Genomic DNA, 57671 nt, shown 5'->3' with positions numbered 1-57671 from the left:
GAGGACCTGCTGTGCACCAGCATCGGCTCGGCAATGCAATCGGCAACACTCATGCGCGGGTCCAGGGAGGCCACGGGATCCTGGAGCACAATGCCCAGCTGGGACTGCAGCGCCTTGCGTGCCCGGCCCCGGACCTTGCCGAGGTCCTTGCCGAACAACCGCACGGTGCCGGCGGCTGGCTTGAGCAGCCCGACGGCCGTGCGGCCCGCGGTGGACTTGCCGGAGCCGGACTCCCCTACCAGCCCCAGGGTCTCCCCCTGGGCCAGGGACAGGCTCACGCCGTCGAGCGCCTTGAAGGCACGGCGGCCGGAGCCATAGACCACATCCACATTGTCCAGTTCCAGGACGGGCGCCCCGGTGCCGGCGGTGGCCGCCTTAGGTTCCTCCCGGTCCCGGGCAATGGCCAGGCGCGGCACGGCGTCCAGCAGCCGCTGGGTGTAGGGGTGCTGGGGCCGCAGCAGAACGTCCTCGACGTCGCCGATCTCCACCAGTTCACCGCGGAACATCACCGCAACACGCTCGGCAAAGTCCGCCACGACACCCATGTTGTGCGTGACCAGCAGCACCGCCGTGTCCATCTCCTTGGCCAGATTGCGCAGCAAGTCAAGGATGTTGGCCTGGACGGTGACGTCCAGCGCCGTGGTGGGTTCATCCGCGATGAGCAGCCGCGGGCGGTTCGCGATGGCGATGGCAATCACCACGCGCTGGCGCTGCCCGCCGGAGAGCTGGGAGGGATAGTGGTCCACCCGTTCCTCCGGATGCGGGATGCCGACGGCGGTGAGCAGCTCGACGGCCTTCGCACGGGCGCTGGCACGGGTCGCATCGCGGTGGTGGTTGCGCACCACCTCGGCAATCTGGTCGCCGATGGACAGCAGCGGGTTCAGGGCCGTGGAAGGTTCCTGGAAGACCATGCCCATCACCCGTCCGCGGGCATCGCACATGGCTGCCTCGTCCGCCACCGCAATGGTGTCGCCGGCAACCTTGATTATCCCGTTGGTGGTGGCGTTGCCGGGCAGCAGTCCCACGACGGACAGGGCCACCGTGCTCTTGCCGGAGCCGGACTCGCCCACCAGGGCCAGCACTTCGCCGGGCCGGACGTCCAATGACACGCCACGGACGGCGGAGACGGGGCCCGTCTCGGTGGAGAAGACCACTTCCAGGTTCTGGACGGAGAGTGCGGGGACGGTGTCCTGCGCTGCGGTGCTCATAGTTGGCCTTTCACATCAAACATGTCGCGCAGTCCATCGCCAATGGCGTTGAAGGCGCAGACGACGAGAATAATGGCAATGCCCGGCGGCAGGATGAGCCACCACTGGCCGCTGTAGGCCGCGTTCAGACCGGCGCTGAGCATGCCGCCCCAGTCGGTCGAGGGGGCCTGGACGCCCATGCCGAGGTAGCTGACATAGGCCACCAGCAGAATTGCATCGGCCACCTGGAACGTGGCGTTGACCACCAGCGTGCTGACGGTGTTGGGGACGATGTGCCGGCCCACCACGCGCCAGTGCGAGCCGCCGATCCCGCGCAGGGTCAGCACGTAGTCTCGCTGCTTGAGCGAAAGCGTCTCCGCACGGACCAGCCTGGAAGGCACCAGCCAGGACAGGGCGGCAATGACCACAATCATCGTCAGGGTGTTGGGCGAGGTGATGGCGGAGATGACCAACAGGATGAACAGCGCCGGGATGGCAATGCCGCTGTCGACAATGCGCATCATGACCGCATCGATCCAGCCGCCTGCGTACCCTGCCACGGATCCCCAGACGGAGCCGATCAGGGTGGCCAGGATGCCTGCGGCCAGGCCAATGACCAAGGACACCTGGCCTCCCACCATCATCCGGCCGAGCTGGTCGAAGCCAACGGCGTCGGTGCCAAGCGGGTGGCCGGCCCCGGGTGCCAGGCTTGCGGAGCCAAGATCCACGTGCACCTGGTCGGTGGGGTACAGCAGCGGTCCCAGGAAAGAGAAGACGAACGCCAAAAGCACCATGGCAATGCCGGCCACGGCCAGCTTGTTGCGCATCAGGCGCCGGAGCATCAACGTCCGGTTGCTGACGGGGGCTGGCAGTTCGCTCTCGACGGCGGCTGCGGAATGGAGCGCGGTGTGGCTCACTGGGACTCCCTCACACGTGGATCAATGAGAACCTGGGTCAGATCGGCCAGCAGGGAACCGATAACGGTGGCGATGGAGATGACAAGCACACAGCCCAGCAGCACCGGGAAATCGGGTGTCTGTGCCGCATTCCAGAACAGCAGCCCCATGCCGGGATAGTTGAACAGCTGCTCGACCACGAGGGCGCCGCCGAAGAGCACCGGAATGTAGTAGCCGAGCATGGTCACCACGGAGGTCAGCGAGTTGCGGAACACATGCCGGCGCAGCACCACCTTCCGGGGCGTGCCCTTGGCCAGAGCTGTGCGGACGTAGTCCTCGGACAGGTTGTCCAGCGTGGAGGAACGCATATAGCGGCTGAACACGGCAATCATGCCCAGTGCGCCCGTCACCACCGGCAGGACCAGCGCCGCAGGTTCGGCGAAGATCCCCCAGGCCGTGTCGGACTGGGGCGCCTGGGATGGAAGCCAGGGCACCCATTGGCTGAAAACGATGATCATGACCAGGCCCAGGAAGAAGACGGGCGTGGCATAGGCAACGAACGACAATGCCGTCAGGACATAGTCGGAGGGCCGGTTGCGCCGCGCTGCCTGCCACAATCCCACGGGGATGGCGATAGACAGCGCGACGACGGCGGAGAGCACTGACAGGACGAGCGTCTTGGGCAGGCGCTGGCTCAGCAGATCCGACACGGACGCATTCAGCACATAGGATTCCCCTAGGTTGCCCCGGAGCAGCCGGCCCAGGTAGTCCAGGTATTGGACCACCAGCGGGCGGTCCAACCCCTGTTCCTTGTTGAACAGCTCCAGCTGTTCCGGCGTTGCCTGGATGCCCATCACCCCGCGGGCGGGCCCGCCGGGAAGTGAATGCAGCAGCAGGAAGACGATGATCGTCACAATGAAGACGACAATGGCGGCCTGCCCCGTGCGTTTCACCATGAACCTTAAGATTTCCACAACGGTCCCATCAGTGTTCGTAGTTATTGAAGTCGCCGGGCTACCAGGTCCACCGCTGCGGGTAGATCAGGTCGACGTCCGGGCCGGTGCCCTTGAGTCCGGTGTCCGCCACGGCCACCTGGTACACGGGGTTGGGCATCCAAACGACGGGCAGGTCCTTGGCCAGCAGGCTGGAGTAGTTCTTCATGGCCGTCGTGTCGTCGGACTTGACCGCGGCATCTGTGAACGCATCGGCCTCCTTGTTGGAGTACTGGCCAAAGTTGGCCTTGCCCGTGGTCCCGAAGATCTTCTCTCCGGTGGGGTAGGCCGGGAAGTACCAGCTGCCGGAGGTGCCGAAGAAGGACAGCTGCCACTTGCAGGCATCTTCCGCCGGCTGGCAGGCCTGGGACTGGGACAGCACGGAGTTCACCGGTGCCGGCTGGACCTTGAAGGAGATCCCCGTCTTGGACAGCGAGGAACGGATCTCGTTCATCATGTTGTCCGTCTCGGTGGAGCCGCTCTGGGAGAGAACAGTCATCTCGAACTTGGTGTCCTTGGCAATGCCTTCGCCGCAGTCAGTGGCACCGGTTCCGGGGCTGGTGCAGGAGGCAATGCCGTCAGAACCGATGGTCCAGCCGTGGCTGGTCAGCAGCTTCTGCGCGTCGGTGGTGCTGAAGGGGTATGGGTTGTCTTTCTGGTCCTTGGACAGGTAGTCGGAGTCGTTGCCCTGGGGCACAGGGCCGTATCCGGGCTGTGCGGTGTCGTTCCATACCACCTTGGAAATGCTCTCCTGGTCGATCGACTTCTGGATCGCCTGGCGGGCGTAGAGCTGGGAGAACACCTTGCCCATCGTGGGGTTGTTGAAGTTGTAGGGCATGTAGGTCACTGACCAGCCCGGCTTCGGGGTGACGGTGTAGCCCTTGCCCTCAAACTGGGACTTCTGCGGCATGGACGCTGCCGAGATGTACCCGTAGTCCAGGGTCTTGCTGCGCAGGGCGTTTTCCTCGGCGCTGGCGCTGGTGAACGGCAGCAGGTTGACCGTCTTGATGGAGGCGGGGTCCGCGCCGTCGTACTTGTCGTTCTTGGCCAGGACCACCTTGCCGGAGGCGTCAAAGGAGGCCAGCTGGTAGGGGCCATTGGTGGTCTTCCACAGCGGGTTGGTGGAGTAGCTCCCCATGTCCTTGGCGGCCTCCACCAGGTAGGCGAAGACCGCCTGGGCACCCTCGGGAGTGCGGTCCAGGTCGGACACAGCACCGGCGTCGCTCGTCTTGTTCCAGGCGTGTGCAGGCATTGCCCGGATCAACGACAGCTGCGTGGAGGTCAGCCATTCGTGGTTGTAGGCCGCATCAAAGGTCATGCTGAAGGTGGAATCGTCCACTGCCTTGAATGCGGTGATGGAATCGGGCATCTTCCCGGCAGCGGTGTTGGCCCACTGTTCCTTGTTGTTCTTGACCAGGTTGTACCAGAACTCGACGTCACGGCTGGTGACGGGCTTGCCATCGCTCCAGCTGGACTTGTTCATCGTGACAGTCACGGTCTTGCCGTCGCCGGAGAAGGTGGCGTCCCTGCCCATGCTGGCCTTTTTGTCCAGACCCATCGAGCCGCTGGCCGTGTTGTAGACAAACATCGGCGTCCACAACGCATTGATGATCGAGGCGTTGATGGTGGATGTGTGGCCCTTGGTGCCCAGCGGCAGGATCCAGTTGGGCGTCTGCGACACCGGCCAGGCGTAGCTGACGGAATCCTTGGCCGATGCGGACGGACCGGTGGCCGGGCCTGCCCCGCAGCCGCTAAGCAGGGCGGCCGTGGCGACGGCGCCGGCGCTTGCGGCCAATGCAAGCCGGCGCCGGGCGCCGGGCGACAGAGAAGAAAACATATGTGACTTCTTTCAGACGGTGTTTTGGGGGCACAGCAGATCAACCGGCCCTGCACTGTGTACTTTGCGGTCCCTGTGATCTGGACCACCAGTGATCAGTAAACACGGTCGTTTCGAAATAAGTCAATTGCTTTTTGAATTAAGATCTTCCTGCATTATTGGCAAAAGCCGAACGCATTCCAGCTCCTCCGCACCGACATTCCCGGCAGCGGTTTCCCGGACCAGCGACTCGTCATAAACCCTGAAAATACAGGGAAAATCACGGCATACATCGTGACGAGCCGGGCGCCTCCAGCGGCCCGGCGGAGCGAAACTTTCGTTGTAGGCCTGCCCAGCCAGCAAAGTTGTGGCTAGACTTGCCGCAGAACATTCCGGCTGGTTTGAACAAAGTAAGGCCTCTTCTTTCATGAATGAAAAAAGTATTCTCGCTTCACGGGACGGCGACTCCGTGCCGCGGCGCGGCCGGGACGTCCAGAGCGAGGCACTGGCTCTGATCGCCGCCGGGCGCGTCCGCTCCCGCGGCGAGCTGGGCGAGGCCCTGGCCATGGCGCCGTCGTCCATTTCACTGGTGGTCCAGACCCTGCTGGCCAACGGCTGGATCACCGAATCCGGCCAGGGACCCTCCACCGGCGGACGCCGCCCCCGGATCCTGGCGGTGAGCGGCGAATCCAGCTATGTGCTCTGTGCCGATATGGGCGGGCGCCATGCCAAGATCGGCGTGATGGGCCTGGACGGCACCCTCCAGGAATCGCGGGCCATCGACTTCGACGTCACCACCGGCCCGGAGGATGGTCTTGAGGTGCTCGGTGCGGCCTTCGAATCGCTGATGGCCGAACACCCCGGCCGGCACCTGCTCGGCATCGGCGTTGCCCTCCCCGGACCGGTGGATGTGGCGGCCGGCTGCGTCGATTCCCCCTCCCGCATGCCGGGCTGGCACAGATTCCCCGTCGGCGAGACCCTTGCGGCCCGCTTTCGCACCGGCGTCGCCGTCGAAAACGATGCCAATGCCATGGCGCTGGGCGAATATTCGGCCCGTTCCCCTCGCTCCGGCCAGATGATTGTCATTAAGGCCGGAACGGCCATCGGGGCCGGGTTCATCATTGACGGCAAGGTCTACCACGGCGCCACCGGTGCAGCCGGGGACATCACCCATGTACGCACCCCCGCCGCCGGGGACACACTGTGTTCCTGCGGCAACCGGGGCTGCCTGGAGACCATCGCCTCCGGGGCCGCTGTGGTCTCGCTGCTGCGGGCCCGCGGGCTTGAGGTTTCCACCACGGCCGACGTCATCCGCCTGGTGGAGGACGCCGACCCCGATGCCACGGGACTGGTGCGCGACGCCGGCCGGCACCTGGGCGGCGTCGTCTCGGCCATCGTGAACTTCTTCAACCCCACCGCAGTGCTGCTCAACGGCGTGCTCTCCACCCTGGAGCCCTTTGTGGCGGCCTTCCGCAGCCAGCTCTACGAGGGCTGCCACCCGCTGGTCACCAAGGAACTCACCATTGCGGCCTCCTCGCTCGGCGAGGACGCCGGCCTGGTCGGCACCGGCCGGCTGGCCCTTCAGCAGGCATTCGAAAACCCCCACACCCAGATGCCCTAGCGTGTCCACCCCACTTTCCGGAGGAACCATGAACGAGCCCTTCTCTGCCCCCACCGCCCTGCCGCGCATCGCCGTGGCCGGGCTCAGCCTGGAGGCAAGCACCTACTCCCCCGCCGTCACCACCGCCGCGGACCTCCACCCCCGCCGCGGGACGGATGTGCTGGACAGGTACGAATTCCTGCGCCCGGGCACAGAACTGCGCGAGGCCGCCACCTGGTTCCCGGTGCTGCAGGGCCGCGGCATCCCCGGCGGTCCCGTGCCGATGGCCGACTACCTTGCGCTCAAGGCGGAGATTCTGGACGGTCTTGCCGCCGCGGGGCCGCTGGACGGCATGATCCTGGACCTGCATGGCGCCATGAGCGTCATTGGCATGGACGACGCCGAGGGCGACCTGGCGGTGGCCGTGCGCGAGGTGGTAGGGCCTGACGTCATCATCAGCACCGGCATGGACCTGCACGGCAATGTCTCCTGGCGGCTGGCCGAGGCCCTCGACCTGCTGACCTGCTACCGGATGGCCCCTCACGAGGATGCCCTCGACACCAAGGAACGGTCCGTGCGGAACCTGCTTGAACGCCTCGCCGTGCCCGGCCGCCCCCGCCCGCTCAAGGCCTGGATCCCCGTTCCGGTGCTGCTGCCCGGGGAGAAGACCAGTACCCGCATCGAGCCGGCCAAGAGCCTGTATGCGATGGTGCCGGAGGTTGAGGCGCTGGACGGCGTTCTGGATGCGGCCATCTGGATCGGCTACGCCTGGGCGGATGAGCCGCGCAACCGGGCCATCGTCATGGTCACCGGCGACGACGAGGCCACCATCGTGGCCGCCGCCGAAAAGATTGCCGCCGCGTTTTGGGAGCGGCGCCACGAGTTCAGCTTTGTTGCCCCCACCGGCACGCTCTACGAATGCCTGGACACCGCCATGGTGAGCTCCGCACGCCCGTATTTCATCTCCGATTCCGGCGACAACCCCACGGCCGGCGGCGCGGGGGACGTCACGTGGTCCCTGGGCGAGCTGCTCAAGCGCGAAGAGTTTTCCACCGGGGAAACCACCGGCATCTACGCCTCCATCCCGGACCCAGCGGCCGTCGAGGCCTGCTGGCAGGCCGGCGTGGGCGCGGAAGTGGATCTGCTGGTCGGTGCCATTGTCGACGCCGGGCCCGCCGGGCCGGTGCGGTTGCGCGGCGTGGTGGAGCACCTCCACGCCGGCGATCCCGAGGCGCTCCGCGAGGTAGTGGTGCGCGCCGGAGGCCTGGCCGTGCTGCTGACCCAGGTCCGCGAGCCGTACCATCTGGAGGCTGATTTCACCCGCAACGGACTCGACCCGCGCGGAAGCGACATCGTCATTGTGAAGATCGGCTACCTCGAACCGGAGCTCTTCGACATGTCCGCCGACTGGATGCTGGCACTGACCCCCGGCGGCGTGGACCAGGACCTGCTCCGGCTGGGGCACCACCGCATTTCCCGGCCGATGTACCCCTTCGACGCCGCCATGGACACTCCCGACCTGCACGCGCGGCTGGTGCCTGCGGCCAACGCCGCCGTGGCCGTGGAGGCATAGACGGTGGAGACACTGGTACAGAAGCCGGCCCTGGAGATTGCCGTCACCAGCGCCGCCGGTGCCCGCACGGCCCAACTGGCCGGCGCGGACCGGGTGGAGCTGTGCGCCGCCCTCGAACTTGGCGGCGTGACGCCCTCGCAGGGGCTCATTGCCGCCGTCGCCGCGTCCACCGGCGGGGACCTGCCCGTCCATGTGCTGGTCCGCCCCCGGGCCGGCGGCTTCTGCTACTCGGAGGACGAGCTGCGGACCTATTCGCTGGAGCTGCGGGCCATCGCCGCCCAGGGCGTGGCAGGCGTGGTCATCGGCACGTTGAAGAGCGGCGGTGCCGTCGACAAGGAGGCCACCCGCCGGCTGATGGCCGCGGCCTGGGATGTGGACCCGGGGCTCTGCATCACCTTCCACCGCGCCATCGACCAGGCCGACGACGTTGAGGCCGCCATGGCGTCCCTGCTGGATCTGGGCGTGCAGCGCGTCCTGACCTCGGGGCAGGCGGCAGCGGCCCGCGAGGGTTCCACGGTCCTGCGGCGCATGGTGGAACTGGCCGCCGGGCGGCTGGAAATCATGGCCGGTGGCGGCGTCGGTGTGGGCGACATTGGGCACCTGGCGGCCATCGTGGGTGTTGACGCCGTGCACCTCTCCGCGAAGGCCGTCCAGCAGCCGGCGGCCGGCTACGTGCTCCCGCTGGGATCCGCCGACGGCGGTGCGCAATTCGGGACGGATGCACGGATCGTGGCGGAGGCAGTGGCTGCCGTCAGCGCCGCCCGACGGTCTCCGGGGCCGGCGTCTGACCACAAACTGGGAGGGAGACTTGGCATCCGGTTCGTTGATTGTTGATGCCATCGAAAGACATTTCTAGGAGCTTTCATGTCCCAGCGCCTGACCGCCGGCGAAACGGCCCCTGCCTTCACCCTGGCAGATTCCACCGGAGCGCTGCACAGCCTCGCCGAGGTGCTGAGCATCTCCCCCGATCCCGTGGAAAAGCTGGCCAAGTTCGCCGGCAAAGAGGAGCTGACGTTCCCGCTGCGCTCGGACGAGGACCAAGCGGTGGCCGACGCCTACGGCGCCTGAGACGAGAAGAAGAACTACGGAAAGACTAGTGTGTGGCGGCCGCAGGCCGCCCGCCCCGGCGCTCCCCCCGCCCTTGGCCGGCGCCCTTGCGGACAATGCGCACAAGCCGCCGCCGGTCCTTCAGGTCCACCTTGAGCATCAGCTGGCCCCGCCGCGCCAGCACGACGGCGACCGTCGCCGCGGCGAGCGCCGGCACCCCGCCGGAGACCAGAATGGCGGTGGGCGGGTCGACGTGCTCGGCCAGCCAGCCGATCAGCGGTCCGCCGATTGCCTGGCCGCCGATCAGCACCATGATGTACAGGCTCATCACCCGGCCGCGGATGGCCATGTTGGAACTGATCTGGACCAGCTGGTTGGCTGCGGTCAGGAACATCAGGCACCAGAAACCGGCCAGCACCATGGCCGCGCCGAACCACGCCATGGACGGCGCGAGGGCCGCGAGGCAGAGCATGAGCCCGTACATGCCTGCGCCCAGCATCACCGAGCGCAGCCGCAGTTCGCGCCGCCGCGCAGAGGTGATCGCCCCGGCCAGCGCGCCCAGTGCCACCAGCGCGTTCAGCAGGCCGTAGCCGCCGGCGCCGACGTCGTACACATGGTCCGCAAATGCGGCCAGCAGCACCGGCAGGCTCATCGCGAACACGGCGACGAAGCCGGCCATGAGCCAGGGCCAGTAAATGGTGGGCTTGCTGAGCGCGTAATTCAACCCCTCCCGGAGCATGCCCTTGCGCTTGGGGACGGGAGCGCTGATGTGCAACTCGTCCTTCCGCAGGGTGAGCAGCATCGCGACCGTGGAGCAGCACGCCACGGCGTTGGCGGCGAAAGCCCAGCCGGCACCCACCGCCGTGAGCAGCAGCCCGGCGACTGCCGGGCCGATCAGGCCGCCGAGCTGGAAGGTCGTGGAGTTCACACTGATGGCGTTCCGCAGGTACAGCGGGCCCACGAGTTCATTGACAAAGACCTGCCGGGCCGGCTGGTCCAGCACCGTGACCAACCCCAAGGCCAGTGCAATCGCGTAGACGTGCCAGACTTCGATCCGCTGGGTCAGTGCCAGCACCGCGAGGATTGCCGCAAGCCCGGCGGCCGCGGACTGGCACAGCATCAGGATCCTCCGCTTCGCGAAGCGGTCCGCGATCATCCCCGCCCACGGCCCGAGGAACAGCGAGGGCAGGAACTGCAGCGCCACAGTGATGCCGACGGCGGTGACGGAGCCCGAGAGCTCCAGGACCAGCCAGTCCTGGGCGATCCGCTGCATCCAGAGGGCGATCACGGCGATGAAGTGGCCGATCGCGAAGATGCGGAAATTCCGGACCCTCAGGGAAATGAACGTGTGGCGCCACGGGAGGCGCTGGGTGACGACGGCGATCGGCTGCGTGATGGTGTCCGGTAGTGGGGTCGCGTTGGCCTGTAACGGCGGAGGGGGTGCCACGAATAGTCCTCAAGGGAGCGGGTGTGCGGGGATGCCTTAACGCTAAGCTGGCCCGGACAGATTGCGGAAGCATATTCTCCGCATAACTCGCATTACGAAACGCAATGCGGCGCCCATGTGCCGCCCGGCCAGGAGTCCGCATGTTCGAACCCGCCCAGCTCCGTTCCTTCCTGGCTGTCGCCGAAACCCTGAGCTTCACCAAGGCCGCCGAACGCCTGGGCCTCGCACAGCCGACCGTGAGCCAGCATGTCCGCAAGCTAGAGGCCGCCGCGAAGCGCGTCCTCGTGGCGCGCGACACCCGCGATGTGCGCCTGACGGACAACGGCGACGCGATGGCCGGATTTGCCCGCAGCATCCTCTCCGCGCACGACGCCGCCTCCCGCTACTTCTCCGGATCCGCCATGCGCGGACGCCTGCGGTTCGGGACCGCAGACGACCTGGCCATCACGGGGCTCCCGCGGATCCTCCGGGAGTTCCGCCAGGTCTACCCCCAGATCAACCTGGAACTGACCGTGGGCCAGAGCGACCAGCTCTACAAGCGGCTCAACGCCGGCCAGCTGGACCTCGTCTTCGTCAAGTGGGTCGCCGGCGCGAAGGACGGCACAGTGGTCCAGCAGGATTCCTTCGCCTGGGTGGGCCTGGAGCAGACCGTGCTCGATCCGGCCGAGTCGGTACCGCTGATTGCCTACCCGTCGCCGAGCCTGAGCCGGAAACTCGCCATTGACGCACTGGAGTCCTCCGGCCGGACCTGGCGGATCACCTGCACCACACGCCAGATCAGCGGAGTGCTCGCGGCAGTCCGGGCGGGAATCGGCGTCGCCGTGATGCCGTCCTCCCTGGTCCCGGATGACCTGTTGGTCATCACGCGGCGTTTCGACCTGCCGCCCGTGGGCGACGTCGACTTCACCCTGATCCGCAACCCGCTGGCCAATACCGCGGTGATTGACGCCCTCACCCAGGCGATCGTGGGGCGGGCCCTCAAGCGCTCCGCCTGAGGATCCGCCCGGCCGGTGCCGCCTGGCAGGCAGAAAAGTACGGGTACTGACGGTGTACCTACTCGGAAGGCGTACTTACCCGGACCATTGATCGCACGCAGTACGTGACCTATCCTAAGAACGTTGAATGTCAAGCAGTGGCCCATGACAACGATTCGAAAATGACAACCATTCGAAAAACGAACGCTTCCTTGCGCGTCTGCCTTTCGGCAGCGGTACCGGCGGCGTTCGGGAAGGCCGACAATGACGACAGCCATAAACCGCCCACATGCTCCCGCAGCTTCGGCTGACCGCGCACTCACGCCGGTGCGTCCGCTGACTCCGGCACGGCACCACAGCGCCGCCGGCCAGCACGCTGGCCGGGGCCGCCGCGACACACACCGAGTCTCCCCGGCGGATGCCGACTTCGTAGGTAGCCCCTACTGCGAACGCTGCGGGACCGACGAATTCATCTACCTCGAGACTTTTGTCCCGGCAACGCAGCGACGGGACAGCTCCGTCAGCCGGCTGGGTGAGGTCACTTATTTCTGCTCCGGCTGCGACGACTTCTCCGCCCACGCGGTGCCGGCTTCCTGGGTGCCGCCGGGCTGGTATTTCGGCTGAGTCCCGAACCAGCGAGCCCCAAGAACTACATGAGCCGGGCGGCCACCATTGGAGGGTGGCCGCCCGGCTCATGCTTTTTCTGGCTGGGAGCGGGCTAGATGAGCGCGTCCGAGATGTAGTTCGGGGTGCCGAAGCGGTGCGCCGTGATGCTGATGGCCTGTTCGTGCAGGAACGGCAACAGCTCAACGCGGCCGGCCTCGGTGACCGGGTGGACGTAGATCGCCACGTCCGGACGGCCGCCGGTGGCTTCGGCCAGGGCCTGCGCATCTCCGCCGATCAGCCGGATCCGGCCACCGGACAGCTTGCCCGCCTCGGCAAGGCTGCCGGCGGTCGCCAGCCACTCGGCGTCGTTCTCCACGGTGACGGCGATGCCGAGACCGGACAGCACGGCGCCCAGCCGGTCGGGGAGTTCGACGGCGGTGGACACCGTCAGCGTGGATCCCGCCTGCACGCCGGCAGCCACAGTCCGGATCAGGTAGGCGAGCGGTTCTCCTTCGGAGAGGCGCACCGTGACCGGCAGTGCCCGGTACCGGAAGATGTTGCGTTCGGCGCTCAGGCCGGAGACGTCCTTGGCGGTGCCGAACTCCTCGGCCCAGGCCATCGCGTCGGAGGCCAGCGCGCGCTGCAGCATCTGCAGTTCCTCGGCAACCAGGAAGGACTTGGCCGCGTTTTCGATCCGGCGGACACCGGCGTGCGCCGGGGTTGCACCAGCCGTGCTGGCTTTGCTGGTCCATTCGCCGAGCCCGACGAGGTAGTTGGGCCCGCCGGCCTTGGTGCCGGCGCCGACGGCGGATTTCTTCCAGCCGCCGAAGGGCTGGCGCTGGACGATGGCACCGGTGATGCCGCGGTTGACGTAGAGGTTGCCGGCCTGGACGGTGTCCAGCCAGATCCCCAGCTCTTCGGTGTTGAGCGAGTGCAGGCCGGACGTGAGGCCGTAGTCGATCTGGTTCTGGATGGCGATGGCTTCCTCCAGGGTGTCCGCGGTCATGACGCCCAGCACGGGGCCGAAGAACTCGGTGAGGTGGAAGTAGGACCCGCGCCGGACGCCGTAACGGACGCCGGGGCTCCAGAGCTTGCCGGAAACATCGAGCTTCCGGGGCTCGACGGCCCAGCTTTCGCCCTCGCCCAGGGTGGTGAGCGCGTTGAGGAGCTTGCCGTTTGCGGGTTCGATGATCGGACCCATCTGGCTGGCGGGATCCTCGGGGTAGCCGACCTTCAGCGAGGTGACGGCGTCGATCAGCTGGTTATGGAAACGCCTCGATTTGGCAACGGAGCCGACGAGGATCACCAGCGAGGCGGCGGAGCACTTCTGGCCGGCGTGGCCGAAGGCGGAGTACGCGACGTCCTTGGCTGCGAGGTCCAGGTCCGCGCTCGGGGTGACGATGATGGCGTTCTTGCCGCTCGTCTCGGCCAGCAGGGGCAGATCCTTGCGGAAGGAGCGGAACAGCTCGGCGGTCTCGTAGCCGCCGGTCAGGATGACCCGGTCCACCGCGGGGTGGGAGATCAGCTGCTGGCCGAGCTCACGCTCGCCCAGCTGGACCATGGTGAGCACCTCGCGGGGCACCCCGGCTTCCCAGAGGGCCTCGATCATCACGGCGCCGCTGCGGCGGGCCTGCTTGGCGGGCTTGATCACGACGGCGGAGCCGGCGGCGAGGGCCGCGAGCGTGGAGCCGGCCGGGATGGCCACCGGGAAGTTCCACGGCGGGGTCACCACGGTGAGCTTCGCCGGAACGAAGGTGGCGCCGTCGACGTCGTCGAGCCTGCGGGCGGACTCGGCGTAGTAGTGCGCGAAGTCCACGGCTTCGCTGACCTCGGGGTCGCCCTGGTCGATGGTCTTGCCGGTCTCGCTGGCCATGACCTCGAGCAGGTCTTCGCGGCGGGCTTCAAGCACGTCGCCGGCGCGGTGCAGGATCGCCGCACGCTGGGCGCCGGAGAGCGCGCCCCAGGCCTTGCCGCTCTCCACCGCGGTTTCGATCACGGTGTTGAGGGTTGCGGCGTCGTTGATGGTGGCGGCGTCCACGGCGGCGTTGCCGAGTGTGGAAGTGGTGACGCGGCCCAGGATGGCGCGGCCCCAGTCGCGGTTGGCGGGCAGCGAGGGGTCGGTGTCCGGGGTGTTTTCGAAACTGCGTTGTGGCTGATCGGCGTGGGGCATCGGCGCGGCCGGGAGGCTGCGGTTCTGCCGGCGGTTGGGCGGCGGGACCTCGTCGTCGAGCTGGGCGAGCGAGGCGAGGAAGCGCTGCTTCTCACGCTCGAAGAGGGATTCGTTCTCACTGAGTTCGAAGACGGCGGACATGAAGTTGTCCTGGCTGGCGCCTTCCTCGAGCCGGCGGATCAGGTAGGCGATCGCGACGTCGAACTCGGCGGGGTGGACCACAGGGGTGTAGAGCAGGAGGGAGCCGACGTCCTTCTTGACGGCCTCGGCCTGGCCCTGGGCCATCCCGAGCAGCATCTCGAACTCGATGCCGGACTCCACGCCGCGCTGCTTGGCCAGCAGCCAGGCGAAGGCGATGTCGAAGAGGTTGTGGCCGGCGACGCCGATCCGGATGTTGCCGATCCGGTCCGGGTGCAGCGAGTAGTTGATGACCCGCTTGTAGTTGGTGTCCGAGTCCTGCTTGGTGCCCCACGTGGCGAGCGGCCAGTCGTGCAGGGAGGCTTCAACCTGCTCCATCGGCAGGTTGGCGCCCTTGACGACGCGGACCTTGATCGCGGCGCCGCCGTCGGCGCGGCGGGCGGCGGCCCAGTCCTGCAGGCGGATCATGGCGGCGAGGGCGTCCGGGAGGTAGGCCTGCAGCACGATGCCGGCCTCGAGGTTCTTGAATTCCGGCTTGTCCAGGATCCGGGTGAAGACCGCGATGGTCATGTCCAGGTCCTTGTATTCCTCCATGTCCAGGTTGATGAACTTCGCTTTGGGGAAGGAGGCGGCGCGGGTGAAGAGCGGGGTGAGCTTCTCCACGACGTGCTCCACGGCCTCGTCGAAGGCCCACGCGGAGTGCGGGGCCACTGTGGAGGAGACCTTGATCGAGACGTAGTCGACGTCGGGCCGGGACAGCAGGGTGTGCGTGCCCTCGAGCCGGCGGGAGGCCTCGTGTTCGCCGAGGACGGCCTCGCCGAGGAGGTTGACGTTCAGCTTGATGCCGTCCTTGCGGATCTTGGCGATGGCCGGACCCAGCTTGGCGTCGGTCGCGTCGACAATGAGGTGGCCGACCATGTCGCGGAGCACCCGGCGGGCGATCGGGATGACCACCTGCGGCAGGACCGGGGCCATGGTGCCGCCGAGGCGGACGGCGCTGCGCATGTACCAGGGCAGGAAAGCCGGGACCTTCGGCGCCAGGGCGGCGAGGTTGCGGGCGGCGACCTGCAGGTCTTCGGGCCGGACGACGCCGTCGACGAACCCGACCGTGAAGTCGAGGCCGTTCGGGTCCTTCAGGACGCCGGCGAGCTGCTCGGCCGAGGCATCAACGGGGACCTTGGCGGCTTCGGCGAGCCAGTGGCGGACCAGTGCGGTGGTGTCCTCGGCGAGGGCTGCGGCTTCAATGACCGGGGAGCCTTCCGAGGCGGGGGCATGCGTGGCTTCGTTGCCTGCGGCGCAGCCGTTGGTCACGCCGGACTCCGTTGAAATGTTGGTCATGGCTGGCACTCGTTCTTTCTCAAAATGTGGACCGTTCTTGAATCAGTATGCGACCGGATTTTCGTAAGATAAAGCGATGATTTCTAAGCAATACAAGTTAGAAAACTCGAACGTTTGGGCTGCTGTCCGAACGGTCGGACATCTGGCGCGAAACGGCCGTTAAACAGCTCTCGGCATGCCCAACACCCACCGATCCCGGATGCGCTATCACGTACGGTCCCCAAGAGCTCTGGATAGGGGCCGTAGGTGATAGCGCAAGGCGGGTGAGGGGTGTTGAGCCTGCCGAAAATGGCTAGATGGCAGTGCTAGCCGATGGGGCGGTGCATCTCCACGATCTCTTCGTGCCGCGGGCTGTCCGGGTTCATCAGCGAGTGCTTGCGGCCGTAGCTGAAGTAGATCACCAGACCGATAACGAGCCATACTCCGAAGCGCAGCCAGGTCTCCCAGTGCAGCTGGATCATCAGGAACCCGGAGGCAAGCATGCCAAAGGCGGGTACCAGCGGCATAAGCGGCAGCCGGAACGTGCGCGGGGCGTCCGGCTTCTTGTACCGGAAAATGATCACCGACAGACATACGACGACGAACGCGGCCAGGATGCCGATGTTGGTCAGGTCCGCGACGGCCTTGATCGGGAAGACGCCGGCCAGCAGGGCCGCGGCGACCCCGGCGATCCAGGTGACGCGCTGCGGGGTGCCGTGGCGGTCCGTCTTGGCGAACCAGCCGGGGAGCAGCCCGTCGCGGCTCATCGAGAACCAGACGCGGGTGACACCGAGCAGGAAGGTGAGCATCACGGTCAGGATGGACAGCACGGCAAAGACGGAGATGATGGTCGCGATGACGGGCAGGCCCACGCCGTTGAACGCGGAGGCGAACCCGGCCTTGGGGTCGATGTCCTGGTAGTTCTGCATCCCCGTGAGCACCAAAGTGGCGGCGACATACAGGAGCATGGCGACGATCAGGGAGAGGATGATGGCCTTCGGCATGTGCTTCTTGCCGTCGGTCGCTTCCTCCGCGGCGGTGCTCATGGCGTCGTAGCCGAACACGGCGAAGAACACGGTGGCGGAGCCTGCAAGGACCGGGCCGAAGCCGCTGGGCATGAACGGGTTGTAGTTATTCGTGTTGATGTAGAAGAGACCGAGGCCGATGATGAACAGGATCAGGACGACCTTAATCGCCACGGCCACGAGCTCGAACCGTCCGAAGGTCTTGGTGCCGCGGGACAGGATCCAGGTCACGATGAGGCAGACCACGATCGCCGGAACGTTCACGACGCCGCCCGTGCCCTCATCCGCCGTCGACGTCATCCAGACGGGCATGTGGAGGCCGATGCCGGAGAGGAACGCGTCGAAGTAACCGGAAATGCCGATCGCCACCACGGCCACAATGGCGATGTACTCGAGCAGCAGGTCCCAGCCGATGAACCATCCGATCACCTCGCCCAGCGCCACGTAGCCATAGGTGTAGGCGGAGCCTGCCCGCGGGATCATGCCCGCAAATTCCGCGTAGGACAGCGCGGCAGCCGCCGAGGCGAGGCCCGCGATCAGGAACGAGAACAGCACCGCCGGGCCGACGCCGGGTTCCGACGCGCTGCCGTGGGCCACGAGACCCGCCAGGGAGAAGATGCCGACGCCGATGATGCCGCCGACGCCGATGGCTGTCAGCTGCCAGAGCCCGAGGCTCTTGAACAATCCGCTGTGTTTGTTCTCTTCTTCGATGTCGTCGATGGGCTTGCGCCTCATGATCGACTGGGTCAGATCTTTTGTGCTCATCAAGGACTCCTGGTCAGATGTGGTGCCCATCAATCCGCCCTGTGATGGGGGTTACTCAGTGACAACAGTATGCAAGCACGGTTGCATTAGATAAAGTGACTTCTCCTAATCAATAACCATTAGAATTCACAAAGGATCGCGATGCTCGACGTCCGGCGCTTGCGCCTGCTGCGTGAACTGAAAATCCGGGGCACCCTGGCGGAGGTCGCCGAGGCGCTCCAATACAGCCCGTCGTCGGTCTCGCAGCAGCTGGCGCTGCTGGAAAAGGAGGCCGGGGTTGAGCTTCTCAGGAAGACCGGGCGCCGCGTCCAGCTGACGCCTCAGGCCGAAGTCCTGGTGGCGCACACGGCCCAGTTGCTGGAGACCTTGGAGCAGGCGGAGGCGGATCTGGCGGCGTCGCTCACCACGGTGACCGGGACCGTGCGGATTGCCGTCTTCCAGTCGGCGGCGTTGGCGCTGATGCCCGATGCACTCACCCGGATGTCCTCGAGTTACCCCGAGGTCCGGATCGAAATGACGCAGCGGGAACCCGAAACGGCCCTCCATGAGACGTGGGCCCGGGACTTCGACCTCGTCATCGCCGAGCAGTATCCCGGCCATGCGGCGCCCCGCTACGCCGAGCTGGACCGCATCCGGCTGACAACCGACGCGATCCGGCTCGCCGTTCCGCCGCCGTCGACCAATAGGCCCCCGATCACCTCCCTGGCCGATACCGCCGAGCTGGCCTGGGTGATGGAGCCGCGTGGCGCGGCGTCGCGTCACTGGGCCGAACAGGCCTGCCGCAGCGCGGGATTCGAACCCGACGTCCGTTTCGAGACAGCGGACCTGCAGGCGCAGATCCGGCTGATCGAATCGGGCAACGCGGTGGCCCTGATGCCGGACCTCGTCTGGACCGGAAGGGGCACGGCTGCCAAGCTGATCAGTCTCCCTGGCGATCCGCACCGCACAGTCTTCACGTCCGTGCGGCGCTCGAGTGCCACGCGGCCCGCCATTCTGGCCGCCCGCGAGATCCTTGCCGAGACCGCCGCGTCCATTTCCCGGGCAACCGGGCCGGCGTCGGACTGAGCGCTCGGCCGACCATCCGGCGTCGGCCCGCCAACGGGGCGGCGGTGTTCGCTGGCTCACAGCGCTACTGCCGGCCCGGCGCTAGACTGGTGACCTTATGAATCGAACAATATTCAAGTCCAAGATCCACCGCGCCACGGTCACACACGCGGACCTCCACTATGTCGGTTCCGTCACCGTGGACCTGGATCTGCTGGAGGCCGCCGACATCCTCCCCGGTGAGCTCGTGGCAATTGTCGACGTCACCAACGGCGCCCGGCTGGAGACCTACACGATCGCCGGCGAGCGCGGAACAGGGGTGATCGGGATCAACGGCGCCGCCGCCCACCTCATGCATGAGAACGACATCGTCATCCTCATCACCTATGCTCAGATGACCACGGAAGAGGCCAAGGCCTACAGCCCCAAGGTCGTCCATGTGGACAAGGACAACAAAATCGTCCAGATCGGCAATGATCCGGCGGAGGGCCACGCGCCCGGGCTGATGCGGCCGCCGCACGCGCTGAACAACGCGTCGCTGAACTGACGGCGTCTCGGCCGGCTGGCCGATGCCGGCCGTGACCGGGCCCTGCCCACGGCGCAGAACGTGTTCGTCGCCGCGAGCCGCTACCAGACCGGCCTCACCGTAGCCAAGGACACCGTGCTGATCACGATTTGTAGTGGCGGTGCCGGCCATGATCGGCGTGGCCCTGCTCCTCGCCTGACACCCGCCGGTAGGCTGTGACCGGCCGGGGTTCGGCCCGGACACACGCTCGCACTGGGGAGACAATTGAACAGCGTCCATTCACGCCGCGTCCGATCGCACACTGCACGGCGCGGACCGGGGGCCATCGACTGGATCGCCTGCGGCCTGGCCGGGCTGCTGCTCGTTTCCTCGACCGCGTGCGCCGGCCCCGAGGCCGCTCCTGCGGCCGCCGTCAGGAGTTCCGCCGCCAGCACGTCCCCGGCTGCCGTGGCCGCGCCGACGACGACGGCATCCGATGGCGCCCCGCTGGACCCGGAGACCACCCCCGGCGTCGCCCTCGCCGGCACGAACGCCCCGCACCCGCAGCCGGCCTACGCCAGCAAGGCCCTCGAAGTGCTCGCGACGCTGCCCATCAAGGGCCGGGCGCCGAAGACCGGATACTCGCGCGATCAGTTCGGCCAGGCCTGGGCCGACGTCGACCGCAACGGCTGTGACACCCGCAACGACATGCTCCGCCGAGACCTCTCCGCCGTTGCCCTCAAGCCCGGCACGCGGGACTGCGTTGTTTTGTCCGGCATCCTGAACGACCCCTATACGTCGGCCCTCATCAACTTCCTCCGCGGCAACAGCACCAGCACAGCAGTGCAGATCGACCACGTCGTCGCCCTCAGCGACGCCTGGCAGAAGGGTGCGCAGCAGCTCGGCCCGGCCCAGCGCCTGTCCTTCGCCAACGATCCCCTGAACCTGCTGGCGGTGGACGGCCCCACCAACCTCCGGAAGAGCGACGGCGACGCAGCCACCTGGCTGCCGCCGAACAAATCCTTCCGTTGCGCCTACGTGGCCCGCCAGATCTCGGTCAAGTCCAGCTATGCCTTGTGGGTGACCCAGGCCGAGCACGATGCGATGGCACGCGTCCTGGGCGACTGCCCGGGCGCCCTGGCGCCTACGAACCAGGAGGCCTCGCCACCGGCAGCGGAAGCGCCCCCGGCAGCGCCCGCTGCCGCGGCGGTAGTTCAGGCGGCTCCGGCCGCCGTCTATTACGCGAACTGCTCCGCGGTCCGTGCGGCCGGAGCCGCCCCCATCCGGACGGGCCAGCCGGGCTACAGCAGCAAGCTGGACCGCGACGGCGACGGCGTCGCCTGCGAGTAGCGTGCCGCTTCCGCAGCCTTGTCGACGCCTAGTTCCTCGGCAGCCCGTCCAGCAAACGGGCGCAGCGGATGAAGCCCAGGTGTGAGTAGGCCTGGGGATGGTTGCCGAGGTGCGTTTCGGTTCCCGGATCGTATTCCTCCGGCAGCAGCCCGGTCGGCCCGAAAAGGTTCACGAGCTGGTCGAAGAGGTCCCAGGCCTCGTCGATCCGCCCCACAGCAACATAGGCTTCGATCAGCCAGGTGGTGCAGATGTGGAACCCACCCTCCAGCCCCGGCAGGCCGTCGTCGTACCGGTACCGGAACACCGTGGGGCCCACCCGCAGTTCCCGCTCCACAGCGGTGACCGTGTCCAGGAATCGCTGGTCGCTCACATCGAGCAGCCCGGAGAGGCCGATGTGCAGTACGGCCGCATCCAGGTCCGGGCTATCGTAGGCGACAGTGTAAGACGCCGCGGTCTCGTCCCAGCCCTCACACAGGACCTCCTCGCGGATGGCGGCGGCCGTCGGCTCCCAGTCCGGCAGCGGCGTCTGGCCGTGGCGGGCTGCCGCCCGCAGCGCCCGGTCCAGCGTCACCCAGCACATCACCTTGGTGTAGACGTGGTGCCGGGGCGCCCGGCGGGCCTCCCAGATGCCGTGGTCCGCCTCGCGCCAGCGGGCCAGGACGGCTGCGGCCATCTGGACCATGAGCTCCCAGTGCGCATCCGACATGGCACCGTTCCGCTTGCCCAGTGCATCGATCAGCTCCGCGATCGGCCCGAACACGTCCAGCTGCACCTGATGGTCCGCGGCGTTGCCGATCCGCACAGGGCGGGACCCCGCGTACCCGGGCAGGCTCTCGATAATGGCCTCAGTGGACAGCGGCGCCCCGGTCACAGAGTACAGCGGATGCAGCCATTCGGGCCCCGGTGCGTTGGCCAGGATCCGCCCCAGCCAGTCCAGAAAGCCCTCCGCTTCCGCCGTCGAGCCGAGGTCCACGAGGGCGTTGACGCTCATGGAACCGTCCCGGAGCCAGCAATACCGGTAGTCCCAGTTCCGTGTGCCGCCGATCCCTTCCGGCAGCGAGGTGGTGGGCGCGGCCAGTACCGCGCCGGTCGGCTCGTGGACCAGCGCGTGCAGCACCAGCGCCGAGCGCCGGACCAGGGACGGCTTCACGGACGGCAGCTCCAGCCCCTGCACCCAACGCCGCGAGCTATGTGCGACGGCGGTGCGGCGCGAGTTTTCGTCCGGCGGCTCCGCGGGCTGCGGTTCCGTGTCGCCGCAGCGCAGGTTGAGCACCACGGGGCCGTGGCGGAGCTCAACGTCGGCCGTGGCGGTGGCATGGCGGCCATCCGAGGTGATGGCAAAGCCGACGCCCGCTGCCAGCAGGATGATCGGGTCCGCGGTGCCCACGACGTGCACCTCCGCACCGCGCGCTTCCATGCTGAAGGGCGCATTGGCGTAGTCCGGCCGGGGTGCGAAGATGATCCTCGCCGTTCCGGTGCCGGAGAGCACCCGGACCAGGCTGGTGATCCCTTCCGGCGCGGGTTCCAGGTAGTCGGTGACTGTGACGTCGGCCCAGCGCGTTTCGACGATCATGGTGCTGTCCACGTACCGCTGGCCCAGGACCTGCGAGGCCTTCACCGGTTCCACGGAGAAGTGCCCAGCCGCGTCCCCGCCGAGCAGATGGGCAAACAGCGACCCCGAGTCCGGCAGCGGGTGGCTCATCCAACAGATCTTGGCGTCCGGGGTAATGAGTGCCGTGGACGAACCGTTGCCGATCAGAGAAAGCCGCTCCAGGCCGACGGCGTCCTCCCCGAAAAGCCAGGCACGCCGCAGTTCAAAGAGGATGGCCAGTACCCGGGCGAAGGACTCAGGGTCCCGCAGCCGGTGCGAGGCCAGCGTCGGGCCCTCCCCCACCCGCAGGCCCATGTCCGGCCCGCGCAGGGTGGCCATCGCGAGCTCATCACTGGCAGCGTCCCCGGCGAACAGGGCCGCGCTCACACCCAGCATGGACCGGAGGTGCTCCAGTGCGGAGGCTTTGGACGGTTCCACCACGGACAGGTCCAGCACCGAGCCGTCCACGATGAAGGACAGCCCGTGCGCCCGGGCAATCTGCTCCGCCTTTGCGGCAGCCTTGGCCGCCACCTCCGGCGTGGCGCTGTTCGTGTGGACGGCCACTGCCACCGGCTTCCGTTCGAGGGTGATGCCGCGGTAGGCCCCAATGGTTTCGGCGAGAGCCTGGCTGGTTTGCTGCAGCACGGATTCGGTGGCCAGCGACAGTCCGTGGGCATAACCCATGTCGAACTCGGCGCCATGGGAGCCGACAAGATGCACCTCGGCGGGGAGCCGCGAGACGGCGGCCAGATCGCGCAGGGACCTCCCCGAGATGACGGCCGCGTGCGTGTTAGGGAGGGCGGCGAGCGCACGGAACGCGATCGCGGCGCTGGCCAGCGGGAGGGTTTCGGTGGAAACGCCTTCCGCGGCGCACAGCGTTCCGCCATAGTTGCAGGCCACGAGCAACCCCGGCGTGCGGGCCAGGATCTTGAGCTCCGCAAGCAGCTTCGGTGTCAGGCCGTCGTCGGCGGCATTGGTCTGTACAAAGGCGCGGAGCAGGCCCAGCGGCAGTGATTTGGTCAGGAGGGCAGAGTCAGCGAGGGACTGGTTGAGCGGGGTGGGCATGGGCTGAGTCCTTCGGATAGTCCCCAATGCCTGCAAGAAAATCGTCCGTAAAGGACGTATCTCCAGTATCCTCCCGGCACCATTTCCCCCAGGTGTCCCCGCTGTTGCAGCTATGTAACGTCTGCAGCCGCCGCATCCCCGCTGCTAGCAGTTCGGGGAGTCGTACTCGTACGCACCCGAATCGGGAGCGCTTGTACCTACGCAGTCCCCGTTTTGCGGCAGCAATTGCCCGGAGAGGTCCAGGCCGATGGGACTGGTGCCGCCCCGGTCTATTGCGGGGCTCGTACTGGACAGGTGCAGGTCAGCAGGCGCGTCCACAAACCGCGCCGGAGCGGTGCTCGAGCTGGCGCTCGGGGAAATATTGGTGGGGCCGTTGAGTACGTTCTGCTGCTCGGTCCAGCCGGAGCCGTCCATCCACAGGGAGTTACTCGCTCCCACCAGGATGTTCGCCCTGATGACCGTCGAGGAGGGGCACGATGCATGGCAGACCACGGCCTTGGATTCCGGCCCGTCCAGCCAGACGGTGTTGTGTTCAAAGACGGTGCCGTTGGTCGGGCCAAAGGAAGAAGTTGGGCCGCGGGCGATCAGGCCGGTGGCCTGGGAACACTCGGCGCCGCAGCTCGCCCGAATGAGGTTGTAGCTGTAGACGTTATCGTCAGCGGTTCCAATAGAGCGGCCGATCTCGGAAAAGACATTGTTGTCTACTGAGACGTTGTGGTGGATTCTGTTGCGGCTGCCGTTAAAGATTTCAAAGGCGCTGCCGTCGTGGCTGAAATCGTAGGAGACCGCGGTGGAACCTGTGATGACGTTGCCGGAAAATTCGTTGTCGTTGCCATTGATGAGCACCCCGAATGCTCCCGAATCGTCGTTGCAGTCGACGGCGGCACGGGTTCCGCAGCCTGCCCCCGGCGTGTTCACGTTCATGATGTTGTTGTCAGTCAGGGTGTTATTCATATAGTTGCCGAAATCGGAGCCGTTGCCCACCTGGATGCCTGCCGCATTGTTTACGGCAACGACATTTTTCACGACGCCATTGTCACCGTAAATGCCGAATCCCGCGTAGCCGCATCCCTCTGCGCGCAATCCGTCCACCGTGATGAAGTTGCCATTCACCCTGACGCAGTTTCCTGACTGCCCCACCACGATCGTCGGAGGACTTCCGCTTCCATAGCTGTTCAGGGTGATTGACGCTCGAGTCGTTCCGCTTTGGTTGACAACAACACCGCCGTTCCAGGTGTCACCCCGGCGGAAGCTGACGGAGTCCCCCGGCTCCAAAACGGTGTCGTTGATCTTCGAAATCGATTTCCAGGGGGCGTCAACCGACGTCCCGACATTGCTGTCGTCGCCGGCATCGCTGAGGTAATAGTTCGTTCCGGCGACCGGTGCCGGCGACGGACCGTCGAGAGATGCCTGCGACGAGGCGCCTTGGATGAGGCCGGCCATGACTAACAGGGTCATCACAGTGGCTGCAGCGGTGGCCTTGATCTTCAAGTTTGCCCCTGGCTTTTTCTAATCTATCCCGGAATGCGGGTCTAACGACTGCGGGGTCTGACGACTGCATGGTTTAACGAATGCATGGTTTAACGAATGCTTTTTAAGCTAGCACCGGACACAGCCGACGCCCTGGTGGGCTTAACCGTAGGGTCGCCCACTCATGAAGTCAACGATTTTTCCGTCCGGCACCGGCGTTCCCGGCGGCACCTTATCCCGCACCGCCGTGCCGCGGTGCCGCGGTGCCGCGGCCTTCGCCCGTGAGGCGGTCAGGCCCTGACGAGTCCAGCGACCTCGGCCAGCAGCTCAACGGAACGCAGCCGCGTTTCGGTTCCAGTACTCTGGTGCGCAACTATCAGCTCGTCGGCGTCGGCGTGCACGGTGAATTCATCCAGGTACTCCACCACGGCGTCCTGGGTGCCGACAGCCGAGTACTTCATCATCTGGACCACGTGCTGGCCCTGCGGCGAGTCGAGGATCATGTCCGCCTCGTCGTCGGTGAACACCCGTCCGTTGCCGAAGAACAGCGAGACGCGGGCCCGCAGGGTTTCCCGGAACATCGCCTGCGCGTCCGCAGCAGAGTCCGCCGCGACGACGTTCACACCGGCAATCACGTACGGGGCGTCGAGCTGAGCGGAGGGCTTGAACTCACGGCGGTAGATGGCGACCGCGTCCTGCAGTGCGTTGGGGGCGAAATGCGAGGCGAAGGCGTACGGCAGGCCCAGCTGGGCGGCCAGCTTGGCCCCGAACAGCGAAGAGCCGAGGATGTACAGCGGCACGTTGGTGCCCTTGCCCGGCGTGGCCTCCACGCCAGGAATGCGGGTGGGGCCGTTCAAGTAGGCCTGGAGTTCCAGCACGTCCTGCGGGAAGCTGTCCGAGGACATCGGATCGCGGCGCAGTGCCCGCAGGGTGTTCTGGTCGCTGCCCGGCGCCCGACCCAGGCCCAGGTCGATCCGGCCCGCGTGCAGGGTCTCGAGGGTGCCGAACTGCTCGGCGATGGTCAGCGGCGAGTGGTTGGGCAGCATGACGCCGCCGGCGCCGAGCCGGATGCTCTCGGTGTGGGCGGCGATGTGGGCAATCAGCACGCTGGTGGCCGAGGAGGCGATGGAGGACATGTTGTGGTGTTCGGCGTACCACACCCGCCGGTAGCCCATTTTCTCGGCGAGCTGCGCCATGGCCACGCTTCCCGCGAAGCTCTCTGCCGCCGTCTGGCCCTTGCCGATGGTTGCCAGATCAAGAATGGAAAGCGGAACAGTCACAGGAAAAGCCGGCCTTTCGTAGCGGAGCAGTGATTCGGACGATGGTCCGTCAGGCGCACCCGGTTTCCGGCACACGCACACTGGGGACAACGACGGCGGACCCCGGGTTATTTCGGCACCGGCACGATTGCTGCCAAGCCACACCGGTCCGGCGTCAGGGGATCAGCGGCACGAGAAGTTGTAGTCGAGTCCGCCGGAGATGTATTGCGTCATTGCCACGCGGCTGCGGGGAGTGAGCCCGGAATTGGAGCAGAATGCCTTGGCGCCGGTCAATGAGGAGGCGCCGGCGAGCCAGCTGGGCAGCCCCGCCAGCGGGCTGGTGGCTGGAACGGAACCGGCGATCTGCCCCCACTGCATGCTGGTTGAATAGATGCCCACGCGGGCGCCAATGCCCTTGAAGTAGACAGTCATCCCCTCTAGCACGGCGGCGTTGGCAGACTTGTCGCTCTGCCAGCTGTTTTCCGTTTCCACATCGAGCCACCACAGATACGACGCCGGATTGCTCACCCCGCGGATGGCGGCGTCGTCGTACGCCTTCGCGAAGCCGTACATGTAGGAACAGGCTTTGAAGACCCTCAGGGCGCAGTTCCCGTAGGGGTTGGCCACGCGGATGCCCTTGTAGGTGTTGGACGTGGGCCACCACGAGCCCTTCAACCCGGGATTGGCGGTGTTGACGTAGAGCGACACCCGTGGCTGCGACGTCGCTGCGGGCGTCTTTGCCGTTCCGGCCCACGCCAGTTGCGCCGCCAGGCACGGGTTCGTGGTGTTGGCGAGCCCGTTGTTCACCCCGATGACGGCGAAGGCGGGCTGTTTGGGGAGGGTCTTCCCGCACTGCGGCCAGGACACGTCGATGCCCACGGGTTCAGAGGCCCGGGGCGCGGCCGCGATGGCCGGTCCGGCCCCGAGGAGGACAAGGCCAAGGGTGACCGCAAGGGACGCAAGCTTCTTGAACAGCGAGGTGGGCATGCCCTAGGGTACTGCAGGGATCCGCCCTGCCGCCGGGAAACTTGCCGCGCAGAGCATGCCGGATGGAATACTCAGCAGGCTTAGGGGTTTGCGGCTTTATGGGCCATGACATCTCACACGCCGAGCTCGAAACCGCACGCCAAATCCCAAATAGCACCAGCCAAAGCCGGGACCGGGACACCCGGACCCGGCTAAGCTATCGGCATGGCCACCAAATCCACCGCAGATAAGATCGCCACCATCCAAAAGGGGTACACCCTCGAGGGCCCTACGATCGAGCTGGGCGCCGCGATCATCGACGGCGAACTGCACAGGGAGGCACCCGTCCGGCTCCCGCTGGCGATGATGAACCGGCACGGCCTCGTGGCCGGCGCGACCGGCACCGGCAAGACCGTCACCCTGCACATGATGGCGGAGCAGCTCTCGGCCGCCGGAGTGCCGGTGTTCCTCGCCGACATCAAGGGCGATCTCTCCGGGCTGGCCACCGCCGCCACCGCCACCGAGAAGCTGCTCGCCCGCACGGAGAGCATCGGCCAGCCCTGGTCCGGCAAGACCTTCCCGGTGGAATTTCTGGCCCTCGGCGGCGACGGCAACGGCATCCCGGTCCGTGCCACCGTCACTTCCTTCGGCCCCATCCTGCTCTCCCGCGTCATGGAGCTCAACGACACGCAGGAATCGAGTCTCCAGCTGGTCTTCCACTTCGCGGACACGAACAACCTCGAGCTGATCGATCTGAAGGACCTGCGTGCCGTCATCCAGTTCCTCACCTCGGACGAGGGCAAGGACGAGCTCGAAGAACTCGGTGGACTCTCCAAGGCCACCGCCGGCGTCATCCTCCGTGAACTGATCACGCTTGAGGCGCAGGGCATGGAGAAGTTCTTCGGCGAACCGGAGTTTGACACCGCCGAGCTGATGCGCACCGCCCCGGACGGCCGCGGCGTCGTAAGCTGCCTGGAACTTCCCACGCTGCAGACCAAGCCGATGCTCTTCTCCACCTTCCTGATGTGGCTGCTCGCCGACCTGTTCGAGGAACTGCCCGAGGCCGGCGACCTAGACAAACCCAAGCTCGTGTTCTTCCTGGACGAGGCCCACCTGCTGTTCAACGGCGCCTCGAAGGCGTTCCTGGACGCCATCACCACCACGGTGCGGCTGATCCGGTCCAAGGGCGTCGGCATCTTCTTCGTCACGCAGACTCCGAAGGACGTCCCGGCCGAAGTCCTGGGGCAGCTGGCCAACCGGGTGCAGCACGCCCTCCGGGCCTACACCCCCGAGGACGCCAAGGCGCTTAAGGCGACCGTCTCCACCTTCCCCATGAGCGACTACGACCTCGAAGAGACGCTCACCTCGGCGGGCATCGGCGAGGCCGTCATCACCGTCATGAATGAGAAGGGCGCGCCGACCCCCGTGGCGCTCACCCGCCTGCGCGCGCCGGAGTCCGTCATGGGCCCGAGCAGCGACGCCCTGATTTCCAGCACCGTGGCCGGCTCAGCCCTGCTTCCCAAGTACGGCACGGCGGTGGACAAGGTCTCCGCCTACGAGAAGATCACCGGTAAGGCCGGTGCAGGCACGGGCGATGCGGCTGCTCCTTCCCGCGGCGGCGGCGGCGCCGCCGTCGACACCGACGCCGAGGCCCGGCGGATCGAGGAAGAGATCCTGGGCCGCCCGAGCAGCCGGCCGGCACCGGCCCCCGAGCGGGCGAAGGCACCCGAGCGCCAGGCAAAACGGGAGACGCCACAGGGGGCACCGCAGGGGGCCGGCGGCGGTATGGCCGGGGATCTGGCCGGCGCGCTCGGTGGGGCGCTGGGCGGCGGTTTCAAGAGCATGGCACGCTCGCTGGGAACCCAGCTGGGCCGCGAACTCCTCCGCGGCGTCTTCGGCACGGCCCCCAAGCGCCGCCGCTGACCGCAATTTCCCGCATGTCCCGGCGGCTGCGCCGACGCCCTCCCCGGCTGCTGCTGACCAGTGTCCCGGCGGTGGTGCACGTCACACGGGGCGCATGTGACAAGAGCATTCCTGTGGGGTGCAGGTAACGTAAGGTACGTGCAAATGAGTCAGGCGTTGGTCAGGATCGCAGCCGGGTGGCTGTTGGGCCTGATGCTCGCCGTGGCCGGATCCGTCGTAGCGATCAACGTGGTCAACGAGTCCATCGCCAGCCCGCAACAGCCCGTCCGCGAATACCTTGACGCCTTGCAGAAGGGTGAAGGCGAAAAAGCCCTCGGCCTCCTGCGTGCCTCGGTTCCGCAAAGCAACGCCGCAATGCTGGACGGGACCGCGCTGCAGACTGCCGCCGCACGGATCAGCGACGTGAAGTTCGGCGAGGCGGAGGAGCGCGCCGGGAACCAGGTCATGGTCCCCCTTGACTACACCATTGATGGGAACCGGCTGCGCACCGAATTCCTGCTCGAAGAGTCCGGAACGGAGTGGCTGTTCTTCCACAAATGGTCCTTCATACCAGCGGCCCTCCCCGTTTTGGACGTCACGGTGGTCAACTCGAATGAAGCCACCCTCAACGGTGTGCCGGTGAACATGCCCAACGGCCGTAACTCTTTCGCTGTCTTCTATCCCGGTGAATACGAAGCCACGCTCAGCGGTGAGTATTTCTCGGCCCCGCCCACCCGCGCCACCCTGTCCGGCCGGGATGTGCCCGCCGCTCCGCTGAACCTGCTGACGGAAGCCACGGGCGCCTTGAAGGACGCCGTAAGCGGAAAGGTCAAGGAGTTCCTGGACAGCTGCGCTGACGAGGCGGACAAGCAGCAGCAGCTGCAGCCGGACTGCCCGTTCTACCACGCAACCAACAACCGCGTCGTCCCGGGCACCATCGACTGGAGCATCACCGAGTACCCCGCAGTCAGCATTGAGCCCTTTGGCGGGCGCTGGGTGGTGGCGCCGCTGGATGGCAAGGCACGGATCAAGGCCCGCGCGGTGGACCTGTTCACCGGGGCCGTCAGCGAGATCAACGTGGTCCAAGACTTCAGTTTCACCACCCGCCTGGACATCGAGGTCGACACCGTGAAGCTGACCCCGCTCCTGAGCTACTGAGCTCCTGAGCCGCGCTGGCCCGCCGGGCGTCACGCAGGGCAGTCTTTTGCTGATGCAGCATCATCAAGGTCGGCGCCGGTCCACGCCCTATGTGGACAACTCGACGTCACTCGGGGCAGCGTTTTGCGCTTGGCCACGCCCGTTCCCGCAGGATGCCGCGGTTACCGGGCCTGCTTAAAAGCCAAAAGGCTGCTGTCCGTGACGCGTTGGTCACGGGCAGCAGCCTCGGGCACCGGCAAGGCAGCGCGCCTAGTCCATTCCGCGGAGGTCCAGCACCAGCTCGGTGTCGCCGTCGGCCTGCAGCAGCACCGGGATGCCCCAGTCCTGCTGGTACAGGTGGCAGGCGGCGTGGTCCGGGATCTCGCCGTCGGCGTCTTCCGAGCCGTCGCAGGCCGCGGCACGGGCGGTAATGTGCAGAACACCCTCGGGGACGTCGGAGGCGAGTTCCAGCGTGCGGAGCAGTCCCACCGACGTTCCGCCGCCGGACACGAGCAGCTCCGGCGGGGTCGAGGAGATCTTCAGCTGGGTCGGGTCACCCCAGCGGTCGTCCAGCTTCTGCCCGGTCGGCGCGGTGAAGCGGACGGTCAGCTCCAGCTGGCCGGGAGCCACCGGGCTCTTGGGCCGGTGGGTCTGCGCCGCACCCTCGTCCACCTGCTGGGCTTCCTTCGGGATGGGCACGTACACCAACTGGTGCTTGTTCGCCTCGACCACCACCAGAAGCGGCTCTGCGCCGGCCACCTGGGTGTGGTCCACAATCACGTCGGAGGGCTCGGACAGGCCGCGCGCCAGCGTGGAGACCGTGCCCGTCGACGGGTCGTAGCGGCGGACGGCCCCGTTATAGGTGTCCGCGATCGCCACCGACCCGTCCGGCAGCACGGTGACGCCGAGCGGGTGCTGCAGCCGCGCCTCGGACCCCTTGCCGTCGCGGAAGCCGAAGTCGAACAGTCCCTTGCCCACGGCAGACTCAACGGTGATGGCCCCGCCGTCGCCGATGATGAGTTTGCGCAGGGCCGACGTCTCGGAGTCCGCCACCCAGATGTTGCCGTCCGCGTCCTCGGCGAGACCGGAGGACTGGGCAAACCAGGCTTCCTCGGCCGGACCGTCCAGCAGGCCCTCGAGGCCGTTGCCGGCAATGATGGACACGGCTCCGGACCGCGGTTCGAAGCTGAAGATCTGGTGCACACCGGCCATCGCTACCACGACGGCGTTCAGCTTGGCGGACCAGACAACGTCCCACGGCGAGCTGAGCGAAACCTGCAACGGGTCCGCTTCCAGCCTCGAGCCGAACGCGGCGCCTTCCTCGTCGACCCGGGCCGGTCCCGTCTCAAGCAGCCGCTGCACCCCGTTGCCGGCCAGGGTGCGGACGGTGCCCTCCTTAAGGGAGAGGCCGCGCAGCCGGTGGTTGACGGTGTCGGCAATCACGACGTCGTAGCCGGCCTCGGCGGCGACGTCTTCCGGGAGCAGGACCAGGCCCTGCGGTTCGTTGAACCGGGCCGTGGCGGCGTTGCCGTCGGCGTATCCCTTTTCGCCCGAGCCATAGGTCGCCAGCACGGTCTGGAAGTCGGTGGAGAGTTCGACGAGGCGGTGATGGCCGGTGTCGGTGACGAGCCAGGACCCGGCATCAGGCGCGGTTCCGACGCCGCGCCCGGCGGGGAGGTACAGGGCCTTGCCCGGGAACCGCAGGGTGCCCGACGTCGGCTCCGGCGCCACATAGGGGCCGTCGCCGCGGTGCAGGGTGCCCTTGGCTTCATGCTCGGCGATCAGCTCGGGGATCAGCACGGCGAGGCCGTCAGCGTGGCCTTCGCCGGAGAGGTGCGCCACGATGTAGCCCTCGGGGTCGATGACCACCAGGGTGGGCCAGGCGCGGGCGGTGTAGGCCTTCCAGGTGTCCAGCTCGGGGTCGTCCAGGACTGGGTGGCGGATCTCGTAGCGTTCCACAGCCGCAGCCAGGGCCACCGGGTCAGCCTCGTGCTCGAACTTGGGCGAGTGCACACCGACCGTCACGAGGACGTCGGAGTACTCCTGCTCCAGCGGCCGGAGTTCGTCCAGGACATGCAGGCAGTTGATGCAGCAGAAGGTCCAGAAGTCGAGCAGCACGATCTTGCCGCGGAGCGATTCAAGGTCGAGGGACTTTCCGCCGGTATTGAGCCAGTTGCGGCCCACGAGTTCGGAGGCCCGGACCCGGGCGTGGGTGCGTAGGGTTTCGGTCATCAGCGTCCTTCCAGCTTTGGGTTGCGTTCGGCCAGCTTGGCATCGCGCTCGGCCAGCCTGGCAAACATATCGTTGTAAGCAGTGAGATCGGCGTCGTTATTCCTGTCGGCTGCCCGGTCGGTCCGTTTGGACTCCCGGGCGTCGGAACGGGACCACATGACGGCGACGCCGATGGCGACCAGCAGAGTGGGCACCTCGCCGATGCCCCAGGCCACGGCGCCGCCCATCTGCTGGTCCAGCAAGGCGGAGTTGCCCCAGGTGCGGCCGAGGTTGCCGAAGTAGTCGGCGGCGAGCAGGCCGGTGCCGCCCATGATCGCGACGCCGAAGAAGGCGTGGAAGCCCATCGTGGCCAGCAGGAGCAGCAGCCGCATGGGATAGGGCGCCCGACGCGGCAAGGGGTCCGTGCCGATCATGGTGAGCACAAAGATGTAGCCGGTCAGGGCGAAGTGCAGGTTCATCAGCTCGTGGCCCACATGGTCCCGCATGGCGTAGCCGAACGCGTCCGAGTAGTAGAACAGGACAATCGAGCCCGCGAAGTTGGCGGCGGCGAAGAGCGGGTGCGTCACCAGCTGGGAGAACTTGGACTGTACGAAGATCAGCAGCCACTCGCGCGGCCCGCGCGAGCTGTCCCGCCGCGCTGTCAGGGCCCGGAGCGCCAGGGTCACGGGGGCGCCCAGGACCAGGAAAATGGGGGCCACCATGGTGAGGGCCATGTGGTCCACCATGTGCGCGGAGAACATCACCCGGCCGTAGACCGACGGCGGGCCGGACGTGACATACGTCAGGACCACCAGGCCGATCACCCAGTTGACGGAGCGGAACCATGGCCAGGAGTCGCCGCGCCGCGATACCTTCCAGACGCCGAGGAAGTAGGTCACGAGGCCAAAGAGGGCGACGGCGACCCAGAGCCAGTCGAGCCGCCATTCGGTCAGCCAGCGCTCGGGCGTGAGTTCGGGCGGAAGGTCGTAGCCCGAGATGATGAAGGCCGGGGAAGCATCGGGGGCGAAGGTGCTGGGCTGTGGCGGCGCGGAACGTCCGAGCGCGACGGCGATTCCCGACGTCGCACCCATGATGATCAGCTCCACAACGACGAGCTGCCAGAGGACCCGCCGGGCGGACAGTCCGCTGCCCTGGCTTCCCAGCTGCGGGATGACCCAGCGGCGATGCATGAAGCCGACTCCGCCGAGCACGACGGTGGCCGCGGCCTTAGCCAGAATCAGCTGCCCGTAGGCGGAGCCGAAGAGGTCGGTCCAGCTGGTGACGCGGATGCTGGCGTTGACGACGCCGGAGGCGAAGACCAGGGTGAAGGCGAACCCGGCCAAGGCGGAGAACCGGCGGAGAGTCGGCTCCGTGATGTCAGGCCGGGTGCCGGTCTTGACTGAAGCCCCGGCGGCCACGCCTCCGAGTATGCCGGAAAGGAGAGCCAGCATGATGATGCCGCCCACCCACGCCGACACACCCACCAGATGCAGGCCGAGGGAGTTGATGGCGCCTTCGTGGTCATCCGAGCTGGAGGAGTGGCCGATCAGGGCAGCGGGCACCAGGCCCACGAGGGCGAGCACCAAGGTTGCCGCCAGGCCGCCGCGGGAACGGACGCCGAAGAGCGCCGTGGTCACGACAGCGGCGATGATGACCACCGCCAGCCAGGCCCTGCCGGTCTCGATGTCCGTCATGAAGTAGACCAGGGACCGGGTGAACTCCGGGTCCCCGGAAATCCCCTGCCCCGCGACGTCCGAGTAGCTCAGTACCAGCACGGCGATCGCCGAGAGTGTCCAGATGGCCCCGGCCCCCGCGGCTAAGGTCAGCGCCCGGGTGAACGCTGGGTGCTCGGGGGCGTCCCTGTCCCTGGACCGCGAGCTTGCGAGGCTGCGCGGCAGGATGCCGACAGCGAAGATGAGCCCGCCGATTACCGTCGCGAGGGAGACATTGTGGATGGCCTTACTAAGCGGCAGCCCCCAGCGCACCAGGGCGCCGGGGTCGGAGACCTGGCGGGCCGCGGCGGCACCGGAGAAGAGCAGTGCTGCTGAAAGGCCCGCAAAGAGGGCCACAAGGCCCGCGAGCTGCCAGGCGCGGGAGATACCGCCCGGGTAGGCGTCAGGGCCTCGCGCTCCCCCGTGAGGGGTTGGCGCGGCTGCTGTGGCACGGGGATTTGCGGCGGAAGGCACATCTCCATTGTCCGCTACGCCCGGCCGGTCGCCGAATCGAAGCCGTGAACGCGCTGGGGCCGTCAGGCCGGTCTTGGCGACGAACGCCGGCCGTGAACGCAGGGTTTAACGCAAAGGAGCGGCAACCCGAAGGTTGCCGCTCCTTTCAGTCCTTCGAAGAAGACTACTTCTTCTTGGCGACTGCAGCCTTCAGCTTGGAACCGGCGGTCAGCTTGACGCTGTGGCCAGCGGCAATCTGGATGGTCTCGCCGGTCTGCGGGTTGCGGCCGGTGCGAGCTGCACGGTCGGTGCGCTCAACTGCGAGCCAGCCCGGGATGGTGATCTTTTCGCCCGCGGCGACAGAGGTCTCGAAAACCTCGAACAGTGCATCCAGCACGGAGTTGACGGCTGCCTGGCTGGTGCCGGCCTTGCCTGCTACCTCTGCAACAAGTTCACTACGGTTCTTAGCCATTTATGTCCTCCTGGACGGTCATGATTTCTGGAGCCTGCACACGGCATGCGCACAAGCCACTGTTCGAAAACTTACCAGCTTGCCGCCGCCGAGGCGGCAAATTCCGCGTGTTTTCGGCGTTTTTCGGGGAAAATCACGGGAATCGCTCGCTTTCGGCGTGATATTTCGCCGACAGCGGACGCGTCCGCCAGCCGGACGTCGGACCTTGCCGCCGGGCATGCTGCCCTACTGGGGCCCGTGCGGAGTTCTTGCCGTCCGACGGCGGCCGCCGCGCCAGCCGTTGTGGTGTCTGATCCCCGTGGCGAGCCTGGCGTTCGGCGGGGTTGGGCGCAGGCCTCCTCCAGGTTCCGGGAGGGCTGGCGGGCTGGTTCTGCCGGCAGGCACTGGGTGTCGTTTTGGGGGTTAAATGCGGGAGAGCCTCCAGAGACGTGTCTGGAGGCTCTCGACCGTGTTTAATGGTTGTCCGGCGGTGACCTACTCTCCCACACCCTCCCGGGTGCAGTACCATCGGCGCTGTGGGTCTTAGCTTCCGGGTTCGGAATGGGACCGGGCGTTTCCCCCACGCTATGACCGCCGTAACCCTTGCTCCCGACCCTCCTGGCCGTGGCCTGTGGGGGTGGGAAATCTGGTGTTACAACTGTGGTGTTGTTATTCAGTTGACGGTTCCTGGGACAACATGCCGTGTGAACGGGTTTGTTGTCTGGGAACCACATAGTGGACGCAAGCAGTCTTGTTTCTTTGTACCCTCCCCATGGTGTGAACGTCTTTTGAATCCGTTCACGAAGAGAGTGTGTGGTGTAAGTTATCGGCCTATTAGTACCGGTCAGCTTCACGAGTCGTTAGTCCTCGCTTCCACATCCGGCCTATCAACCCAGTGGTCTGGCTGGGGGCCTCTCACACACAAGGTGTATGGAAATCTCATCTCGAAGCGAGCTTCCCGCTTAGATGCTTTCAGCGGTTATCCCATCCGAACGTAGCTAATCAGCGGTGCACTTGGCAGTACAACTGACACACCAGAGGTTCGTCCGTCCCGGTCCTCTCGTACTAAGGACAGCCCTTCTCAAATTTCCTGCGCGCGCAGCGGATAGGGACCGAACTGTCTCACGACGTTCTAAACCCAGCTCGCGTACCGCTTTAATGGGCGAACAGCCCAACCCTTGGGACCTACTCCAGCCCCAGGATGCGACGAGCCGACATCGAGGTGCCAAACCATGCCGTCGATATGGACTCTTGGGCAAGATCAGCCTGTTATCCCCGAGGTACCTTTTATCCGTTGAGCGACGGCCATTCCACAATGTACCGCCGGATCACTAGTCCCGACTTTCGTCCCTGCTCGAGATGTCTCTCTCACAGTCAAGCTCCCTTGTGCACTTACACTCGACACCTGATTGCCAACCAGGCTGAGGGAACCTTTGGGCGCCTCCGTTACTTTTTAGGAGGCAACCGCCCCAGTTAAACTACCCATCAGGCACTGTCCCTGACCCGGATTACGGGCCGAAGTTAGATGTCCAAAGTGACCAGAGTGGTATTTCAACGATGACTCCACCCGGACTGGCGTCCGGGCTTCAACGTCTCCCACCTATCCTACACAAGCCACTCCGAACACCAATACCAAACTATAGTAAAGGTCTCGGGGTCTTTCCGTCCTGCTGCGCGTAACGAGCATCTTTACTCGTACTGCAATTTCGCCGAGTTTATGGTTGAGACAGCGGGGAAGTCGTTACTCCATTCGTGCAGGTCGGAACTTACCCGACAAGGAATTTCGCTACCTTAGGATGGTTATAGTTACCACCGCCGTTTACTGGGGCTTGAATTCTCAGCTTCGCCTTGCGGCTAACCGGTCCTCTTAACCTTCCAGCACCGGGCAGGAGTCAGTCCGTATACATCGTCTTGCGACTTCGCACGGACCTGTGTTTTTAGTAAACAGTCGCTTCCCCCTGGTCTCTGCGGCCCCTGCACGCTCCGGACAGCTAGTGTCCATCACGATGGGGGCCCCCCTTCTCCCGAAGTTACGGGGGCATTTTGCCGAGTTCCTTAACCATAATTCTCTCGATCGCCTTAGTATTCTCTACCTGATCACCTGTGTCGGTTTGGGGTACGGGCGGCTGGAACCTCGCGTCGATGCTTTTCTCGGCAGCATAGGATCACCGAATCCCCCCGTGAGGGGGTCCCATCAGATCTCAGGCATCATGAACGGCGGATTTGCCTACCGTTCGCCCTACCTCCTTAGACCGGGACAACCATCGCCCGGCTCGGCTACCTTCCTGCGTCACACCTGTTAATACGCTTGCCTCCCGGGATCAGGTCCCGCGCTCCACCAAAACCCTCCCGCCCCGAAGGGCGGTCAGGCAGGTTTCGGGCGGTTAGTGTCCCCCGTTCAGCATGGGCGGTTCTTCGCCGGTACGGGAATATCAACCCGTTGTCCATCGACTACGCCTGTCGGCCTCGCCTTAGGTCCCGACTTACCCAGGGCAGATTAGCTTGACCCTGGAACCCTTGATCATTCGGCGGACGGGTTTCTCACCCGTCTTTCGCTACTCATGCCTGCATTCTCACTCGTGTAGGCTCCACCGCTGGTTTACACCGCGACTTCACTGCCCACACGACGCTCCCCTACCACTCCAGACGCCTGAACCAACCCCACGAGGGGGCGGCTTGGCTATCATCTGAAATCCACAACTTCGGCGGTGTACTTGAGCCCCGCTACATTGTCGGCGCGGAATCACTTGACCAGTGAGCTATTACGCACTCTTTTAAGGATGGCTGCTTCTAAGCCAACCTCCTGGTTGTCTTCGCAACTCCACATCCTTTCCCACTTAGCACACGCTTAGGGGCCTTAGTTGGTGGTCTGGGCTGTTTCCCTCTCGACTATGAAGCTTATCCCCCACAGTCTCACTGCTGCGCTCTCACTTACCGGCATTCGGAGTTTGGCTGACGTCAGTAACCTTGTAGGGCCCATTAGCCATCCAGTAGCTCTACCTCCGGTAAGAAACACGCAACGCTGCACCTAAATGCATTTCGGGGAGAACCAGCTATCACGAAGTTTGATTGGCCTTTCACCCCTACCCACAGCTCATCCCCTCCATTTTCAACTGAAGTGGGTTCGGTCCTCCACGACGTCTTACCGTCGCTTCAACCTGGCCATGGGTAGATCACTTCGCTTCGGGTCTAGATCACGCCACTGCAACGCCCTGTTCAGACTCGCTTTCGCTACGGCTTCCCCACACGGGTTAACCTCGCGACGTAACACTAACTCGCAGGCTCATTCTTCAAAAGGCACGCCGTCACCAGAATCAGACTGGCTCCGACGGATTGTAAGCACACGGTTTCAGGTACTGTTTCACTCCCCTCCCGGGGTACTTTTCACCTTTCCCTCACGGTACTGGTCCGCTATCGGTCATTAGGGAGTATTTAGGCTTATCAGGTGGTCCTGACAGATTCACACGGGATTTCTCGGGCCCCGTGCTACTTGGGATACTTCACCAGGCGGTACACAACATTTCGGTTACGGGGCTCACACCCTCTCTGGCCGGCCTTTCAAGACCGTTCACCTATGCCTGTACTACTCACCCCACTGTCCCGGCAGAGACAGAACGGGAAGTCCCACAACCCCGACCATGCAACGCCCGCCGGCTATCACACATGGAACGGTTTAGCCTGATCCGCGTTCGCTCGCCACTACTGACGGAATCACTATTGTTTTCTCTTCCTGCGGGTACTGAGATGTTTCACTTCCCCGCGTTCCCCCCACACACCCTATGTGTTCAGATGCGGGTCACCGGGCAGCTCGCGCCCCCGGCGGGGTTTCCCCATTCGGACACCCTGGGATCACAGTCCGGTTATCGACTCCCCCAGGCTTATCGCAGATTCCTACGTCCTTCTTCGGCTCCTAATGCCAAGGCATCCACCGTGTGCTCTTAAAAACTTGACCACAAAAGATCAAAAAACTAATTCACGAGAGAACCATGAAAACCATCACTCCACCTAAGAAAGGCAGAACAACAGATCCAGGTTCATATTCTTGGAAATTGCTTCTTATAAAAGATGCTCGCGTCCACTATGTAGTTCTCAAACAACAACCCCGTACCACACACCCCACACGAACCCCCGCAAAAGGGGCACAACCGTATGATCGGTGCAGCCAGGAAACCAGAAACAAACAAGTCCCGGGGAAAAACCCCGGTCCTGTTGCCTCAGGACCCAACAGTGTGCCAAACACTAAACCGCATGCAACCCGCCCCCGCACCGTTCCAGGAACCCCTCAAGAGAGGATCCGTACTGGGTAAGGAGAAGAACACGCGGCCGCTATCTGCTGATATTCCACCCGTGAGCACCCGCCGCAGAACTAGCGTCTGCGCAACGGGCGTACTCCTGACAAACCCCACACCCCGCATACACGGAGGCGGAACGTTTGTAGGTGCTCCTTAGAAAGGAGGTGATCCAGCCGCACCTTCCGGTACGGCTACCTTGTTACGACTTAGTCCCAATCGCCAGTCCCACCTTCGACAGCTCCCTCCCACAAGGGGTTAGGCCACCGGCTTCGGGTGTTACCAACTTTCGTGACTTGACGGGCGGTGTGTACAAGGCCCGGGAACGTATTCACCGCAGCGTTGCTGATCTGCGATTACTAGCGACTCCGACTTCATGGGGTCGAGTTGCAGACCCCAATCCGAACTGAGACCGGCTTTTTGGGATTAGCTCCACCTCACAGTATCGCAACCCTTTGTACCGGCCATTGTAGCATGCGTGAAGCCCAAGACATAAGGGGCATGATGATTTGACGTCGTCCCCACCTTCCTCCGAGTTGACCCCGGCAGTCTCCTATGAGTCCCCGCCATCACGCGCTGGCAACATAGAACGAGGGTTGCGCTCGTTGCGGGACTTAACCCAACATCTCACGACACGAGCTGACGACAACCATGCACCACCTGTAAACCGACCGCAAGCGGGGCACCTGTTTCCAGGCGTTTCCGGTTCATGTCAAGCCTTGGTAAGGTTCTTCGCGTTGCATCGAATTAATCCGCATGCTCCGCCGCTTGTGCGGGCCCCCGTCAATTCCTTTGAGTTTTAGCCTTGCGGCCGTACTCCCCAGGCGGGGCACTTAATGCGTTAGCTACGGCGCGGAAAACGTGGAATGTCCCCCACACCTAGTGCCCAACGTTTACGGCATGGACTACCAGGGTATCTAATCCTGTTCGCTCCCCATGCTTTCGCTCCTCAGCGTCAGTTAATGCCCAGAGACCTGCCTTCGCCATCGGTGTTCCTCCTGATATCTGCGCATTTCACCGCTACACCAGGAATTCCAGTCTCCCCTACATCACTCTAGTCTGCCCGTACCCACCGCAGATCCGGAGTTGAGCCCCGGACTTTCACGGCAGACGCGACAAACCGCCTACGAGCTCTTTACGCCCAATAATTCCGGATAACGCTTGCGCCCTACGTATTACCGCGGCTGCTGGCACGTAGTTAGCCGGCGCTTCTTCTGCAGGTACCGTCACTTTCGCTTCTTCCCTACTGAAAGAGGTTTACAACCCGAAGGCCGTCATCCCTCACGCGGCGTCGCTGCATCAGGCTTGCGCCCATTGTGCAATATTCCCCACTGCTGCCTCCCGTAGGAGTCTGGGCCGTGTCTCAGTCCCAGTGTGGCCGGTCACCCTCTCAGGCCGGCTACCCGTCGTCGCCTTGGTGAGCCATTACCTCACCAACAAGCTGATAGGCCGCGAGTCCATCCAAAACCACAATAAAGCTTTCCACCCCCCACCATGCGATGAGGAGTCATATCCGGTATTAGACCCAGTTTCCCAGGCTTATCCCAGAGTTAAGGGCAGGTTACTCACGTGTTACTCACCCGTTCGCCACTAATCACCGGTGCAAGCACCGGGTCATCGTTCGACTTGCATGTGTTAAGCACGCCGCCAGCGTTCATCCTGAGCCAGGATCAAACTCTCCGTTGAAGTAAAACAAAAACAGACACAACCAACACCCCCGGGAAAACGGGACGCGAAGGCTGCACAAAATTTGAAACCAGCCAAAAACACCAGACCACACCACGGGGTGGCGGGATCCGGCAAATTCAACCAATCCATATAAACAAATTGGTATCAACAAACTTGGCACACTATTGAGTTCTCAAACAACAGACACACCCGGCACCACCACGACTCATCCAGTCGAGGATCGCTCCGGAGCAACTTTTCAAACTTACCCGGTTCCAGCCCCCGACGCAAATCCCGCTTCCAGGACCACACCAGCAACCAAACCGACCCCACCCGAACCCGCAGCGCACAAAACGCCAACCAGATCCTGGCTTGAAAATTTTAGGGGATTGGCCGCCTCCGGTTCCCAGCATTTCCGCTGGTCTCCCTCGTGGCGACTTAGAAAACAATACACCCATCCAACCCCCACCGCAACTCCACCCTGCAGGGGCCCGCTGGCCCCTCAAGCCCCGCCGGCACTGGCCAGAACGGCCCACGAGACCTCCAAACTGCGCTTCATCCCAACAAGCGCAATCTGTGCAGTACGTCACCCGCACCAGCTCTGCCGACGGGTGGGGTAGTGGTGTGATTGCACCCGTGGTCTGTCCGGAGCCAGGCCTGCCTCCCGGTAGACCGTGGTGTTCAAGTCGAATCCCGGCCGCCACAAAATTGCCGGCGGAGGTGCTGACGCTGTTCCTGTTGGTGCTGGGCAACGGCAAGACCCTTTCGGTCTCGCGTCCGTCCGGACCAGGCCCACCGCGGACGCCGGCGTGCTCGCGGGCCAAGGCGCGGAAGGGAACGGAGCAACTTCGCCGGCGGATCAGACCCGTGGATATGGCTTTGGAATCCGGAGGCCTGGTCATGGGCCACCACGCCCATGGCCGCCGACCTGCCGTTTGCCTGTACCCGGATGGACCTCGAGGACTTCCCGCGGCGGCGACGGGGAACCCGCTCCCGGATTCTGAGGGGCATCTAAGAGGGGCCGGCTGGCGGTGCGGCTGGGCATGGGTAGGGTCATTGAACTGCACCCCCGGAAGGGATTCGACTAGACGATTGTGCAGGATCCCAAGCCGCACGCTGAGCGGGCGTTTGAGGCTATGAACGGCGACGCGTCGCTGAGCCTGAGCCGGAGGATCACAGCCTAGTTTCGCCGCAAGCGAGTCTCTTCCATTTCTTGTCGCAGCCGTCCTTGGACGCGCTGGGGATCAGTTGTTGGGCCAGGGTCCAACACGTCATTGGCATCGTCACCGATCAGCCAAACAAGGCCGCGTTCTTCCTGCTCGTTTGAGGAAACCAGTGCAATTGAATACATGCGATCGCCAGCCTCATCATCCGCCCACCTATTGGCTTCCGAGAACGTCGCATGAGTTATATCGAATGTGGTGACCGAATATCCGGGCCCAGGCTCCTTGAAAAAATACACGCGAAAAATGTTCTGATGTTGCTCCCAACGGCTATCACCTTCGTACGACGTTTCGACGCGCATGAAGGAGATCCTACGCCCCGGAAGATACGACCAGTCGTGGCACATTCGCAGCGAGGAGATCCTGTTAACGCCAACCGAAAATAGGGCCAGGAACGCCAACTGAAAATAGGGCCACCGACCATTATGGAAGGTGATCAATTTGGATGATTGGGCGGAGATACGCCACCTGTTTTCGACGGGCAAGCACTCGAAGCGTGAGATCGGCAGGATCGTGGGCGTTTCCCGCGGAACGGTGGACCGGGCGCTGGAGTCGGACCGGGCGCCGAAGTATCAGCGGGCGGCCGGAGTGTCGAGTTTTGATGCGTTTGCTCCGAGGGTGCGGGAGTTGTTGGTGAGGACGCCGACGATGCCGGCCGCGACGCTGGCGGAGCGGGTTGGCTGGTCTGGTTCCGCGTCGCTGTTCCGGCGAAGGTCGCCGCGATCCGGCCGGAATACGCTCCGCCTGACCCGGCCGACCGCCTGGTCCACGAGCCGGGGTTCCAGGTCCAGTGCGACCTCTGGTTCCCGCACGAGCCACTGCCCGTCGGTGAGGGCCAGAACGACACGCCCCCGGTGCTGGTGATGACCTCGGCGTTCTCGGGATTCATCCAGGCCCGGATGCTGCCGTCCCCGGACGACACCGGACCTTCTGGGCGGAATGTGGACTCTGCTGCAGGACGCGCAGGCGGTCCCGTCCAGGCTGTTGTGGGACAACGAGTCCGGCATCGGCCGGCGCCGGCCGACGGAGCCGGTGGCCGCGTTCGCCGGGTCCCTGGGACTGGAGATCAAGCTGCTTCCGCCGCGGGATCCCGAGTCCAAGGGCATGGTCGAGCGGATGAACAGGTTCTTCCGGCAACGCTTCATGCCGGGCCGGGACTTCCGCTCACCAGCGGATTTCAACGGCCAGCTGGAGGACTGGCTGCCCAAGGCAAATCACCGGTACTCGCGGTCCCGCCACGGCCGCCCGGACGAGCTGATCGTCCTGGACCGGGAGCGGATGCGGGAGCTGCCGCCGGTGACCCCGGAGGCGGTGTTCCGCAACGCGGTGCGGCTCCCGCGGGATTACTACGTGCGGGTGTTCTCCAACGACTATTCCGTGGACCCTTCGTTCATTGGGAGGATCGTGGATGTCACTGCTGATCTGGACACTGTCTGGGTCACTCATAGGGTGTCATCATCGCCACCCATGTCCGGGCATGGGCCCGGCACCTGGTGGTGACCGATCCGGCCCATGTGGCCCGCGCGGCGGTGATGCGGCGGGACTTCCGGACCCAGCGGGTGCACCGCCCCGAACCCGAGGAAGCGGTGCAGGTGCGGGATCTGGCCGCCTACGACGAGATCTTCGGCATCGACCTCGGCCAGCAGTCGAACCTGGTCCTGGAGGTGGCCTCATGAGCGGGACACCGTCACAGATCGAGTACTACGCCCGGGCCCTGCGTGCACCGCGGATCAGCGATGGGTTCCGCCGGCTCGGGGACCAGGCCCGGGACGCCGGCTGGTCCCATGAGGAGTACCTGGCCGCGGTCCTCTCCCGGGAAGTCTCCGAACGCGAAGCGTCCGGAGCGGCGACACGGATCAAGGCCGCACGGTTCCCGGCCCACAAGGACCTGGACGAGTTCAACTTCGACCATCAGCCCTCCGCGGACCGGAACCTCATCGCGCACCTGGGCACCGGGGTGTTCCTCTCCGAAGCCAAAAACGTGGTCCTGCTCGGACCACCCGGCACCGGCAAAACGCACCTCGCGGTCGGCATCGGCATCAAGGCAGCCAAGGCCGGGCAGCGGGTCCTCTTCGACTCCGCTACCGGCTGGGTCGCCCGCCTGCAGGAAGCCCACTCGCGCGGGAAACTCGCCCAGGAACTGGTCAAACTACGCCGCTACGGGCTCCTCATAATTGACGAAGTAGGCTACATCCCGTTCGATCAGGACGCCGCGAACCTGTTCTTCCAGCTCGTCTCCAGCCGCTACGAACACGCCTCCATGATCCTGACGTCCAACCTCCCGTTCGCCCGCTGGGGCGACGTCTTCGGAGACCTGACCATCGCCTCGGCCATGATCGACCGGATCGTCCACCACGCCGAGGTCATCAGCCTCAAAGGCAACAGCTACCGGCTCAAAAAACACCAACCCGCCGCCAGTACGGCACAATAGAACCACAACCCCGTGGCCCCGTTTTCAATTGGCACTAATGGCCCTATTTTCGGTTGGCGTTAACAGATCCCCACGCGCTGCCGCGGCTGGCTGTCAGTCTAGTCAGCCGGAGCTGCGTCCGGTACAGCACCGGACTGAGGCCGTTCAGTTTTTCCTTGATCCGGACGTGGTTATACCAGTGGATGTAGGTGTCCAGTTCGTCCGTGAAGTCGGTGACTGCGGCGAAGCGTCGGCTTCCGGCGGTAGGGATGGTTCCAGTAATGCCAGCCGTGGACCGAAGGCAACACACGGGCCGCTCTTTCGGACCGGGACGGGTGACCGCGCTGAAGCAAGCATGCAATTTCTTAAGCGCCGCGTTATCCATCTGGAAGCGCTGGACGCTCTCTTCCAGGGCTTCCTCGACAGCTTGGGTGGACGGTGCACCTTAATGGCGGTATCGAACCGCACCTCCGAAAACCGGTCTCCCAATTCAAGTCCAACCATCGTGTCGCTGCTTAGTGAAAACTGACCCCATAGCGCCGTTTGAATCTTGACCCCTCCGGGGTTGGATTGAGGATGATCATCATGGAAGATTGGGCAGAGATCCGGCGGCTGCACCGCAGCGAGCATCTGGGGATCAAGACCATCGCGCGTCGGCTGGGTTTGGCGAGGAACACGGTCCGGGCGGCGTTGGCGGCCGCTACGCCTCCACGCTATGAACGGCCGGGCAGGGGTTCCCTGACGGACGCGGCGGAACCGCGGATCAGGGCGTTGCTCAAGGACGTGCCGACGATGCCGGCGACGGTGATCGCTGAACGCATCGGATGGGAACATTCATCAGCGATTCTGCGCGCGAAGGTCGCGTTGCTTAGGCCGGAGTACCGTGGTGTCGATCCGACTGACCGGACCGAGTACGTGGCCGGGGAACGGGTGCAGTGTGATCTGTGGTTCCCGCCGGCAGTGATTCCCCTTGGTGCGGGGCAGACAGGAACGCCACCGGTACTGGTGATGGTGCTCGGGTTCTCCCGGATGCTCGCGGCGATGATGATCCCGTCCCGGCAGACCGTTGATCTGCTCTGCGGAATGTGGGCACTGTTGAGTGTTTTCGGCGGCGTGCCCAAGGAACTTGTATGGGACAGCGAGAGCGGTATCGGACGGAGGAACAAACTCACCGAACCGGCCCGGTCCTTCGCCGGGATCCTGGGGACCAGGATCTACCAGGTCGCCGTGCGGGAGCCCGAACATAAAGGCATCGTTGAGCGCGGCAACAACTTTTACGAGACCTCGTTCATGCCCGGGCGTGCCCTTGCCTCCCCGGCGGACTTCAACACCCAGCTCGGTGCCTGGCTACCCGGGGCCAATTCCCGGCTGGTGCGCCGGACAGGGGCCAGGCCCGTTGACCGGCTGCCCGCGGACCGGTTGGCCATGGCCGTCCTGCCTCCTGTTGCACCTCATCTGGGGTTTGCCGACCGCGTGCGGCTGCCGCGGGATTACTACGTCCGGGTCCACGCCAACGATTACTCCGTTGACCCGGTGGCGGTCGGACGGATGGTCGATGTCGCCGGGACGCTGGAGCGGATCCAGGTCCGCCTCGAGGGCCGGCTGGTGGCCGATCATCCGCGGTCCTGGGCGGTGCATCAGACCATCACGGACCCGGCCCATAAGGAATCGGCGGGCAGGCTGCGCACCGAGTACTGAAAGGCGAACCACGCCCGTCCTGCCCCGCCGCCCACCGATGTCAGCGCCCGGGCACTGCCGGACTACGACGCGCTCTACGGGATAGATTTCAGCCACCGCACCGGCGCCGCTTCGAGCGTTCCGGCGCTGTCATGACGACCACTGCCGAACTGTCCGCCCCGGCGGCCGGACAGCCGGGCCCAGGAACTGCGGGAGCCGTCAAGCCATCGGCGCAGTTGGCGTACCTGGCCAGGGCGCTGCGGGCGCCGGTGGTCGCGGAGGTCTATGAACGTCTCGCCGAACGTGCCAGGGCGGAAGGCTGGGCCTACGAGGAGTACCTGGCCGCCGTGCTGGACCGCCAGGTCAGTGCCCGGGCGGCCAACGGCACCCAGCTGCGGATCAACGCCGCGCATTTCCCCGCACGGAAGTCCCTGGAGGAGTATGACTACACCCACAACGTTGGACTGGCCAGGCAGACGATAGCCCATCTGGGCACCACGTCCTTCATCGATGCGGCGGAGAACGTGATCTTGCTAGGGCCGCCGGGAACCGGGAAAACACACCTGGCCATCGGGCTCGGCATCAAGGCCGCCCACGCCGGGCACCGGGTGCTTTTCGATACGGCCGCAGGCTGGATCAGCCGACTGCAGCAGGCTCACGCCAAGGGTGAACTCCCGACCGAACTGGCCAGGCTCGCCCGCTACCCGCTACTCATAATCGACGAAGTAGGTTACATCCCGTTCGACGCCGATGCCGCGAATCTGTTCTTCCAGCTTGTCTCTTCCCGCTATGAGCATGCGTCCCTGATTCTGACCTCGAATATGACGTTTTCCCGGTGGGGAGAGGTTTTCAATGACGACATCATCGCCGCCGCGATGATTGACCGCCTTGTCCATCACGCCGAGGTCGTGCCCCTGAAAGGGGACTCCTACCGGACTAAGAACCGGCGCGATCAGCTCGCCAGTACAACCATCAAGGACTAACAAAACTACAGACCCTGGCCCCGTCAAGGGGTCAATTTTAGAACAGCAAAAAGGGGTCAATTTTAGCCAAGCATTGACACATCGGGTGCAGTCCACATGGGGATGGCCCCTGCCGATCGGTCGTTGCAAGTTGCCCTTCGTCTGGACCGGCTGGCCCGACTTCTGGCCGGAACAGGGCTGAGGACAGCCCTGCCACGCACATGATCAATCGAGCTGCGGGCCCGTTACGTAGCCGGACGTTCCTGCTGGCCTGACGAAGCCGGCAGGCACTGGGTGTCGTTTTGGGGGTTAAATGCGGGAGAGCCTCCAGAGACGTGTCTGGAGGCTCTCGACCGTGTTTAATGGTTGTCCGGCGGTGACCTACTCTCCCACACCCTCCCGGGTGCAGTACCATCGGCGCTGTGGGTCTTAGCTTCCGGGTTCGGAATGGGACCGGGCGTTTCCCCCACGCTATGACCGCCGTAACCCTTGCTCCCGACCCTCCTGGCCGTGGCCTGTGGGGGTGGGAAATCTGGTGTTACAACTGTGGTGTTGTTATTCAGTTGAAGGTTCCTGGGACAACATGCCGTGTGAACGGGTTTGTTGTCTGGGAACCACATAGTGGACGCAAGCAGTCTTGTTTCTTTGTACCCTCCCCATGGTGTGAACGTCTTTTGAATCCGTTCACGAAGAGAGTGTGTGGTGTAAGTTATCGGCCTATTAGTACCGGTCAGCTTCACGAGTCGTTAGTCCTCGCTTCCACATCCGGCCTATCAACCCAGTGGTCTGGCTGGGGGCCTCTCACACACAAGGTGTATGGAAATCTCATCTCGAAGCGAGCTTCCCGCTTAGATGCTTTCAGCGGTTATCCCATCCGAACGTAGCTAATCAGCGGTGCACTTGGCAGTACAACTGACACACCAGAGGTTCGTCCGTCCCGGTCCTCTCGTACTAAGGACAGCCCTTCTCAAATTTCCTGCGCGCGCAGCGGATAGGGACCGAACTGTCTCACGACGTTCTAAACCCAGCTCGCGTACCGCTTTAATGGGCGAACAGCCCAACCCTTGGGACCTACTCCAGCCCCAGGATGCGACGAGCCGACATCGAGGTGCCAAACCATGCCGTCGATATGGACTCTTGGGCAAGATCAGCCTGTTATCCCCGAGGTACCTTTTATCCGTTGAGCGACGGCCATTCCACAATGTACCGCCGGATCACTAGTCCCGACTTTCGTCCCTGCTCGAGATGTCTCTCTCACAGTCAAGCTCCCTTGTGCACTTACACTCGACACCTGATTGCCAACCAGGCTGAGGGAACCTTTGGGCGCCTCCGTTACTTTTTAGGAGGCAACCGCCCCAGTTAAACTACCCATCAGGCACTGTCCCTGACCCGGATTACGGGCCGAAGTTAGATGTCCAAAGTGACCAGAGTGGTATTTCAACGATGACTCCACCCGGACTGGCGTCCGGGCTTCAACGTCTCCCACCTATCCTACACAAGCCACTCCGAACACCAATACCAAACTATAGTAAAGGTCTCGGGGTCTTTCCGTCCTGCTGCGCGTAACGAGCATCTTTACTCGTACTGCAATTTCGCCGAGTTTATGGTTGAGACAGCGGGGAAGTCGTTACTCCATTCGTGCAGGTCGGAACTTACCCGACAAGGAATTTCGCTACCTTAGGATGGTTATAGTTACCACCGCCGTTTACTGGGGCTTGAATTCTCAGCTTCGCCTTGCGGCTAACCGGTCCTCTTAACCTTCCAGCACCGGGCAGGAGTCAGTCCGTATACATCGTCTTGCGACTTCGCACGGACCTGTGTTTTTAGTAAACAGTCGCTTCCCCCTGGTCTCTGCGGCCCCTGCACGCTCCGGACAGCTAGTGTCCATCACGATGGGGGCCCCCCTTCTCCCGAAGTTACGGGGGCATTTTGCCGAGTTCCTTAACCATAATTCTCTCGATCGCCTTAGTATTCTCTACCTGATCACCTGTGTCGGTTTGGGGTACGGGCGGCTGGAACCTCGCGTCGATGCTTTTCTCGGCAGCATAGGATCACCGAATCCCCCCGTGAGGGGGTCCCATCAGATCTCAGGCATCATGAACGGCGGATTTGCCTACCGTTCGCCCTACCTCCTTAGACCGGGACAACCATCGCCCGGCTCGGCTACCTTCCTGCGTCACACCTGTTAATACGCTTGCCTCCCGGGATCAGGTCCCGCGCTCCACCAAAACCCTCCCGCCCCGAAGGGCGGTCAGGCAGGTTTCGGGCGGTTAGTGTCCCCCGTTCAGCATGGGCGGTTCTTCGCCGGTACGGGAATATCAACCCGTTGTCCATCGACTACGCCTGTCGGCCTCGCCTTAGGTCCCGACTTACCCAGGGCAGATTAGCTTGACCCTGGAACCCTTGATCATTCGGCGGACGGGTTTCTCACCCGTCTTTCGCTACTCATGCCTGCATTCTCACTCGTGTAGGCTCCACCGCTGGTTTACACCGCGACTTCACTGCCCACACGACGCTCCCCTACCACTCCAGACGCCTGAACCAACCCCACGAGGGGGCGGCTTGGCTATCATCTGAAATCCACAACTTCGGCGGTGTACTTGAGCCCCGCTACATTGTCGGCGCGGAATCACTTGACCAGTGAGCTATTACGCACTCTTTTAAGGATGGCTGCTTCTAAGCCAACCTCCTGGTTGTCTTCGCAACTCCACATCCTTTCCCACTTAGCACACGCTTAGGGGCCTTAGTTGGTGGTCTGGGCTGTTTCCCTCTCGACTATGAAGCTTATCCCCCACAGTCTCACTGCTGCGCTCTCACTTACCGGCATTCGGAGTTTGGCTGACGTCAGTAACCTTGTAGGGCCCATTAGCCATCCAGTAGCTCTACCTCCGGTAAGAAACACGCAACGCTGCACCTAAATGCATTTCGGGGAGAACCAGCTATCACGAAGTTTGATTGGCCTTTCACCCCTACCCACAGCTCATCCCCTCCATTTTCAACTGAAGTGGGTTCGGTCCTCCACGACGTCTTACCGTCGCTTCAACCTGGCCATGGGTAGATCACTTCGCTTCGGGTCTAGATCACGCCACTGCAACGCCCTGTTCAGACTCGCTTTCGCTACGGCTTCCCCACACGGGTTAACCTCGCGACGTAACACTAACTCGCAGGCTCATTCTTCAAAAGGCACGCCGTCACCAGAATCAGACTGGCTCCGACGGATTGTAAGCACACGGTTTCAGGTACTGTTTCACTCCCCTCCCGGGGTACTTTTCACCTTTCCCTCACGGTACTGGTCCGCTATCGGTCATTAGGGAGTATTTAGGCTTATCAGGTGGTCCTGACAGATTCACACGGGATTTCTCGGGCCCCGTGCTACTTGGGATACTTCACCAGGCGGTACACAACATTTCGGTTACGGGGCTCACACCCTCTCTGGCCGGCCTTTCAAGACCGTTCACCTATGCCTGTACTACTCACCCCACTGTCCCGGCAGAGACAGAACGGGAAGTCCCACAACCCCGACCATGCAACGCCCGCCGGCTATCACACATGGAACGGTTTAGCCTGATCCGCGTTCGCTCGCCACTACTGACGGAATCACTATTGTTTTCTCTTCCTGCGGGTACTGAGATGTTTCACTTCCCCGCGTTCCCCCCACACACCCTATGTGTTCAGATGCGGGTCACCGGGCAGCTCGCGCCCCCGGCGGGGTTTCCCCATTCGGACACCCTGGGATCACAGTCCGGTTATCGACTCCCCCAGGCTTATCGCAGATTCCTACGTCCTTCTTCGGCTCCTAATGCCAAGGCATCCACCGTGTGCTCTTAAAAACTTGACCACAAAAGATCAAAAAACTAATTCACGAGAGAACCATGAAAACCATCACTCCACCTAAGAAAGGCAGAACAACAGATCCAGGTTCATATTCTTGGAAATTGCTTCTTATAAAAGATGCTCGCGTCCACTATGTAGTTCTCAAACAACAACCCCGTACCACACACCCCACACGAACCCCCGCAAAAGGGGCACAACCGTATGATCGGTGCAGCCAGGAAACCAGAAACAAACAAGTCCCGGGGAAAAACCCCGGTCCTGTTGCCTCAGGACCCAACAGTGTGCCAAACACTAAACCGCATGCAACCCGCCCCCGCACCGTTCCAGGAACCCCTCAAGAGAGGATCCGTACTGGGTAAGGAGAAGAACACGCGGCCGCTATCTGCTGATATTCCACCCGTGAGCACCCGCCGCAGAACTAGCGTCTGCGCAACGGGCGTACTCCTGACAAACCCCACACCCCGCATACACGGAGGCGGAACGTTTGTAGGTGCTCCTTAGAAAGGAGGTGATCCAGCCGCACCTTCCGGTACGGCTACCTTGTTACGACTTAGTCCCAATCGCCAGTCCCACCTTCGACAGCTCCCTCCCACAAGGGGTTAGGCCACCGGCTTCGGGTGTTACCAACTTTCGTGACTTGACGGGCGGTGTGTACAAGGCCCGGGAACGTATTCACCGCAGCGTTGCTGATCTGCGATTACTAGCGACTCCGACTTCATGGGGTCGAGTTGCAGACCCCAATCCGAACTGAGACCGGCTTTTTGGGATTAGCTCCACCTCACAGTATCGCAACCCTTTGTACCGGCCATTGTAGCATGCGTGAAGCCCAAGACATAAGGGGCATGATGATTTGACGTCGTCCCCACCTTCCTCCGAGTTGACCCCGGCAGTCTCCTATGAGTCCCCGCCATCACGCGCTGGCAACATAGAACGAGGGTTGCGCTCGTTGCGGGACTTAACCCAACATCTCACGACACGAGCTGACGACAACCATGCACCACCTGTAAACCGACCGCAAGCGGGGCACCTGTTTCCAGGCGTTTCCGGTTCATGTCAAGCCTTGGTAAGGTTCTTCGCGTTGCATCGAATTAATCCGCATGCTCCGCCGCTTGTGCGGGCCCCCGTCAATTCCTTTGAGTTTTAGCCTTGCGGCCGTACTCCCCAGGCGGGGCACTTAATGCGTTAGCTACGGCGCGGAAAACGTGGAATGTCCCCCACACCTAGTGCCCAACGTTTACGGCATGGACTACCAGGGTATCTAATCCTGTTCGCTCCCCATGCTTTCGCTCCTCAGCGTCAGTTAATGCCCAGAGACCTGCCTTCGCCATCGGTGTTCCTCCTGATATCTGCGCATTTCACCGCTACACCAGGAATTCCAGTCTCCCCTACATCACTCTAGTCTGCCCGTACCCACCGCAGATCCGGAGTTGAGCCCCGGACTTTCACGGCAGACGCGACAAACCGCCTACGAGCTCTTTACGCCCAATAATTCCGGATAACGCTTGCGCCCTACGTATTACCGCGGCTGCTGGCACGTAGTTAGCCGGCGCTTCTTCTGCAGGTACCGTCACTTTCGCTTCTTCCCTACTGAAAGAGGTTTACAACCCGAAGGCCGTCATCCCTCACGCGGCGTCGCTGCATCAGGCTTGCGCCCATTGTGCAATATTCCCCACTGCTGCCTCCCGTAGGAGTCTGGGCCGTGTCTCAGTCCCAGTGTGGCCGGTCACCCTCTCAGGCCGGCTACCCGTCGTCGCCTTGGTGAGCCATTACCTCACCAACAAGCTGATAGGCCGCGAGTCCATCCAAAACCACAATAAAGCTTTCCACCCCCCACCATGCGATGAGGAGTCATATCCGGTATTAGACCCAGTTTCCCAGGCTTATCCCAGAGTTAAGGGCAGGTTACTCACGTGTTACTCACCCGTTCGCCACTAATCACCGGTGCAAGCACCGGGTCATCGTTCGACTTGCATGTGTTAAGCACGCCGCCAGCGTTCATCCTGAGCCAGGATCAAACTCTCCGTTGAAGTAAAACAAAAACAGACACAACCAACACCCCCGGGAAAACGGGACGCGAAGGCTGCACAAAATTTGAAACCAGCCAAAAACACCAGACCACACCACGGGGTGGCGGGATCCGGCAAATTCAACCAATCCATATAAACAAATTGGTATCAACAAACTTGGCACACTATTGAGTTCTCAAACAACAGACACACCCGGCACCACCACGACTTATCCAGTCGAGGATCGCTCCGGAGCAACTTTTCAAACTTACCCGGTTCCAGCCCCCGACGCAAATCCCGCTTCCAGGACCACACCAGCAACCAAACCGACCCCACCCGAACCCGCAGCGCACAAAACGCCAACCAGATCCTGGCTTGAAAATTTTAGGGGATTGGCCGCCTCCGGTTCCCAGCATTTCCGCTGGTCTCCCTCGTGGCGACTTAGAAAACAATACACCCATCCAACCCCCACCGCAACTCGGCACTCTCACCGCTCTGTCACCAATCGGCCGCCACCCGAAGGAGTCCGCTGGCTTAAGCTCAGGAAGGGCCGGCAACCAAACGGTTGCCGGCCCTTCTCAAGCCACTGGCTTCAGGAGTCCTGAATTACCAGGAAGACTTCGTGATGCCCGGGAGCTCACCGCGGTGAGCCATATCGCGGAAGCGAACACGGGAGATGCCGAACTTCTGGAAGGTACCGCGCGGGCGGCCATCGATGATGTCGCGGTTACGCAGACGTACCGGTGAGGCGTTGCGGGGCAGCTTCTGCAGGCCGAGGCGAGCAGCTTCGCGTGCTTCGTCGGTTGAGTTGGGATCAACCAGGGCCTTCTTCAGTTCGAGGCGCTTTGCAGCGTAACGCTCGACGATGACTTTACGCTGTTCGTTCTTAGCGATCATTGACTTCTTAGCCATGTGTTTAGCGCTCCTCTCGGAATTCGACGTGCTGGCGGATTTTGGGGTCGTACTTCTTCAGAACCATGCGGTCCGGATCGTTACGACGGTTCTTGCGCGTCACGTAGGTGTAACCCGTGCCCGCGGTCGACTTGAGCTTGATGATCGGACGTACGTCCTTGTCCTTTGCCACTAGAGCTTCACTCCTCGTGCCAGGATGGCGGCTACGACTACGTCGATGCCACGCACGTCGATGGTCTTGATGCCACGTACAGAGACCTGCAGGGTGACGTTACGGCGCAGGGACGGAACCCAGTAGCGCTTCTTCTGGATGTTCGGGTCGAACCGGCGCTTATTGCGGCGGTGCGAGTGCGAAATGCTGTGTCCAAAGCCCGGCTCGGCTCCGGTCACCTGGCAGTGTGCTGCCATGACGACTCTCCTCAAAATAAATGAAACGGTTGGCGGAGTTCCCGCTTAACCGTGCGACAGGCAGCGTCCGCAGCATCCAGCCCCCACCGTGGTCGGTAGCCCGCAGAGTTCAGGCAGACGGCACAAACCGGCTGTTTTCCTCACTGCGGCGAAGATTGTGGGCCACGGGCACTGTCAGCGGAACCTTTCGGAAAGCCACTGCGAAGTGCCGGGATACTGGGCGAATACAGGAGTGCACGCAACTTGAGCCCCTAACTACCGGCCATCGGGACTGTCATTTCTGCAGACACATCCCGCCAACCGGAGCAATTGCACACGCTCCGCGCCACCTAGCGCCTACCAAGTCTACGAGCTAGGCGAATTAAAGACCAATCCGGCGTTGTGGGGTGTATAAGGGCCCCGCCGCAAACCCCGGTCAGTCACATCGGCACCCTAGCGGTTTCACAGCTAAATAGAAGGCGGCGAGCGGACGCTGGAGTCATGAATCCGCCACTCCAGTCGACTGCGGCTGGCCCCCGGCTCCCGGGTGTCAGAAACCGTCCACCCGGCTCACCTGACCCTTTCCGGGCACAGTCCCGCCGAAGATTGCTGAGGGCGGATCTGCTGACCGTGCTCGCCTGGGCCTCCGTTGCCGGGGCCGTGGCACTGTGGCTGGCCGACGGCGGCGCCTCCGGGTTCTCAAGCGTTGCCGGATCCTTCACAGCGGTGGGCATCGTTGCCGGACTCGCCGGCATGGACCTCGTCGTGCTGATGCTGCTCCTGGCGGCCCGGATCCCGGTCGTCGACACCACCGTCGGCCACGACCGCGCCCTCGAGTTCCACCGCAAACTCGGGAAGCCGGCCCTGTACCTCCTGCTGGCCCACGGAATCCTGATCGCGGCAGGCTACGGAATGGCCGAGGGCCTGGACCCTGTCAGCGAGGCAGTGGTCTTATGGGTGCTCGTTCCCGATATGTGGCTGGCATTTGTGTCCATCGCCCTGTTCGTCGCCGTCGCGGTCACTTCCCTCGTGGCGGTCCGACGCCGGTTCCCCTACGAATTCTGGTACGCCGTCCACCTGCTGACCTATGCCGCCGTCCTGACGGCGATCCCGCACCAGTTCAGTGTCGGCGGCCTCTTCGCCGAAGGCACCTGGCAGCGCTGGTACTGGCTCGCCATCTGCATTGCCACCGGCGCCGCGCTCCTGCACTACCGCGTCCTGAAGCCTCTCGTGGCCACCTTCCGGCACCAGCTGACGGTGAGCCGCGTGGTTCAGGTGGCCCCCGGCGTCGTCAATATTGAGATGAAGGGGCTCCACCTCCATGACCTCGCGGGAAGCGGCGGCCGATTCTTCATCTGGCGGTTCCTCGCCCCCGGACTGTGGTGGCACCCGCATCCCTTCAGCCTCTCCGCAGAACCCGTACAGTTCGACGCTGCGGGAACCGGGGTGCTGCGGATCACCGTCCGCAATCTGGGCCGCGGCTCAAGGCAGCTGATTGCCGTGAAACCGGGGACCAGGGTGGCCGTGGAGGGTCCGTACGGCCTGTTCAGCACAGCGGCCCGCAGCCGCAGCCAGGTGGTGATGATCGGCGCCGGAATCGGGATCACGCCGCTCCGCGCCCTGCTCGAGCGCACCCCGTTCACGCCCGGCAACGCCACGGTCCTGCTCCGCGGCCACAGTGAGGCCGAGCTGTACCTGGGCGAGGAAATCCTGGACCTCTGTAAGCAACGCGGCGCCACACTGTTCCACCTGACCGGGCCGCGGCCGGCCGGCGGACGGAGCTGGCTGCCGGAGACCGCCGCCCGTGCGGGGCACGGCCTGGCCTACTACGCGCCTAATCTTGGCGATTCCGACATTTACATCTGCGGGCCGGTAGCCTGGGCCCGCAGCGTCATCCACGACGCCCGCGCAGCCGGTGCCCGGGAGGAACAACTCCACTACGAAAGGTTTGATTGGTGAGAATTCGCGCAGCGGTTTCAGCAGCACTCGCGTCCGCCGGAATTCTTCTGGCGGGCTGGCAGTCCGGCGGACAGATCGCCGAAACGGGCAGCACCGCCATGGGCAGCACGACGGGTTCCTCAGGCGTTGCTGGCTCGTCCGGCGCCACCGGCAGCGCCGGGGCCGCAGCGAAAGCGGCCGGAACGTACGACGGCGCCGTCGTCCAGACCCGCTTCGGCGCAGTCCAGGTGCAGATCACGGTGCAGTCGGGCACGATCACCGACGTAACAGCGCTCCAGCTGACCGATGCGGAACGAATATCCGTGCAGATCAGCAACCGGGCCGCACCCCTGCTGCGGGCCGAGGTCCTCAAGGCCCAGTCCGCGAGCGTGCAGACCATCAGCGGCGCTACGGTGACCAGCGTTGCCTATCTGGATTCGCTCCAGGCGGCCCTCGATGCAGCGAACCTCTGAGCCCGAGAGCCCGGGCGTGGCACGCCCCGCACTGAAAGCCAGGACCTTCGGCTGCATGGGCACGGTCATCAGCCTGACGATGCCGTTCAATGCCGCCCACCCTGGAAGTCTTCCCCGAACGAACGGGACTGAACACCCGATCGAGGCGGCCGCCGCCGCCGTCGAACGGGTGTTTGCCGGGCTGGACGAAACGTTCAGCCTCTACCGCCCGGAGTCAGAGGCAAGCAGGCTGGCTCGCGGCGAATTCACCCTGCGGGAAGCATCACAGGAGGTACGGGACCGGTACGCGGAGGCCGCCGGCTGGCGGCTGTTGACGGCGGACGCCTTCACTCCGGAACGGCCGGACGGGGTGCTGGACCTGTCCGGGATCATCAAGGGCTACGCAATCCAGCAGGCAGGCGAAACCCTCCGGACATCGGGGCTCCGGGACTGGTGCCTGAACGCCGGCGGCGATGTTCTGGTGAGCGGCTCCCCGGTTCCGGGGTCCCGGGTACCGTGGCAGTCCGGGATTGTCGACCCGACGGACCGGACGGCACTGCTTTCGGCTTTTCCGCTGGGTGTTTGCAGCCGGTTCCCCGCGCTGGCGACGTCCGGCTCGGCAGAGCGCGGGGAGCATATCTGGACGGCCGGAGCGGGCCGGTCTGTATTCCGCCAGGTATCGGTGGCAGCCGCGGACATTGTCACCGCGGACGTCCTAGCGACGGCGATCGTGGCCGGCGGGCACCTGATGCTGGGCCGGGCGGCGGACGAGTGGGACGTGGAAGTCCTCGCCGTGCTGGGCGACGGCGGACTGCTCGCAACCCCGGGGTTCCGGGGCCTAGAGGTGAGTGAGCCTGGCGTACCGCGGCGCCAGCCCGTCGCCGGAGGACTTGCCCGTGACCCGGCGGACCACCCACGGCCCGGCGAATTCGCGGACCCAGCGGGCGTTGGCGCGGATCGTCTCGGCCCGGTTCAGTTCGGGCACCGGCGTCATGGGCGGGACATCGATCGAGTGCTCGTGCTCGAGGACGGTGAGGACGCGTTTTGCCATGTTCGAGTGGCCGGCCGGGGACATGTGCATCCGGTCGGTGGCCCACATGCCCCAGTCGTAGTACTCTCTGAAACGCCAGTAGTCCACCAGCAGGGCGCCGTGGTCGCCGGCGATTCCGCGGACCAGTTCGTTGTAGATGGCGGTGCGGCCGCGCGTCGTGCCGAAGATCTTCGAGCCGCGGGAGTCGAACCCG

The 57671-nt window shown here is 64.3% G+C and carries 39 protein-coding genes, 6 rRNA genes and 3 pseudogenes (2 of these 48 cut by a window edge); 20 read left to right on the top strand and 28 right to left on the bottom strand.

Annotation, left to right across the window (positions count from 1 at the left end):
• The 5 genes from ACVWZ8_RS09560 to ACVWZ8_RS09540 form a co-directional block, all read right to left on the bottom strand.
• On the bottom strand, positions 1-1208 hold the 5' portion of the coding sequence (locus ACVWZ8_RS09560) for an ABC transporter ATP-binding protein (protein WP_456504499.1). Its footprint begins 487 nt before the window's first position; only the first 1208 of its 1695 coding nucleotides appear in the window; its start codon is at positions 1206-1208; its stop codon lies beyond the left edge, outside the window.
• Positions 1205-2104, bottom strand: coding sequence for an ABC transporter permease (locus tag ACVWZ8_RS09555; protein ID WP_456504498.1), 900 nt, complete (start codon positions 2102-2104; stop codon positions 1205-1207). The genes ACVWZ8_RS09560 and ACVWZ8_RS09555 overlap by 4 nt, the downstream gene beginning before the upstream one ends.
• Positions 2101-3039: an ABC transporter permease gene (locus ACVWZ8_RS09550; protein ID WP_456504497.1), complete on the bottom strand. Its 939-nt coding sequence runs from the start codon at positions 3037-3039 to the stop codon at positions 2101-2103. The genes ACVWZ8_RS09555 and ACVWZ8_RS09550 overlap by 4 nt, the downstream gene beginning before the upstream one ends.
• A gap of 58 nt (positions 3040-3097) precedes the next feature.
• Entirely contained in the window at positions 3098-4912 is a 1815-nt protein-coding gene (locus ACVWZ8_RS09545; RefSeq protein WP_456504496.1) for a peptide ABC transporter substrate-binding protein, read from the bottom strand.
• A 123-nt stretch (positions 4913-5035) separates the two neighbouring features.
• On the bottom strand, positions 5036-5320 hold the full coding sequence (locus ACVWZ8_RS09540) for a hypothetical protein (RefSeq protein ID WP_456504495.1): 285 nt from the start codon (positions 5318-5320) through the stop codon (positions 5036-5038).
• Between ACVWZ8_RS09540 and ACVWZ8_RS09535 the strand changes: the two genes are divergently transcribed.
• The 4 genes from ACVWZ8_RS09535 to ACVWZ8_RS09520 are packed head-to-tail and all read left to right on the top strand — an operon-like array spanning position 5319 to position 9132.
• Positions 5319-6512, top strand: a complete 1194-nt coding sequence (locus tag ACVWZ8_RS09535) for an ROK family protein (RefSeq protein ID WP_456504494.1) — start codon at positions 5319-5321, stop codon at positions 6510-6512. The genes ACVWZ8_RS09540 and ACVWZ8_RS09535 overlap by 2 nt on opposite strands.
• A gap of 28 nt (positions 6513-6540) precedes the next feature.
• Positions 6541-8064: a M81 family metallopeptidase gene (locus tag ACVWZ8_RS09530; protein WP_456504493.1), complete on the top strand. Its 1524-nt coding sequence runs from the start codon at positions 6541-6543 to the stop codon at positions 8062-8064.
• A gap of 3 nt (positions 8065-8067) precedes the next feature.
• Entirely contained in the window at positions 8068-8898 is an 831-nt protein-coding gene (locus ACVWZ8_RS09525) for a copper homeostasis protein CutC (protein WP_456504492.1), read from the top strand.
• Between the two features lie 30 nt (positions 8899-8928).
• Entirely contained in the window at positions 8929-9132 is a 204-nt protein-coding gene (locus tag ACVWZ8_RS09520; protein ID WP_456504491.1) for a redoxin domain-containing protein, read from the top strand.
• A 25-nt stretch (positions 9133-9157) separates the two neighbouring features.
• On the opposite strand, the gene ACVWZ8_RS09515 is transcribed toward ACVWZ8_RS09520, so the two are convergent.
• On the bottom strand, positions 9158-10558 hold the full coding sequence (locus tag ACVWZ8_RS09515) for an MFS transporter (protein ID WP_456504490.1): 1401 nt from the start codon (positions 10556-10558) through the stop codon (positions 9158-9160).
• A 140-nt stretch (positions 10559-10698) separates the two neighbouring features.
• Here ACVWZ8_RS09515 and ACVWZ8_RS09510 point away from each other — a divergent pair, with 140 nt between their 5' ends.
• Positions 10699-11553, top strand: a complete 855-nt coding sequence (locus ACVWZ8_RS09510; RefSeq protein WP_456504489.1) for a LysR family transcriptional regulator — start codon at positions 10699-10701, stop codon at positions 11551-11553.
• A gap of 243 nt (positions 11554-11796) precedes the next feature.
• Positions 11797-12156, top strand: coding sequence for a hypothetical protein (locus ACVWZ8_RS09505; RefSeq protein WP_426979571.1), 360 nt, complete (start codon positions 11797-11799; stop codon positions 12154-12156).
• A gap of 94 nt (positions 12157-12250) precedes the next feature.
• Here the strand turns inward: ACVWZ8_RS09505 and ACVWZ8_RS09500 are convergent, their stop codons facing one another.
• Positions 12251-15784 carry a proline dehydrogenase family protein gene (locus tag ACVWZ8_RS09500; RefSeq protein ID WP_456504488.1) on the bottom strand — a complete coding sequence of 1178 codons (3534 nt, stop codon included), beginning with the start codon at positions 15782-15784 and terminating at the stop codon, positions 12251-12253.
• A 305-nt stretch (positions 15785-16089) separates the two neighbouring features.
• Entirely contained in the window at positions 16090-17553 is a 1464-nt protein-coding gene (locus ACVWZ8_RS09495; protein WP_456504487.1) for an amino acid permease, read from the bottom strand.
• A 141-nt stretch (positions 17554-17694) separates the two neighbouring features.
• On the opposite strand from ACVWZ8_RS09495, the gene ACVWZ8_RS09490 reads away from it, so the two are divergent.
• The 4 genes and pseudogenes from ACVWZ8_RS09490 to ACVWZ8_RS09475 all read left to right on the top strand — a co-directional run bounded on the left by ACVWZ8_RS09490 (position 17695) and on the right by ACVWZ8_RS09475 (position 20452).
• The gene (locus tag ACVWZ8_RS09490) at positions 17695-18618 is read left to right on the top strand and encodes a LysR family transcriptional regulator (protein WP_456504486.1); all 924 of its coding nucleotides are present in this window, start codon (positions 17695-17697) and stop codon (positions 18616-18618) included.
• 97 nt (positions 18619-18715) lie between these two features.
• Positions 18716-19144 carry an aspartate 1-decarboxylase gene (panD, locus tag ACVWZ8_RS09485; protein WP_456504485.1) on the top strand — a complete coding sequence of 143 codons (429 nt, stop codon included), beginning with the start codon at positions 18716-18718 and terminating at the stop codon, positions 19142-19144.
• A 39-nt stretch (positions 19145-19183) separates the two neighbouring features.
• A pseudogene (locus ACVWZ8_RS09480) lies at positions 19184-19322 on the top strand (AEC family transporter); the annotation flags it as partial.
• 65 nt (positions 19323-19387) lie between these two features.
• Entirely contained in the window at positions 19388-20452 is a 1065-nt protein-coding gene (locus tag ACVWZ8_RS09475) for a GmrSD restriction endonuclease domain-containing protein (protein ID WP_456504484.1), read from the top strand.
• A gap of 28 nt (positions 20453-20480) precedes the next feature.
• On the opposite strand, the gene ACVWZ8_RS09470 is transcribed toward ACVWZ8_RS09475, so the two are convergent.
• From ACVWZ8_RS09470 to ACVWZ8_RS09455, 4 genes are all read right to left on the bottom strand, one after another.
• Complete coding sequence (locus tag ACVWZ8_RS09470) at positions 20481-23108, bottom strand: trehalase-like domain-containing protein (protein WP_456504483.1); 2628 nt, start codon at positions 23106-23108, stop codon at positions 20481-20483.
• 144 nt (positions 23109-23252) lie between these two features.
• Positions 23253-24551 (bottom strand): hypothetical protein, encoded by a 1299-nt coding sequence (locus ACVWZ8_RS09465; RefSeq protein WP_456504482.1) that lies wholly within the window; start codon positions 24549-24551, stop codon positions 23253-23255.
• A 317-nt stretch (positions 24552-24868) separates the two neighbouring features.
• Entirely contained in the window at positions 24869-25858 is a 990-nt protein-coding gene (locus ACVWZ8_RS09460; RefSeq protein WP_456504481.1) for an LLM class flavin-dependent oxidoreductase, read from the bottom strand.
• A gap of 162 nt (positions 25859-26020) precedes the next feature.
• A complete protein-coding gene (locus ACVWZ8_RS09455; RefSeq protein WP_456504480.1) occupies positions 26021-26824 on the bottom strand; it encodes a hypothetical protein in 804 nt (267 codons plus the stop codon).
• Positions 26825-27028: 204 nt separating this feature from the next.
• On the opposite strand from ACVWZ8_RS09455, the gene ACVWZ8_RS09450 reads away from it, so the two are divergent.
• Positions 27029-28726, top strand: coding sequence for a helicase HerA-like domain-containing protein (locus ACVWZ8_RS09450; protein ID WP_456504479.1), 1698 nt, complete (start codon positions 27029-27031; stop codon positions 28724-28726).
• A 144-nt stretch (positions 28727-28870) separates the two neighbouring features.
• Complete coding sequence (locus tag ACVWZ8_RS09445; protein WP_426979583.1) at positions 28871-29863, top strand: hypothetical protein; 993 nt, start codon at positions 28871-28873, stop codon at positions 29861-29863.
• A 249-nt stretch (positions 29864-30112) separates the two neighbouring features.
• Here the strand turns inward: ACVWZ8_RS09445 and ACVWZ8_RS09440 are convergent, their stop codons facing one another.
• The 8 genes from ACVWZ8_RS09440 to ACVWZ8_RS09405 all read right to left on the bottom strand — a co-directional run bounded on the left by ACVWZ8_RS09440 (position 30113) and on the right by ACVWZ8_RS09405 (position 42661).
• Complete coding sequence (locus ACVWZ8_RS09440) at positions 30113-32074, bottom strand: NHL domain-containing thioredoxin family protein (RefSeq protein WP_456504478.1); 1962 nt, start codon at positions 32072-32074, stop codon at positions 30113-30115.
• Entirely contained in the window at positions 32074-34239 is a 2166-nt protein-coding gene (locus tag ACVWZ8_RS09435; protein ID WP_456504477.1) for a cytochrome c oxidase assembly protein, read from the bottom strand. Before ACVWZ8_RS09435 ends, ACVWZ8_RS09440 begins: the two co-directional genes overlap by 1 nt.
• 163 nt (positions 34240-34402) lie before the next feature.
• Positions 34403-34690 carry an HU family DNA-binding protein gene (locus ACVWZ8_RS09430; RefSeq protein WP_011776355.1) on the bottom strand — a complete coding sequence of 96 codons (288 nt, stop codon included), beginning with the start codon at positions 34688-34690 and terminating at the stop codon, positions 34403-34405.
• A gap of 461 nt (positions 34691-35151) precedes the next feature.
• Positions 35152-35268 (bottom strand): 5S ribosomal RNA (gene rrf, locus ACVWZ8_RS09425).
• Between the two features lie 214 nt (positions 35269-35482).
• A 23S ribosomal RNA gene (locus ACVWZ8_RS09420) occupies positions 35483-38621 on the bottom strand.
• A gap of 497 nt (positions 38622-39118) precedes the next feature.
• A 16S ribosomal RNA gene (locus ACVWZ8_RS09415) occupies positions 39119-40644 on the bottom strand.
• The 16S, 23S and 5S rRNA genes sit together here, the layout of an rRNA operon.
• Positions 40645-41806: 1162 nt before the next feature.
• Entirely contained in the window at positions 41807-42151 is a 345-nt protein-coding gene (locus ACVWZ8_RS09410; RefSeq protein WP_456504476.1) for a hypothetical protein, read from the bottom strand.
• Positions 42152-42421: 270 nt separating this feature from the next.
• On the bottom strand, positions 42422-42661 hold the full coding sequence (locus tag ACVWZ8_RS09405) for a hypothetical protein (protein WP_456504475.1): 240 nt from the start codon (positions 42659-42661) through the stop codon (positions 42422-42424).
• Between the two features lie 127 nt (positions 42662-42788).
• Between ACVWZ8_RS09405 and ACVWZ8_RS09400 the strand changes: the two genes are divergently transcribed.
• From ACVWZ8_RS09400 to istB (ACVWZ8_RS09390), 3 genes are read left to right on the top strand one after another with little or no spacing between them, the layout of a single operon-like run.
• On the top strand, positions 42789-43349 hold the full coding sequence (locus tag ACVWZ8_RS09400) for a Mu transposase domain-containing protein (protein ID WP_456504474.1): 561 nt from the start codon (positions 42789-42791) through the stop codon (positions 43347-43349).
• A complete protein-coding gene (locus tag ACVWZ8_RS09395) occupies positions 43346-43525 on the top strand; it encodes a hypothetical protein (protein WP_456504473.1) in 180 nt (59 codons plus the stop codon). Before ACVWZ8_RS09400 ends, ACVWZ8_RS09395 begins: the two co-directional genes overlap by 4 nt.
• On the top strand, positions 43522-44280 hold the full coding sequence (istB, locus tag ACVWZ8_RS09390) for an IS21-like element helper ATPase IstB (protein WP_456504472.1): 759 nt from the start codon (positions 43522-43524) through the stop codon (positions 44278-44280). Before ACVWZ8_RS09395 ends, istB (ACVWZ8_RS09390) begins: the two co-directional genes overlap by 4 nt.
• A gap of 43 nt (positions 44281-44323) precedes the next feature.
• On the opposite strand, the gene ACVWZ8_RS09385 is transcribed toward istB (ACVWZ8_RS09390), so the two are convergent.
• Positions 44324-44644, bottom strand: coding sequence for an IS3 family transposase (locus ACVWZ8_RS09385; protein ID WP_456504471.1), 321 nt, complete (start codon positions 44642-44644; stop codon positions 44324-44326).
• A gap of 191 nt (positions 44645-44835) precedes the next feature.
• Between ACVWZ8_RS09385 and istA the strand changes: the two are divergent.
• Both istA and istB (ACVWZ8_RS09375) read left to right on the top strand, forming a co-directional pair.
• Positions 44836-46092: pseudogene (gene istA, locus ACVWZ8_RS09380) on the top strand (IS21 family transposase).
• Positions 46089-46919, top strand: a complete 831-nt coding sequence (istB, locus tag ACVWZ8_RS09375; RefSeq protein WP_426977330.1) for an IS21-like element helper ATPase IstB — start codon at positions 46089-46091, stop codon at positions 46917-46919. The pseudogene istA and the gene istB (ACVWZ8_RS09375) overlap by 4 nt, the downstream one beginning before the upstream one ends.
• 347 nt (positions 46920-47266) lie before the next feature.
• Here the strand turns inward: istB (ACVWZ8_RS09375) and rrf (ACVWZ8_RS09370) are convergent.
• From rrf (ACVWZ8_RS09370) to rpmB, 6 genes are all read right to left on the bottom strand, one after another.
• Positions 47267-47383, bottom strand: a 5S ribosomal RNA gene (gene rrf / locus ACVWZ8_RS09370).
• 214 nt (positions 47384-47597) lie between these two features.
• A 23S ribosomal RNA gene (locus tag ACVWZ8_RS09365) occupies positions 47598-50736 on the bottom strand.
• A 497-nt stretch (positions 50737-51233) separates the two neighbouring features.
• Positions 51234-52759, bottom strand: a 16S ribosomal RNA gene (locus ACVWZ8_RS09360).
• A 585-nt stretch (positions 52760-53344) separates the two neighbouring features.
• Positions 53345-53650 carry a 30S ribosomal protein S14 gene (gene rpsN, locus ACVWZ8_RS09355; RefSeq protein WP_043485315.1) on the bottom strand — a complete coding sequence of 102 codons (306 nt, stop codon included), beginning with the start codon at positions 53648-53650 and terminating at the stop codon, positions 53345-53347.
• A gap of 4 nt (positions 53651-53654) precedes the next feature.
• Complete coding sequence (gene rpmG / locus ACVWZ8_RS09350) at positions 53655-53822, bottom strand: 50S ribosomal protein L33 (RefSeq protein ID WP_013602737.1); 168 nt, start codon at positions 53820-53822, stop codon at positions 53655-53657.
• Entirely contained in the window at positions 53822-54058 is a 237-nt protein-coding gene (rpmB, locus tag ACVWZ8_RS09345) for a 50S ribosomal protein L28 (RefSeq protein ID WP_426979592.1), read from the bottom strand. Before rpmB ends, rpmG begins: the two co-directional genes overlap by 1 nt.
• A gap of 480 nt (positions 54059-54538) precedes the next feature.
• On the opposite strand from rpmB, the gene ACVWZ8_RS09340 reads away from it, so the two are divergent.
• The 3 genes and pseudogenes from ACVWZ8_RS09340 to ACVWZ8_RS09330 all read left to right on the top strand — a co-directional run.
• Positions 54539-55996 carry a ferredoxin reductase family protein gene (locus ACVWZ8_RS09340; RefSeq protein WP_456504470.1) on the top strand — a complete coding sequence of 486 codons (1458 nt, stop codon included), beginning with the start codon at positions 54539-54541 and terminating at the stop codon, positions 55994-55996.
• Entirely contained in the window at positions 55993-56448 is a 456-nt protein-coding gene (locus ACVWZ8_RS09335; RefSeq protein WP_456504469.1) for an FMN-binding protein, read from the top strand. The genes ACVWZ8_RS09340 and ACVWZ8_RS09335 overlap by 4 nt, the downstream gene beginning before the upstream one ends.
• A pseudogene (locus ACVWZ8_RS09330) lies at positions 56432-57157 on the top strand (FAD:protein FMN transferase); the annotation flags it as partial. The gene ACVWZ8_RS09335 and the pseudogene ACVWZ8_RS09330, both read left to right, overlap by 17 nt.
• A gap of 108 nt (positions 57158-57265) precedes the next feature.
• On the opposite strand, the gene ACVWZ8_RS09325 reads toward ACVWZ8_RS09330, so the two are convergent.
• Positions 57266-57671: the 3' portion of an SGNH/GDSL hydrolase family protein gene (locus ACVWZ8_RS09325; protein ID WP_456504468.1), read on the bottom strand. The gene runs 356 nt beyond the window's last position; only the last 406 of its 762 coding nucleotides appear in the window; its start codon lies off the right edge, out of view; the stop codon is at positions 57266-57268.

Source organism: Arthrobacter sp. UYCu723, from assembly GCF_054059215.1.
Note: the sequence above shows the minus strand (reverse complement) of the source record. Positions and strands in the feature narration are given on the sequence as shown.

What these genes read in the sequence shown, in the direction of transcription:
- rpmB (WP_426979592.1), bottom strand. Translation starts at nt 54,058, where the DNA reads ATGGCAGCACACTGCCAGGTGACCGGAGCCGAGCCGGGCTTTGGACAC.
- ACVWZ8_RS09440 (WP_456504478.1), bottom strand. Translation starts at nt 32,074, where the DNA reads ATGACCGAAACCCTACGCACCCACGCCCGGGTCCGGGCCTCCGAACTC.
- ACVWZ8_RS09410 (WP_456504476.1), bottom strand. Translation starts at nt 42,151, where the DNA reads ATGCGCGTCGAAACGTCGTACGAAGGTGATAGCCGTTGGGAGCAACAT.
- ACVWZ8_RS09545 (WP_456504496.1), bottom strand. Translation starts at nt 4,912, where the DNA reads ATGTTTTCTTCTCTGTCGCCCGGCGCCCGGCGCCGGCTTGCATTGGCC.
- ACVWZ8_RS09385 (WP_456504471.1), bottom strand. Translation starts at nt 44,644, where the DNA reads ATGGATAACGCGGCGCTTAAGAAATTGCATGCTTGCTTCAGCGCGGTC.
- ACVWZ8_RS09495 (WP_456504487.1), bottom strand. Translation starts at nt 17,553, where the DNA reads ATGAGCACAAAAGATCTGACCCAGTCGATCATGAGGCGCAAGCCCATC.
- ACVWZ8_RS09340 (WP_456504470.1), top strand. Translation starts at nt 54,539, where the DNA reads ATGAATCCGCCACTCCAGTCGACTGCGGCTGGCCCCCGGCTCCCGGGT.
- ACVWZ8_RS09540 (WP_456504495.1), bottom strand. Translation starts at nt 5,320, where the DNA reads ATGAAAGAAGAGGCCTTACTTTGTTCAAACCAGCCGGAATGTTCTGCG.
- ACVWZ8_RS09465 (WP_456504482.1), bottom strand. Translation starts at nt 24,551, where the DNA reads ATGGCCGGCCTCATCCAAGGCGCCTCGTCGCAGGCATCTCTCGACGGT.
- ACVWZ8_RS09430 (WP_011776355.1), bottom strand. Translation starts at nt 34,690, where the DNA reads ATGGCTAAGAACCGTAGTGAACTTGTTGCAGAGGTAGCAGGCAAGGCC.
- istB (WP_456504472.1), top strand. Translation starts at nt 43,522, where the DNA reads ATGAGCGGGACACCGTCACAGATCGAGTACTACGCCCGGGCCCTGCGT.
- ACVWZ8_RS09400 (WP_456504474.1), top strand. Translation starts at nt 42,789, where the DNA reads ATGTGGACTCTGCTGCAGGACGCGCAGGCGGTCCCGTCCAGGCTGTTG.
- ACVWZ8_RS09455 (WP_456504480.1), bottom strand. Translation starts at nt 26,824, where the DNA reads ATGCCCACCTCGCTGTTCAAGAAGCTTGCGTCCCTTGCGGTCACCCTT.
- ACVWZ8_RS09445 (WP_426979583.1), top strand. Translation starts at nt 28,871, where the DNA reads ATGAGTCAGGCGTTGGTCAGGATCGCAGCCGGGTGGCTGTTGGGCCTG.
- ACVWZ8_RS09500 (WP_456504488.1), bottom strand. Translation starts at nt 15,784, where the DNA reads ATGACCAACATTTCAACGGAGTCCGGCGTGACCAACGGCTGCGCCGCA.
- ACVWZ8_RS09535 (WP_456504494.1), top strand. Translation starts at nt 5,319, where the DNA reads ATGAATGAAAAAAGTATTCTCGCTTCACGGGACGGCGACTCCGTGCCG.
- ACVWZ8_RS09505 (WP_426979571.1), top strand. Translation starts at nt 11,797, where the DNA reads ATGACGACAGCCATAAACCGCCCACATGCTCCCGCAGCTTCGGCTGAC.
- ACVWZ8_RS09510 (WP_456504489.1), top strand. Translation starts at nt 10,699, where the DNA reads ATGTTCGAACCCGCCCAGCTCCGTTCCTTCCTGGCTGTCGCCGAAACC.
- panD (WP_456504485.1), top strand. Translation starts at nt 18,716, where the DNA reads ATGAATCGAACAATATTCAAGTCCAAGATCCACCGCGCCACGGTCACA.
- rpsN (WP_043485315.1), bottom strand. Translation starts at nt 53,650, where the DNA reads ATGGCTAAGAAGTCAATGATCGCTAAGAACGAACAGCGTAAAGTCATC.
- ACVWZ8_RS09470 (WP_456504483.1), bottom strand. Translation starts at nt 23,108, where the DNA reads ATGCCCACCCCGCTCAACCAGTCCCTCGCTGACTCTGCCCTCCTGACC.
- ACVWZ8_RS09550 (WP_456504497.1), bottom strand. Translation starts at nt 3,039, where the DNA reads ATGGTGAAACGCACGGGGCAGGCCGCCATTGTCGTCTTCATTGTGACG.
- ACVWZ8_RS09520 (WP_456504491.1), top strand. Translation starts at nt 8,929, where the DNA reads ATGTCCCAGCGCCTGACCGCCGGCGAAACGGCCCCTGCCTTCACCCTG.
- istB (WP_426977330.1), top strand. Translation starts at nt 46,089, where the DNA reads ATGACGACCACTGCCGAACTGTCCGCCCCGGCGGCCGGACAGCCGGGC.
- ACVWZ8_RS09490 (WP_456504486.1), top strand. Translation starts at nt 17,695, where the DNA reads ATGCTCGACGTCCGGCGCTTGCGCCTGCTGCGTGAACTGAAAATCCGG.
- ACVWZ8_RS09530 (WP_456504493.1), top strand. Translation starts at nt 6,541, where the DNA reads ATGAACGAGCCCTTCTCTGCCCCCACCGCCCTGCCGCGCATCGCCGTG.
- ACVWZ8_RS09450 (WP_456504479.1), top strand. Translation starts at nt 27,029, where the DNA reads ATGGCCACCAAATCCACCGCAGATAAGATCGCCACCATCCAAAAGGGG.